This window comes from Pseudomonas sp. NFACC14, assembly GCF_900106885.1.
Classification (GTDB): Bacteria; Pseudomonadota; Gammaproteobacteria; order Pseudomonadales; family Pseudomonadaceae; genus Aquipseudomonas; species Aquipseudomonas fluorescens_AA.
Window position 1 is genome coordinate 1 of record NZ_FNOA01000009.1, and the last position, 55,280, is coordinate 55,280.

62 protein-coding genes (1 of these 62 running past the window's edge) are annotated in these 55,280 nt (G+C 56.1%); 37 read left to right on the top strand and 25 right to left on the bottom strand.

Annotated elements, in window-relative coordinates; genetic code table 11:
• The 6 genes from BLU85_RS15120 to BLU85_RS15145 form a co-directional block, all read right to left on the bottom strand.
• The coding region (locus tag BLU85_RS15120) for an OprD family outer membrane porin (RefSeq protein ID WP_256573225.1) at positions 1–305 on the bottom strand (305 nt) is incomplete at its 3' end.
• A 274-nt stretch (positions 306–579) separates the two neighbouring features.
• A complete protein-coding gene (locus tag BLU85_RS15125) occupies positions 580–1,275 on the bottom strand; it encodes a DUF4286 family protein (protein WP_092201090.1) in 696 nt (231 codons plus the stop codon).
• 22 nt (positions 1,276–1,297) lie between these two features.
• Positions 1,298–2,191 carry a fumarylacetoacetate hydrolase family protein gene (locus tag BLU85_RS15130; protein ID WP_092201087.1) on the bottom strand — a complete coding sequence of 298 codons (894 nt, stop codon included), beginning with the start codon at positions 2,189–2,191 and terminating at the stop codon, positions 1,298–1,300.
• 3 nt (positions 2,192–2,194) lie between these two features.
• Positions 2,195–2,995, bottom strand: coding sequence for a fumarylacetoacetate hydrolase family protein (locus BLU85_RS15135; RefSeq protein ID WP_092201084.1), 801 nt, complete (start codon positions 2,993–2,995; stop codon positions 2,195–2,197).
• A complete protein-coding gene (locus BLU85_RS15140; protein ID WP_092201081.1) occupies positions 2,992–3,798 on the bottom strand; it encodes an IclR family transcriptional regulator in 807 nt (268 codons plus the stop codon). The genes BLU85_RS15135 and BLU85_RS15140 overlap by 4 nt, the downstream gene beginning before the upstream one ends.
• Positions 3,799–4,086: 288 nt before the next feature.
• A complete protein-coding gene (locus BLU85_RS15145; protein WP_092201078.1) occupies positions 4,087–5,265 on the bottom strand; it encodes a fumarylacetoacetate hydrolase family protein in 1,179 nt (392 codons plus the stop codon).
• A gap of 120 nt (positions 5,266–5,385) precedes the next feature.
• Here BLU85_RS15145 and BLU85_RS15150 point away from each other — a divergent pair, with 120 nt between their 5' ends.
• The 7 genes from BLU85_RS15150 to BLU85_RS15180 all read left to right on the top strand — a co-directional run bounded on the left by BLU85_RS15150 (position 5,386) and on the right by BLU85_RS15180 (position 14,471).
• Positions 5,386–6,372: a LysR family transcriptional regulator gene (locus BLU85_RS15150; RefSeq protein WP_092201075.1), complete on the top strand. Its 987-nt coding sequence runs from the start codon at positions 5,386–5,388 to the stop codon at positions 6,370–6,372.
• 124 nt (positions 6,373–6,496) lie between these two features.
• Positions 6,497–8,044, top strand: a complete 1,548-nt coding sequence (locus BLU85_RS15155; RefSeq protein ID WP_092201072.1) for a UxaA family hydrolase — start codon at positions 6,497–6,499, stop codon at positions 8,042–8,044.
• A gap of 60 nt (positions 8,045–8,104) precedes the next feature.
• Positions 8,105–9,685 (top strand): aldehyde dehydrogenase (NADP(+)), encoded by a 1,581-nt coding sequence (locus tag BLU85_RS15160; protein WP_092201069.1) that lies wholly within the window; start codon positions 8,105–8,107, stop codon positions 9,683–9,685.
• A gap of 200 nt (positions 9,686–9,885) precedes the next feature.
• Entirely contained in the window at positions 9,886–11,328 is a 1,443-nt protein-coding gene (locus tag BLU85_RS15165) for an MFS transporter (RefSeq protein WP_092201066.1), read from the top strand.
• Positions 11,329–11,477: 149 nt separating this feature from the next.
• Positions 11,478–12,302: a shikimate dehydrogenase family protein gene (locus BLU85_RS15170; RefSeq protein ID WP_092201063.1), complete on the top strand. Its 825-nt coding sequence runs from the start codon at positions 11,478–11,480 to the stop codon at positions 12,300–12,302.
• 310 nt (positions 12,303–12,612) lie between these two features.
• Entirely contained in the window at positions 12,613–13,620 is a 1,008-nt protein-coding gene (locus BLU85_RS15175) for a Gfo/Idh/MocA family protein (protein WP_092201060.1), read from the top strand.
• 74 nt (positions 13,621–13,694) lie between these two features.
• Entirely contained in the window at positions 13,695–14,471 is a 777-nt protein-coding gene (locus BLU85_RS15180; protein ID WP_170847587.1) for an IclR family transcriptional regulator, read from the top strand.
• A 175-nt stretch (positions 14,472–14,646) separates the two neighbouring features.
• On the opposite strand, the gene BLU85_RS15185 is transcribed toward BLU85_RS15180, so the two are convergent.
• Positions 14,647–15,456, bottom strand: coding sequence for a sugar phosphate isomerase/epimerase family protein (locus tag BLU85_RS15185; RefSeq protein ID WP_092201054.1), 810 nt, complete (start codon positions 15,454–15,456; stop codon positions 14,647–14,649).
• Positions 15,457–15,723: 267 nt separating this feature from the next.
• Between BLU85_RS15185 and BLU85_RS15190 the strand changes: the two genes are divergently transcribed.
• Positions 15,724–16,515, top strand: a complete 792-nt coding sequence (locus BLU85_RS15190) for an SDR family NAD(P)-dependent oxidoreductase (protein WP_092201051.1) — start codon at positions 15,724–15,726, stop codon at positions 16,513–16,515.
• Between the two features lie 258 nt (positions 16,516–16,773).
• On the opposite strand, the gene BLU85_RS15195 is transcribed toward BLU85_RS15190, so the two are convergent.
• From BLU85_RS15195 to BLU85_RS15225, 7 genes are all read right to left on the bottom strand, one after another.
• On the bottom strand, positions 16,774–17,136 hold the full coding sequence (locus BLU85_RS15195) for a Mor transcription activator family protein (protein WP_092201048.1): 363 nt from the start codon (positions 17,134–17,136) through the stop codon (positions 16,774–16,776).
• 31 nt (positions 17,137–17,167) lie between these two features.
• Complete coding sequence (locus BLU85_RS15200) at positions 17,168–17,488, bottom strand: hypothetical protein (RefSeq protein ID WP_092201045.1); 321 nt, start codon at positions 17,486–17,488, stop codon at positions 17,168–17,170.
• Position 17,489: 1 nt separating this feature from the next.
• Positions 17,490–18,671, bottom strand: a complete 1,182-nt coding sequence (locus tag BLU85_RS15205; protein WP_092201042.1) for an ExeA family protein — start codon at positions 18,669–18,671, stop codon at positions 17,490–17,492.
• On the bottom strand, positions 18,671–20,425 hold the full coding sequence (locus BLU85_RS15210; protein WP_092201103.1) for a DDE-type integrase/transposase/recombinase: 1,755 nt from the start codon (positions 20,423–20,425) through the stop codon (positions 18,671–18,673). Before BLU85_RS15210 ends, BLU85_RS15205 begins: the two co-directional genes overlap by 1 nt.
• A gap of 3 nt (positions 20,426–20,428) precedes the next feature.
• Complete coding sequence (locus BLU85_RS15215) at positions 20,429–21,355, bottom strand: hypothetical protein (protein ID WP_092201039.1); 927 nt, start codon at positions 21,353–21,355, stop codon at positions 20,429–20,431.
• 9 nt (positions 21,356–21,364) lie between these two features.
• Positions 21,365–21,667: a helix-turn-helix domain-containing protein gene (locus tag BLU85_RS15220; RefSeq protein WP_092201036.1), complete on the bottom strand. Its 303-nt coding sequence runs from the start codon at positions 21,665–21,667 to the stop codon at positions 21,365–21,367.
• A 217-nt stretch (positions 21,668–21,884) separates the two neighbouring features.
• Positions 21,885–22,121, bottom strand: coding sequence for a DNA-binding protein (locus tag BLU85_RS15225; protein ID WP_025214346.1), 237 nt, complete (start codon positions 22,119–22,121; stop codon positions 21,885–21,887).
• Positions 22,122–22,242: 121 nt separating this feature from the next.
• Here BLU85_RS15225 and BLU85_RS15230 point away from each other — a divergent pair, with 121 nt between their 5' ends.
• The 3 genes from BLU85_RS15230 to BLU85_RS15240 all read left to right on the top strand — a co-directional run bounded on the left by BLU85_RS15230 (position 22,243) and on the right by BLU85_RS15240 (position 23,824).
• On the top strand, positions 22,243–22,662 hold the full coding sequence (locus tag BLU85_RS15230) for a helix-turn-helix domain-containing protein (protein WP_092201033.1): 420 nt from the start codon (positions 22,243–22,245) through the stop codon (positions 22,660–22,662).
• A 16-nt stretch (positions 22,663–22,678) separates the two neighbouring features.
• The gene (locus BLU85_RS15235) at positions 22,679–23,164 is read left to right on the top strand and encodes a hypothetical protein (protein WP_092201030.1); all 486 of its coding nucleotides are present in this window, start codon (positions 22,679–22,681) and stop codon (positions 23,162–23,164) included.
• A 69-nt stretch (positions 23,165–23,233) separates the two neighbouring features.
• On the top strand, positions 23,234–23,824 hold the full coding sequence (locus BLU85_RS15240; protein WP_092201027.1) for a hypothetical protein: 591 nt from the start codon (positions 23,234–23,236) through the stop codon (positions 23,822–23,824).
• A 141-nt stretch (positions 23,825–23,965) separates the two neighbouring features.
• Here the strand turns inward: BLU85_RS15240 and BLU85_RS15245 are convergent, their stop codons facing one another.
• Together BLU85_RS15245 and BLU85_RS15250 are read right to left on the bottom strand one after the other, a co-directional pair.
• Positions 23,966–24,370 carry a DUF6896 domain-containing protein gene (locus tag BLU85_RS15245; protein WP_092201024.1) on the bottom strand — a complete coding sequence of 135 codons (405 nt, stop codon included), beginning with the start codon at positions 24,368–24,370 and terminating at the stop codon, positions 23,966–23,968.
• A gap of 121 nt (positions 24,371–24,491) precedes the next feature.
• Entirely contained in the window at positions 24,492–24,878 is a 387-nt protein-coding gene (locus tag BLU85_RS15250) for a hypothetical protein (RefSeq protein ID WP_092201021.1), read from the bottom strand.
• 229 nt (positions 24,879–25,107) lie between these two features.
• Here BLU85_RS15250 and BLU85_RS15255 point away from each other — a divergent pair, with 229 nt between their 5' ends.
• The 11 genes from BLU85_RS15255 (at position 25,108) to BLU85_RS15315 (ending at position 33,845) form a co-directional block, all read left to right on the top strand.
• Positions 25,108–25,326 (top strand): hypothetical protein, encoded by a 219-nt coding sequence (locus tag BLU85_RS15255; protein ID WP_092201018.1) that lies wholly within the window; start codon positions 25,108–25,110, stop codon positions 25,324–25,326.
• 1,478 nt (positions 25,327–26,804) lie between these two features.
• A complete protein-coding gene (locus BLU85_RS15270; protein WP_092201012.1) occupies positions 26,805–27,305 on the top strand; it encodes a structural protein in 501 nt (166 codons plus the stop codon).
• Entirely contained in the window at positions 27,302–27,520 is a 219-nt protein-coding gene (locus BLU85_RS15275; RefSeq protein WP_092201009.1) for a DUF7940 domain-containing protein, read from the top strand. Before BLU85_RS15270 ends, BLU85_RS15275 begins: the two co-directional genes overlap by 4 nt.
• 16 nt (positions 27,521–27,536) lie before the next feature.
• A complete protein-coding gene (locus BLU85_RS15280) occupies positions 27,537–27,842 on the top strand; it encodes a DUF2730 domain-containing protein (RefSeq protein ID WP_092201006.1) in 306 nt (101 codons plus the stop codon).
• Positions 27,839–28,132 (top strand): VpaChn25_0724 family phage protein, encoded by a 294-nt coding sequence (locus tag BLU85_RS15285; RefSeq protein WP_092201003.1) that lies wholly within the window; start codon positions 27,839–27,841, stop codon positions 28,130–28,132. Before BLU85_RS15280 ends, BLU85_RS15285 begins: the two co-directional genes overlap by 4 nt.
• Before the next feature lie 2 nt (positions 28,133–28,134).
• Positions 28,135–28,686: a phage protein Gp27 family protein gene (locus tag BLU85_RS15290; RefSeq protein ID WP_092201000.1), complete on the top strand. Its 552-nt coding sequence runs from the start codon at positions 28,135–28,137 to the stop codon at positions 28,684–28,686.
• A complete protein-coding gene (locus BLU85_RS15295) occupies positions 28,683–30,287 on the top strand; it encodes a terminase large subunit domain-containing protein (protein WP_092200997.1) in 1,605 nt (534 codons plus the stop codon). The genes BLU85_RS15290 and BLU85_RS15295 overlap by 4 nt, the downstream gene beginning before the upstream one ends.
• Complete coding sequence (locus BLU85_RS15300) at positions 30,284–31,666, top strand: phage portal protein family protein (RefSeq protein ID WP_092200994.1); 1,383 nt, start codon at positions 30,284–30,286, stop codon at positions 31,664–31,666. Before BLU85_RS15295 ends, BLU85_RS15300 begins: the two co-directional genes overlap by 4 nt.
• Before the next feature lies 1 nt (position 31,667).
• Positions 31,668–32,462, top strand: coding sequence for a phage head morphogenesis protein (locus BLU85_RS15305; RefSeq protein ID WP_092200991.1), 795 nt, complete (start codon positions 31,668–31,670; stop codon positions 32,460–32,462).
• A 115-nt stretch (positions 32,463–32,577) separates the two neighbouring features.
• Entirely contained in the window at positions 32,578–33,054 is a 477-nt protein-coding gene (locus tag BLU85_RS15310) for a phage virion morphogenesis protein (RefSeq protein WP_092200989.1), read from the top strand.
• A 116-nt stretch (positions 33,055–33,170) separates the two neighbouring features.
• Positions 33,171–33,845: a hypothetical protein gene (locus BLU85_RS15315; RefSeq protein WP_092200986.1), complete on the top strand. Its 675-nt coding sequence runs from the start codon at positions 33,171–33,173 to the stop codon at positions 33,843–33,845.
• A 170-nt stretch (positions 33,846–34,015) separates the two neighbouring features.
• Here BLU85_RS15315 and BLU85_RS15320 read toward each other — a convergent pair whose 3' ends face one another.
• The 4 genes from BLU85_RS15320 to BLU85_RS15335 form a co-directional block, all read right to left on the bottom strand.
• Complete coding sequence (locus tag BLU85_RS15320; protein ID WP_092200983.1) at positions 34,016–35,059, bottom strand: DUF4238 domain-containing protein; 1,044 nt, start codon at positions 35,057–35,059, stop codon at positions 34,016–34,018.
• A gap of 287 nt (positions 35,060–35,346) precedes the next feature.
• Complete coding sequence (locus BLU85_RS15325; protein WP_092200980.1) at positions 35,347–35,985, bottom strand: hypothetical protein; 639 nt, start codon at positions 35,983–35,985, stop codon at positions 35,347–35,349.
• A gap of 278 nt (positions 35,986–36,263) precedes the next feature.
• The gene (locus BLU85_RS15330; protein WP_092200978.1) at positions 36,264–37,253 is read right to left on the bottom strand and encodes a DUF4365 domain-containing protein; all 990 of its coding nucleotides are present in this window, start codon (positions 37,251–37,253) and stop codon (positions 36,264–36,266) included.
• A gap of 155 nt (positions 37,254–37,408) precedes the next feature.
• Complete coding sequence (locus BLU85_RS15335) at positions 37,409–39,262, bottom strand: protein kinase domain-containing protein (protein WP_092200975.1); 1,854 nt, start codon at positions 39,260–39,262, stop codon at positions 37,409–37,411.
• 878 nt (positions 39,263–40,140) lie between these two features.
• Between BLU85_RS15335 and BLU85_RS15340 the strand changes: the two genes are divergently transcribed.
• The 9 genes from BLU85_RS15340 (at position 40,141) to BLU85_RS15380 (ending at position 46,466) form a co-directional block, all read left to right on the top strand.
• Positions 40,141–40,980, top strand: a complete 840-nt coding sequence (locus BLU85_RS15340) for a phage protease (protein ID WP_092200972.1) — start codon at positions 40,141–40,143, stop codon at positions 40,978–40,980.
• 8 nt (positions 40,981–40,988) lie between these two features.
• On the top strand, positions 40,989–41,357 hold the full coding sequence (locus BLU85_RS15345) for a head decoration protein (RefSeq protein ID WP_092200969.1): 369 nt from the start codon (positions 40,989–40,991) through the stop codon (positions 41,355–41,357).
• 13 nt (positions 41,358–41,370) lie between these two features.
• Positions 41,371–42,351: a major capsid protein gene (locus BLU85_RS15350; RefSeq protein WP_092200966.1), complete on the top strand. Its 981-nt coding sequence runs from the start codon at positions 41,371–41,373 to the stop codon at positions 42,349–42,351.
• Positions 42,352–42,354: 3 nt separating this feature from the next.
• Positions 42,355–42,786, top strand: coding sequence for a gp436 family protein (locus BLU85_RS15355; protein ID WP_092200963.1), 432 nt, complete (start codon positions 42,355–42,357; stop codon positions 42,784–42,786).
• The gene (locus BLU85_RS15360; RefSeq protein ID WP_092200960.1) at positions 42,786–43,268 is read left to right on the top strand and encodes a Gp37 family protein; all 483 of its coding nucleotides are present in this window, start codon (positions 42,786–42,788) and stop codon (positions 43,266–43,268) included. The genes BLU85_RS15355 and BLU85_RS15360 overlap by 1 nt, the downstream gene beginning before the upstream one ends.
• Positions 43,265–43,504: a hypothetical protein gene (locus tag BLU85_RS15365; RefSeq protein ID WP_092200957.1), complete on the top strand. Its 240-nt coding sequence runs from the start codon at positions 43,265–43,267 to the stop codon at positions 43,502–43,504. Before BLU85_RS15360 ends, BLU85_RS15365 begins: the two co-directional genes overlap by 4 nt.
• 3 nt (positions 43,505–43,507) lie before the next feature.
• Positions 43,508–44,929 (top strand): phage tail sheath subtilisin-like domain-containing protein, encoded by a 1,422-nt coding sequence (locus BLU85_RS15370; RefSeq protein ID WP_092200954.1) that lies wholly within the window; start codon positions 43,508–43,510, stop codon positions 44,927–44,929.
• Positions 44,930–45,454 carry a phage major tail tube protein gene (locus BLU85_RS15375; RefSeq protein WP_092200951.1) on the top strand — a complete coding sequence of 175 codons (525 nt, stop codon included), beginning with the start codon at positions 44,930–44,932 and terminating at the stop codon, positions 45,452–45,454. It abuts the gene before it with no gap.
• 127 nt (positions 45,455–45,581) lie between these two features.
• Positions 45,582–46,466, top strand: a complete 885-nt coding sequence (locus BLU85_RS15380; protein ID WP_139207938.1) for a DUF5677 domain-containing protein — start codon at positions 45,582–45,584, stop codon at positions 46,464–46,466.
• Between the two features lie 64 nt (positions 46,467–46,530).
• Here the strand turns inward: BLU85_RS15380 and BLU85_RS15385 are convergent, their stop codons facing one another.
• On the bottom strand, positions 46,531–47,403 hold the full coding sequence (locus tag BLU85_RS15385) for a hypothetical protein (protein ID WP_092200945.1): 873 nt from the start codon (positions 47,401–47,403) through the stop codon (positions 46,531–46,533).
• Between the two features lie 72 nt (positions 47,404–47,475).
• Positions 47,476–48,219, bottom strand: coding sequence for an abortive infection family protein (locus BLU85_RS15390; RefSeq protein ID WP_092200942.1), 744 nt, complete (start codon positions 48,217–48,219; stop codon positions 47,476–47,478).
• A 1,171-nt stretch (positions 48,220–49,390) separates the two neighbouring features.
• Between BLU85_RS15390 and BLU85_RS15395 the strand changes: the two genes are divergently transcribed.
• Complete coding sequence (locus BLU85_RS15395) at positions 49,391–49,756, top strand: DUF6124 family protein (RefSeq protein WP_092200939.1); 366 nt, start codon at positions 49,391–49,393, stop codon at positions 49,754–49,756.
• Positions 49,757–49,815: 59 nt separating this feature from the next.
• Here BLU85_RS15395 and BLU85_RS15400 read toward each other — a convergent pair whose 3' ends face one another.
• On the bottom strand, positions 49,816–50,022 hold the full coding sequence (locus BLU85_RS15400) for a hypothetical protein (RefSeq protein WP_092200936.1): 207 nt from the start codon (positions 50,020–50,022) through the stop codon (positions 49,816–49,818).
• A gap of 61 nt (positions 50,023–50,083) precedes the next feature.
• Entirely contained in the window at positions 50,084–50,377 is a 294-nt protein-coding gene (locus BLU85_RS15405; RefSeq protein WP_092200933.1) for a hypothetical protein, read from the bottom strand.
• Positions 50,378–50,534: 157 nt separating this feature from the next.
• Here BLU85_RS15405 and BLU85_RS15410 point away from each other — a divergent pair, with 157 nt between their 5' ends.
• Positions 50,535–50,849 carry a phage tail assembly protein gene (locus tag BLU85_RS15410; RefSeq protein ID WP_092200930.1) on the top strand — a complete coding sequence of 105 codons (315 nt, stop codon included), beginning with the start codon at positions 50,535–50,537 and terminating at the stop codon, positions 50,847–50,849.
• A 59-nt stretch (positions 50,850–50,908) separates the two neighbouring features.
• Here BLU85_RS15410 and BLU85_RS15415 read toward each other — a convergent pair whose 3' ends face one another.
• Positions 50,909–51,169 (bottom strand): hypothetical protein, encoded by a 261-nt coding sequence (locus BLU85_RS15415; protein WP_092200926.1) that lies wholly within the window; start codon positions 51,167–51,169, stop codon positions 50,909–50,911.
• Between the two features lie 21 nt (positions 51,170–51,190).
• Here BLU85_RS15415 and BLU85_RS15420 point away from each other — a divergent pair, with 21 nt between their 5' ends.
• The 4 genes in view from BLU85_RS15420 to BLU85_RS15435 are tightly spaced (each overlapping or abutting the next) and all read left to right on the top strand, a layout consistent with a single transcriptional unit that may run on beyond the window.
• Entirely contained in the window at positions 51,191–53,713 is a 2,523-nt protein-coding gene (locus BLU85_RS15420; protein ID WP_092200923.1) for a phage tail tape measure protein, read from the top strand.
• On the top strand, positions 53,713–54,594 hold the full coding sequence (locus BLU85_RS15425; RefSeq protein ID WP_092200920.1) for a phage tail protein: 882 nt from the start codon (positions 53,713–53,715) through the stop codon (positions 54,592–54,594). Before BLU85_RS15420 ends, BLU85_RS15425 begins: the two co-directional genes overlap by 1 nt.
• Positions 54,594–54,800 (top strand): tail protein X, encoded by a 207-nt coding sequence (locus tag BLU85_RS15430; RefSeq protein WP_092200917.1) that lies wholly within the window; start codon positions 54,594–54,596, stop codon positions 54,798–54,800. The genes BLU85_RS15425 and BLU85_RS15430 overlap by 1 nt, the downstream gene beginning before the upstream one ends.
• Positions 54,788–55,280 carry the beginning of a phage late control D family protein gene (locus tag BLU85_RS15435; protein WP_092200913.1) on the top strand. Its footprint extends 560 nt past the window's final position, so the window shows 493 of its 1,053 coding nt (coding positions 1–493); its start codon is at positions 54,788–54,790; its stop codon lies beyond the right edge, outside the window. Before BLU85_RS15430 ends, BLU85_RS15435 begins: the two co-directional genes overlap by 13 nt.

The window sequence follows — 55,280 nt, forward strand, 5'->3', positions numbered from 1 at the left end:
AGCTTGACCGAGTACAGGCCCAGCACGTCCACGCCGAAACCGACCACGCCCTGGGTGAAGCCGGACTTGGCGTCGAGGATGAAGTTCTGGGTCCATTCCTCGGCCTTGCCCTGGGCGTTGTTCGGGTTGGTGAAGTTGCGGTTGATGTAAGCGTTGCGCAAATTGAGGGTGGCCGTAGCGCCCTCGACGAAACCGCTATTTTGATCGGCTTGAACAACAGCTGACGAACCCGCGCAGAACGCAAGAGTCAGGCTGATGAACGATTGATGTGCAGGCACGCTGCGGACAGTAACCGGGTAGCGCATGATGTTTCCTCACAATGAGTTATTATTGTTTTTGTTGCGATTTTTAGCTCGTGAAAACGCATGCACAGGTAGCCCGAAGAGCTAACTTCCGAGCGACCGAAGGAACTCCTTATCCAGTCCGTTATTGAGCAACTTGATAATTGTTTAATATCGCCTTAAGCAAAACCCGAGCGTGCGCAGACGCGAGCTAAATTCAATGCCTGTATGGGCACGCTCGTGGGGAATTGCGTGAGAACAACAAGTGAAAGTTAAAACGTACTCGAACGCTCGGCGATCAACCCGCACTTCCCGGCGTTTTGCAACGTGTGTATTCCAATTGATAGAGCGTAGTTTCCGGTCCTGTCGATTGCCCCTCCAACAGCCGTTGCAGTTCGGCCACAAAAGACTCGCCGGCGAGGCGAACGTAGTCAGGCGCGCAACCTTCGATCATGACGATCCAGGCCGGTATCTGGGTGCCTTCGGCGCGGGCCTTTTTCTCTGCGGTTTCAACCTTGCTCACGGCCTCATCGGCCACACACAAATGCACGCCCGTAATACCCTGTTTATCCGCCAAGGGAGGCAGCACGCGTTGGCGCAATGAGTCTGACACCGATTTATGCCGCCCTTCGACAACATCGAAACGGACCGTTAACAGATACGCGCCCTGCCCCACACCGCTCGTGTAAGTGACTTCGCAAATAGATCGCGCGACATTGCGATAAGATTTCACCGACTGCTGGGTCCATGCCGTCGGACTGTTGAGGCGCGATAAATAATCCTGCCCGCCCAACACCTGCACAGTGTCAGCCTCATAGAGGTTGAAATAGGTCGGCCCGGCATCCAAGGCGATGTACCGGCGTCCTCGCAAAAAGCCCGGAATTCCAGCCCGCTCAGGCATGTGCTCACGGTTATGCCACTCATAGAACTCGTCCCGCGCTTCGGGCAAAAGATCATGCCAGATCGCGACTACACCTGTTCCTGCAAAGCTCATAGCGTTTTTCCTCTAGCGATAGTCAGTCAACATTGGGATGGCGCCCGGCGACCCATGCAGCCCCCATTTCAGCAACGTAAGGAACCACGGTCTGGAATTGTTCACCCAGCCCTTGGCCACCGACACGCATGGTGTCACCCGCCTTGAGGAATACCGGCGGCTTCTGCCCGAGCCCCACACCTGGTGGCGTACCGGTAATGATGACGTCCCCCGGCATTAGCGGCATGAAGCGACTGAGGTACGCGACAATATGAGCAACGCTGAAGATCATCGTACGGGTATTGCCGGTCTGGAGGCGTTTGCCGTTTACGTCGAGCCAGAGGTCAAGTGCCTGCGGATCGGCAATTTCGTCACGGGTGACCAGCCAAGGTCCCAGAGGCGCGAAAGAAAAGCCGCTTTTTCCCTTGGTCCACTGGCCTTCGTACTCAAGCTGATAAGCCCGCTCGGAAACATCATTGGCCAGGCAATAACCGGCAACGTGATCCAATGCCCGCGCCTCATCGATCTGCCAGGCAGGCGTACCGATGACAATGGCCAATTCGACTTCCCAATCCAGCTTCTGAGCGCCCGTTGGCAGGATGACTGGGTCATTGGGGCCGCTGATGGAGGCGGTGTGTTTGTTGAAGACCACCGGCTGGCTCGGGATTGGTGTATTCGTTTCAGCCGCGTGATCGGAGTAGTTCAGACCGATGCAAATCAGGTTCGGTACGCTGCCTACGCATGGACCAAGGCGTGTGCCTGGCGCCACCACTGGCAGCTTTTCAACGTCGACCGCGCGCAACTTTTCAAGCACTGAGGGGCTCAGGGCCGACGCATCGATGTCATCGACAATGCCCGAGAGGTCTCGAACGATTCCTTGCGAATCCAGGATTCCCGGCTGTTCCTGCCCCGGTAAACCAAAACGAACTAAGCGCATTTGTTACTCCTCCAGCGTTGAGAAATGGACAGACAATGAGCCTGCTTCGCCGAACTGCACATGCAGTGGCTGGTTAACGGGCACATCGAGAACACCTGCATAGGACCCGGTGATAATCACTTGCCCTGCTTGCAGCCCTATCCCTTGTGTAGACAGAAAATTGGCCAGCCAGACGATCGGCGACAACGGATCCCCGTCCGGGTGGCGGCCCTTGATACTGACGAGCTCCGACGTTGCATCGCTCAGGGTGATAGCCAGTTCTGAGGGCATGCTGGCTGGGTTCGACAGCGTGATTGGCGCCCCAAGTACCAGGCCGTGATTGAATAGACCATCCGCGAGCAATTGCTCGAACGGCAGTGTCTGTGGATGGGTATAACGGCAGTCGATCACTTCCAGTGCCAAGCGCACATCGCTGATCGCAGCAGCGATCTGTTCAGCGGTATAAGGCTCGACACGTGCCGGCAAGTCCTGGGCCAGGACGCACGCCAGTTCGGGCTCGATGCGCGCCTTATCGGCATCAGCGGCCAGTCGGTAACGTTCGCCTTCTATAATGCTGTCGCTGTAGATCGGGGCTACGATCCACTTGCCAGCCGGCGGTAACGCACACTTCCAGCCCCCCACGGTTTTTCCAGCCAATGGGCCCACGTGTTGCTGGATGGCAAAACCTTCTGCGAGGCTGCCTGGCAGGTTCGGGCCAGGCAAGGATGTCAGCCGCACCCCCTCCAGCCGTGCACGGACCAGAGCGGCAGCGGCGACTTCCAGCCCTGCCCCCGCCTTGGCCCATGCAGGTGCGAGTTGGCTCATACGCTCTCCGAATGCACGTTATTCTGGCGCGGCCAAACCGTACCCAGTTTGTTGGCGGCCTCTTCCAGCAGGGCATGCAATTCGTCATAACGTTCGGGCTGCATGCGCAACACCGGACCGGCGATACTCATCGTGCCGACCACAGTGCCGGATGGAACCAGCTTGACCGGTACGGCAATCGCCCAGACACCCGCCTCGGCTTCTTCAATGACCAAGCCATACCCGCGCTTTCGGGTCACTGCCAACTCGGCCAACAAGCCTTCGATGCTGTTGATCGCCTTCGGCCCGTGCCCCATTCCCACGTCAGCTTTCCCCAGCCCGCTACGCAACGCATGCTCGATGGCCAGCTCATCGGACATTGTTGCCAGCCAGGCCTTGCCATTGGCGGTTGCATAGAGATTGATCGGTTTATCCATGGCCGGCGAATACATAAGCCCCGGCGCGGCGCCTTGGGCCGAAGACAACCAGGATAAGGTGCCCTCGTTGACCACTGTCAGCCGCACCAACTCATGACATTGAACAGCCACTTGCTCGATGATCGGCTGGACCAATTCAGGCAAGCCAATGCCATGTAAATAACGTTGCCCCAACAGTGCCAGCTTCAGTGTCAAGCGGTACTGCGAGGTGGCTTCATCCTGCTCCGCCCACCCTTGCTCGACCAATTGAGCCAGCACTCGATGGGCAGGCCCCTTCTCCAAGCCCAGCTCGGCTGCGATGTCGGACATCCGCATCCAGCGAGCCTCACGGGCCAGCAGCTCAATCGCCTCCAGGCAACGGTCAACAGCACCTTTAACGACTCTCATATTTTTCTCGACTTATCTTTGACAATGAGGTGGATTCGAGCAACATTGTTCGTACTGGAACCGTGTTCCAATAGTATGCAGGCGTCTCCGGATAAGTCAAACCCGCTTGCACCGGATTGGCCTTATCGAGACAGCGCGGGCCACGCAGCCGGGGCGCTGGGACGTGGGACGCCTGACAGAGATAAAAGCCGAACGCTTCGGCGTCCGGCTCTTTATCCATAGACAAGCGCCTGTGCATGTTCACTCTTTGCGGAAGAACGCCCGATGCCTCTCACCACCCTGCCTTACCTACAGAAGTCCGCGGGCCGCAAGATTGTGCATCATTGCCCGCAAGCCGAAAGTCCAGGGCGCAGCCTCATGGCTGTAGGTGACGGTGTTGCGCAGCGTGCCCAGCAACGGACTCCCGATGCTGACCTCATCACCCTGCTTATGAGTAAAGCCGCTTCCCGGCTCCTCGCGATCCTGGGTAGGCGCAAACAATGTCCCGAGAAAAAGCATGAAGCCATCCGGGTATTGGTGATCCCCGCCGACCGTCTGGGCCACGAGATCCAACGGGTCACGGCTGATCAGGGCCATGGAACTGCTGCCTTCGAGCGTAAAGCCGTCGTTGCCCCGGACTTGCAGATCCACGACGCAGTTGCGCACGTCATCGAGCGTAAACGCTTCATCGAACAGACGAATGAACGGGCCGAGCGCACAGGACGCATTGTTGTCCTTGGCCTTGCTCAACAGCAGTGCGCTGCGGCCTTCGAAATCACGCAAATTGACGTCATTGCCCAAGGTGACGCCATGCACCTGGCCTCGACTGTTCACCGCCAGCACAATTTCCGGTTCCGGATTGTTCCATTCAGACTTGCGGTGAATGCCGATTTCGCTGCCACTGCCCACCGCGGCCAGAACCGGTGCCTTCGTGAAAATCTCCGCATCCGGACCGATACCGACCTCCAGGTATTGCGACCACATGCCCTGCTTGATCAGCACGGCTTTAAGACGCATCGCTTCTGGCGAACCCGGTTTGATTGCCCGCAAGTTATCGCCGATGGCTTCTTGCACCAGGCGGCGGACACTTTCGGCTTTGGCGGCATCGCCTCGGGCCTGCTCCTCGATGACCCGCTCGATCATGCTGGACGCGAACGTCACCCCGGCCGCCTTGATGACTTGCAGATCTGCTGGAGGCAGCAGCGATGCCTTGCCGGGATCGGCATGGCTGCCAGTGTTCCCAAGCAATTGCTCGACGGTCCCGATGTACCTGCCTGGCGCCTGACGAACAACCAACAACGGCGAGGTGTGTTCCAGCAGTTCGCTGATAGTCGAAAAGGTGTCAGAAAGATCGAACACACCTTCATCGCGCAACACCACCGGCGAGGGACCGGCAATCGTTCCCGGGATCCAGGCACGGGCAATCAGCGTTCCGGCCAGGCCATCCACTGGCAGGGTGTTTTCGCGCGTCAGTTTCAAATTCGCCATGGTGCTTCCAGATCAGTTGTTCATCAGAGCCGCAAAACTAATGGACTACCCCCGTAAATCCCAATGAAAGAATCTCACTCATCAATGCTGTTTCGTTATCGACAGACAAGGCCTTAACAGATGGAAAATGACCAAATTACTTTTGCCAGTGTCTCCCGGTGGCTGAAGATCAAACATTTGGTACTGGTCAATAGCTTGGCCAAGACCCGCAACATGCACACAACCGCCGAACACATGAATGTTACGCAGCCAGCCATCAGTAAATTGCTGCGCGATCTGGAAGTTCTCCTGGGTTTTCCGCTGTTTGAGCGTCAAACGCGCAGTCTGGTTCTTACCGAACTAGGGGAGTTCGTAGCCCGTTTTGCGCGTATTACCTTGGAAGACACGGAGTCGTTCGTCGACCAAGTCAACAAACTGCGTAAAGGCGGGCATGGTCATTTAAAAGTCGGCACCATTTTCGCCGCGACATCCGTGGTGCTGCCTGAAGCCATTGCCAGCATAAAACGGGAGCGCCCCCTCCTTTCTATCGAGGTGATCGAACAAACCAGTAACCATCTGCTGGAAATGCTCGAACAAAAGAAACTCGATTTGATCATCGCGCGCTTCACGGATGAGGATTGTCAGCCGTTCGAATTTACGTCGCTGGGACCCGAACCCTTTTGTCTTGTCGTGAACAGCACACACCCTCTGTGCCGGCTTGAAGAAGTCCCCACTGAAGCACTCAGTGAATGGCCATGGGTCATGTACCCCTTCAATACGCCGATCCGACAACGCATGGAGCGCGCTTTCAGGACGTTCAAGATCGCCCCGCCGGCCAACACGGTGGAGACCATTTCGATGCAGACCTTCCTGCAGTTGCTTCAGTCCGGGCCAATGCTCGCCATGCTCCCCGAGTCCATGGTCCAGTCACAGCTGCAAAACGGGCAGCTTCAAATCCTCAACACGCCCTTCAAAGTTGAATCCCAGGATTACGGGGTAATCACTCGCAAGGATGAGCCGCTGTCAGAGCCGGCACGGACGTTTATTGCGACCTTGCTGGCGTTCGCCAAACAGCGGCAAACGGCTACAGAGAAGAGGCACCGCAGCCATTTCAGAAAAAGTCGATGAGGCAAAGTTATCGAGCAATCGAAAGCTCTCATTAGGCAGCCATTTCCATGAATCCTATAGTGCCGGCACAAAAGTGCGGCGCTATTAGCGACCGCCCACCCCCCCAGCAGCCCGTGAGGATGCGATGGAACTGATCATGAAAACCGGCGCAGCAGCTGTGCTGCGCTTGAACCCGCTGGACGATGTGCTGATCGCACGCCGACCGCTACTCGCTGGCGAAATCCTTGAACAGGAAGGCGTGACCATCCGGCAAGCGATCGTGCCGGGCCATAAAGTGGCTTCCCGACGTATCGAAGCCGGTCAACCGGTGAGGCGCTATGGACAAATCATTGGTTTTGCTGTTGTCGACATAGAAGCAGGCGAGCATATCCATGTGCACAACCTGGCCATGGGGGAATTCGCTCGAGACTATGCTTTCAGCGTCGATGCGAAGCCCAACGTCACGCCCAGTGAAGCCCCCTCGTTCATGGGTATCGTACGCCCGGACGGACGCGTCGCGACGCGTAACTACATCGGCATTCTTACGTCCGTGAATTGCTCTGCCACAGTCGCCCGGGCCATCGCCGATCATTTTCGTCGGGACATCAATCCCGCTGCGCTGCAAGCGTATCCAAACGTCGACGGTGTCGTGGCGCTGACGCATTCCGCCGGCTGCGCCGTCGACCCTGCGGGCGACGGTTTAAGCATGTTGCGCCGGACATTGGCCGGCTATGCGACCCACGCCAACTTTGCCGCCGTGCTGGTGATCGGGTTGGGCTGCGAGACGAACCAAATCGACTCATTACTCACAACGCAAGGACTCACCCGCAGCAATACCCTGCGCACGTTCAACATCCAGGACAGTGGCGGTACATCCAAGGCCATCGCCCGTGGCATTGACCACGTGAAGCAATTGCTTGGCGAGGCCAACAAAATTCAGCGTGAACCGGTCAGCGCTCGTCATCTGACCGTCGGGCTTCAGTGCGGTGGCTCGGATGGCTACTCCGGCATTACTGCCAACCCGGCGCTGGGCAACGCGGTGGATCGCCTGGTCGCCTGCGGCGGTACCGCGATTCTCTCCGAAACCCCAGAAATATACGGTGCTGAACACTTGCTGACGCGGCGGGCTGTCAGCCGTGAAGTCGGCGAAAAACTCATCGCTCGCATTCATTGGTGGGAACGCTACTGCGAGCGTATGGGAGCCGAGTTGAACAACAACCCTTCTGCCGGCAACAAGGCCGGCGGCTTGACCACCATCCTGGAAAAATCACTGGGCGCGGTGGCAAAGGCAGGTTCGAGCAATCTGATGGACGTCTACGAATATGCCCAGACCGTCACGGCCAACGGGCTGGTTTTCATGGACACCCCTGGCTATGACCCGGTCTCGGCAACCGGTCAGGTCGCCGGTGGCGCGAACCTGATTGCGTTTACCACCGGGCGCGGATCGGCCTATGGCTGTGCCCCTGCCCCGTCAATCAAGCTGGCGACCAATAGCGCCTTATGGGCGCGTCAACGAGAAGACATGGACATCAACTGCGGCGAAATAGCCGAAGACACGTTGACCATCGAGGCGTGCGGCGCAGCGATCTTTGAAACCATGCTGCGCATTGCCTCGGGCGAACGCAGCATGAGCGAACAACACGGATACGGACAAAACGAGTTCGTGCCTTGGCAGATCGGCGCCGTCACCTGATTTTCAATCCTGGGAACGCCTTGCCCTTCTATCACATGCACATTCAACCTGGAGACAACCATGTCCTTCATCACCGGCCAGAATTTTATCGGCGGTCAGCGCAGCGCAGTCGGCACCATCATCGTCAAGAGCATGGATGCCAGCACGGGGGAACCCCTGCCCTATGCGTTCCACCAGGCGACTGCGCAAGAAATCGAAGACGCGGCTCATGCGGCCTACAATGCTTTTTCCAGTTACCGCACCCTGAGCGCGAACAAACGGGCTGAATTTCTCGATGCCATTGCGCAAGAGCTAGAGGCTTTGGACGATGAGTTCATTGCGCTGGTTTGCCGTGAAACAGCACTGCCTGTCGCTCGCATCCAGGGCGAACGCGCACGTACCAGCGGTCAAATGCGCTTGTTTGCAAACGTACTGCGGCGTGGTGACTTCTATGGGGCTCGCATCGACCAGGCGTTACCCCTTCGCAAGCCGTTGCCACGCGTTGACCTGCGCCAGTACCGCACCGCAATCGGTCCGGTCGCTGTGTTTGGGGCAAGCAATTTTCCGTTGGCTTTCTCCACGGCCGGCGGCGATACCGCCTCCGCGCTCGCGGCGGGTTGTCCGGTAGTATTCAAAGCCCACAGCGGCCACATGGCGACTGCTGAACAGGTCGCCAACGCAATTATCCGGGCGGCCGAGCGCAGTGGCATGCCCGCCGGCGTCTTCAACATGATTTATGGCAGTGGCGTAGGCGAAGCCTTGGTAAAACACCCGCTCATCAAGGGCGTGGGTTTTACTGGTTCGCTCAAAGGCGGTCGAGCATTGTGCGATATGGCCGCCGCTCGCCCCGAACCCATTCCAGTCTTCGCCGAGATGTCGAGCATCAACCCGGTCGTGATCCTGCCCGAGGCACTCTCGCGTCGAGCCGACAGTGTCGCTCACGATCTTGCCGCTTCGGTGGTTCAAGGTTGTGGGCAGTTTTGCACCAATCCCGGCCTGGTAGTGGGCATTCGCTCGGATGCGTTCACTGCTTTTCAGGACCGAGTGACAGCGTTGATCAACGACCAGCCGGCACAGACAATGCTCAATGCTGGCACCCTGCGCAGCTACGCGGCTGGCTTGCAGAACCTGCACGCGCATCCCGGCATCGTGCACCTGGCTGGCAGCGACCAGCGGGGACATCAGGCCCAGCCACAGCTGTTCAAGGCCGACGTTGCGTTGCTGCTGAACGGCGACAAGGTTCTTCAAGAAGAAATCTTCGGCCCCACGTCCATCTTCATCGAGGTCGCTGACCAGGTCCAACTCAAAGCGGCAATCAATGCCCTTCACGGGCAATTGACCGCAACCTTGATTGGCGAGCCGGAAGACCTTACGCAATTCGCAGAGCTGGCTGCTTTGTTGGAGATGAAGGTTGGTCGCATCCTCATCAATGGTTACCCAACGGGTGTCGAGGTCTGCGATTCAATGGTGCACGGCGGCCCTTATCCTGCCACCTCCGATAGCCGCGGCACTTCGGTCGGCACCTTGGCCATCGACCGCTTCCTGAGGCCAGTCTGCTTCCAGAACTACCCCGACGCATTACTTCCCGATGCACTCAAGAACGCGAATCCGTTGAACATTTCTAGGCTCGTCGACGGTCGTCTCTCGAGAGATCGCTTGTAGTTCATCCTCCTAACAACCATTCGCTCTATTGCATGAGCGGGCTTCGGCGTGCTCGTTCGGCGTGGCGACGCACCCTGCGGATAACCAGCGCCATGCCTTGATCGGGCAAAGGACTCCCTTGACAAGGCGGCGAAACTGGTAACAGAATTACTGATGGAACGACGTTACAATAACAACAATCGAGAATCCGGAGACATGTCATGAGCCAAAGCATTCAAGGCGATCCACACTCCAAGCGTCAGTCAAAAAAGGCCGCAGCGAGCGGCTGGATAGGCTCGGCGCTGGAGTACTACGACTTTTTTATCTATGCCACTGCGGCAGCGCTACTTTTCCCACAGCTGTTTTTTCCGTCAGACAACCCAACGGTTGGGATTATCATTTCGCTGGCCAGCTTCGGCGTTGGTTATATCGCCCGGCCGCTGGGCGCTGTGGTCTTAGGGCACATGGGCGACCGTCATGGACGCAAGACGGTGCTCGTCTACTGCATGTTCATGATGGGCGCGTCGACGATGTGCATCGGTCTGCTTCCTACCTATGCACAGATTGGTATCTGGGCACCTGCCCTATTGATACTGTTGCGCCTGATTCAAGGTTTTGCGGTCGCGGGTGAAGTGTCTTGTGCAAGTTCCATGACCCTGGAACATGCGCCTGATGGGCGTCGCGGTTACTTCGCAAGTTTTACCCTTCAAGGCGTCCAAGCCGGGCAACTGCTAGCCGCTGCGGTTTTCCTGCCTCTTGCCCAGTTCATGCCAGCCGATCAGTTTGCTTCGTGGGGCTGGCGGATTCCATTCTTGCTCAGTGCAGTGGTGCTCGTCATAGGGTGGATCATCCGCCGCCAGGTCCATGAGGCTCCGGTCTTCACTGAGGCGCAGACACAGACCGAGCCCCGTAAGCTCCCTGTGATCGAAGTGCTCACGCAGAGTTGGGGCGATCTGCTACGCGTCATCTGCATGGCGCTCTCTGCGGTCCTCGCGATCGTCGCCTCTGTATTCGGTGCGACCTATGCAGTGCAACCCGCCTACGGCATTGGATTTCCTTCCGGCTTATTCATGTGGATACCGGTGCTAGGCAATATATGCGCAGTCATACTTATCCCCTTCGTTGGTAAACTCTCCGATAAAATTGGACGCAAGCCTCCGGTGATCGTTGGCGTTCTGTGCGGCGGCATATTGTCATTTGGCTACCTCTACGCAATCAGCATTCACAATATGTGGCTTTCGCTGGTTCTATCGCTGCTGATGTGGGGCGTGGCTTACCAAGGCTTTAATGGTGTGTTCCCGAGTCTGTTCCCGGAACTGTTCCGTACACGGGTACGAGTTACCGGCATGGCCATTGGGCAAAACATAGGCGTGGCCTGCACCGCGTTTCTACCGGCCCTTTTCGTATCCGTTGCGCCTCCCGGTAGCGACAATATCCCTCTGAAAATTGGGGCACTGACTTTTGGCATCTGTGTAATCTCCGCTATCGCCGCTATTACTACCCGGGAAACCTTCCGGATTCGCCTGAAGGACCTCGGTGACCCTGATGCTGTCCCTATGTCAGAGGAGGAATACGAACAGGTGCGGGAAAAATCCGATCCCAAGTTGAACGCCACTGCCTCCAATCAAGCGTTTAAAAAAGCAGCGCCAGTGATGCGCTCCTGACGGCCGCCCCTTCACCACCGCCATGCTGCTCGGTTTTTGCACTGCGCTTCGAGCAGCACGGCAGTGAATACGCGCGCCCTGTCAGGGGTGGATTTCGATATCTGCATACCGGCAACTGGCGTGCAATAGCCAACGACAAGTAGGTTGACATGCATCCACGCATCACAGGCACTACGCGTATATATGGATTGATAGGCGATCCACTCAAGAGCGCCAAGTCTCCAATGCTGTTGAACAAGCTGTTCGCCGAAGCCCAGGCTGACGCCGTCTGCATTCCATTGGAGATAGGTACGGGGGACCTGGCTGAGTTTGTCAAAGGCGTGCGAGCCGTGCGCAACCTCGCTGGACTTCTGGTCACCATGCCGCACAAGCAGAGCATGCTGGACATCGTGGATGAGCTCCACCCTACTGCGCGCCAGATCGGCGCAATCAACGTCGTTCGTTGTGACAATGACGGGCGCTGGGTGGGCGCCGTATTCGACGGACTGGGCTGCGTAGCTGGCATGCAGCGCCACGGAGTTTCCCTGGTGGGGAAATCTGTTCTGCTTATAGGAGCTGGCGGCTCGGGACGGGCAATCGCGTTCGCCGTTGCCGCTGCTGGCGCACGATCATTGGTCATTTCAGACCTGGATCCGCACCGCGCCTCGGACCTTGTACACCGAGTTGCCAAAGAGGGTCCGTGTGCTGTGTATACAGGCCCAGCTGACCCAGCAGGTCATGACATCGTGATCAATGCTACCCCACTCGGCATGAACCCTGATGATCCAATGCCTATAGACGCAACGCGGCTGGACCCAGCGACGGTGGTGGTCGATATCATCACAAGGTCCGAGCCGACAGCCTTGCTGCTTGAGGCGCAATCGCGCGGCTGCCAAACCCTCGATGGCCAGCCTATGCACGTAGGTCAAGCCCTGCTGGCATTGAGTTTTCTAGGTTTCGAAGATATCGAGCGTCGCTACACGGCCGAATTATAAAGGGCCCGTACAAACGCCCTATTACCCTGCGCCACCTCTTCATAACCCCCCCCCCGAACCGAAACGGTTAACGATGTGCACTGCCCCGGCATGTGCACATCTTCGTGCGCATGTTGAAATTGCTCCTCAGCTCGGACACCACACGCCGATTTTCAGCAAAACGAAACTAACTTCCGTTCATAATAATGTCGTGCTAGCCTACGGTGGAGCCTCGGAAACGTGGCTTGCGCGCTATTATGTTCGGGCTTGATCCGCACCCGAGGGCACTGACAAGTTCGTCAAACATGACTTGTTTATAAGGAATGAATGTTTGAAAGTCGTTCTTCTGGAAGTAAGCCACTGGCACACTCCGCTCTACCTTGATGCTCTTGAGCGCCTGCCTGATGTGACCGTCACGGCGGTATCCGACGCCACCGGGTCCCGTGGTCCTGCCCTCGCCCAGCGCTTCGGAGCGCGACGCTACGATCATTGGCAAACCCTGCTCGATAACGAAGAGGCTGATTTCGCCTTCGCTTTTGGTCCGCATGACGAGTTGTATGCCATGGGCAAGGCATTGGTCGAGCGCAACATTCCGTTCGCGATGGAAAAGCCCTGCGGGCTTACCCAGGATGAAGTACTGGACCTGCACCAACGCGCCGAAACCGCCGGCGTGTTCGCGGCGGTGCCGTTGGTCTGGAGGCACAGTGAATTACTGAACCGCGTCAAGCATGCGGCATTGCAGAGTGGTGCCAAATGGAGAAGCCAGTCGTTTCGATTCAACGCCGGCCCGCCCGGACGCTACTTGACGAACAGTTGCGCCTGGATGCTTGACCCGAAACGCTCGGGCGGCGGATGCACGATCAACCTTGCTCCTCATTTCGTCGATCTGGCGCAGCAAATGTCTGGAGAGCGCATATGCAGCGTGTCCGCTGTCATGCATCGCGACCCGCAACTGGCAGCCGTAGAGATCGCTTCAATGATGACCCTGGTGACCGAGAGCGGCTGCATCTGCACCATCGAAACTGGCTACAATTACCCGGCTAACACGCCCGAGCAACGGGAGTACTCGTTTTCATTGTCAACCGATCAGTTCTACGTGCGTTCGACCCCGGACGGCTTGCGGCTGATCGACGCGGCTGGAGAGGCAAGTGACCTGGCCTTGAGCCTGAACTCTGACGTGTATTACGACAACTTCGTAACCGATGTCCTCACCCCAGGCCGTGAGACAGCGTATACCGGTGCCGGGCTTGCAACCATGCATCACGTCATGGGCATCATCGAAGCGGCCTATGAGTCAGACCGCCTCGGCGGCATTCCCATCACACTCCAGTACCCCTGACACGACGTTGGCTGGCCATTGCTGGCAAAAAGAGGAATTAAAAATTGTCACACATTGGCCGCTACTTCAACACCTTGGAACTGCTGCTGTCGCACCCCGACGGTCTCGCCCTGTCTGAAATCGGCGAGCGAACCCAAGTTGCCATGGCCACGGCCCACCGCATATTGAGCGCGCTACGAGAAAGAGGCTACGTTTACCAGGACGAACAGGATCATTACCGCCTGACGCTGAAAATCCCCAGCATGGGCGTGAACTTCATCTCTGAAACGGGCTTCGCCAGGATCATGCAACCCTTGCTCAACGAACTGGCCAGCGAAACCGGCGAGCACGTCCGGTTGGCGGCAGTTGCAGAAGATCACCTGAGCTGGGTGCTGCAAGCCACGCAAAACACCAGGGGGCTTCAGTACCGCCGAGCCCTGGATGAGAAAATCATTCCCCACACAACCGCGGCGGGCAAAGTCTGGCTTTCCACTATGCGCGATGAGCGCGCCATGCGAATTCTCGCCGCCTGGGACATCGAAAACAGCCGAGACTACGCGGGGCCCAATGCGCGCGTTTCGATTCGCGACATCTTTGATGACATCGCTCAGATTCGCAAAGACGGACACGCGGTGGTTCGAGAAGAAGGTGAAGTGGGTGTGTGTGTCGTGGCGGTCGCTGTATTCGATACTTCGCGGCCAGACAACTCCGGCCCGGTGGCCACCCTGAGCGTCGCCGGTCCCATCGCACGCATGCGGGAGGAAACCCTGAGCGCTCATATCGAGCACTTGAAGCGCTCGGCAATCAGGGTAGGCGAATGCTGGTCGCTCTGGTCTTCGGTCAGTGGCGAGGATTCGCTACCACTGCGGTAGTACCACGCACACCGTCGCGATCATGACTGGCTCCAGCACGCCGAAGCCCGCGCGCGCCCCCATGATCGCGCACATGGATTGCTGATGAAAACGCTGTCACCTGGGCCCGTTGCGGGCCTCAAGGCGACTTGAACTACCCGGTCGCAGACGATAACGACAAGCGACCGGTGGACGATTACGGAATTTTCCAGCCCTTGGCACGCAGATCCTGCACACCCTTGTTCAGCTCATACAAAGCATTTTCTTCACGGATGATTTCCAGTACGCAGTTTTCAATGCCGCAGGTCGCGTGAACGGCCTCGCCCAACCCGATAAAGTCCACTACACCGGTGCCGACTGGATCATGCCCCCACACGTCCGTACCCGTATCGGACACATGCACAAAGTCGATGCTGGCGTGATAGGCCAGCAGACTCGCCACCGGATCTTCACCGATGTAAGCGGCATTGGCGATGTCGTAGACGACCCGGACCACATCGTCGTTGAGGGTGCCTACAACCTTTGCCAGTTCCGGCATGGTGGGGGTAAAGCAATACGGGGTGTTTTCCAGCAGTAAGCGCACGCCGGCCTGTTTCGCCAGCGGAATCAGGGCTGCCAGGCTTTCGTACATCCACTCATAGGTCTTCTCGAGCGGCGGGGAAATCATTGGGCGCCTGGTGCCGGGGGATATCACCACCTCCTGGGTATCCCAAGCGGCAGCCAAGTCAATGACCGACTTGATGTGCTCGATGCTCTTCTGACGCATATTCGCGGCGGGACTGGCCAGATTGAGGTCATAGCCACCAGCGTTGAGGGACCTGATCTTCGCACCGTATCCATGAAGACGCGCCCTTGCGGCGGAACGGTCTGCGGTCGAGAGCTCTACTGGCCAGCAATGTGGCGAGCTGACGGGCACCTCGAACACGCGATGCCCGTGCTCGGCCAACTGCGCAATCGCATCAATTGCCGTGGATGACCACAGATAGGAAAACGTGCTGATGATCATATCGAAACATCCTTTCAGTTGAGTATTCGCTGGAGTGAAGCGGGCCATTCGTATTATGGATTTTGTACCTGACCACTATCGCTAGCTGGAAAACGCGACGATGGATGAATCTGGATAGCGACAGCCACTTAGCGGCAAGGGTATTTGACTGCGAAAAAACGATATCGGAATCAAATTCCATTGTCAATTTGATTGCAAAGCGAAATCTATTTTCGTACTTTACAAGCCTCTTTTACCTCAATGTCTAACTATAAGAAGGAGTGCCCGATGAGAGCTTTGGTCAGTGGCGGTAGTAGCGGTATCGGTGCGTCTGCATGCCTGAGGATCGCGGAAGCGGCCCTCGCCCGAGGCTCGCAGCCGAAAATTGCGGTATGCGGGCACACACCCACTGCCGCTCAGGAAGAAGTCGTTCGATCCATCGAGGCCATGGGCGGCATCGCCATCGCATTGTTAGGGGATCTCGCCGACCCTGAGGTCCCAAGCCAACTTGTGGCAGCAGCAGTGGCGGAGTTCGGCGGGCTCGACGCGTTGGTTGCGAATGCCGGCATTGCCAGCCCTGGCGCAATCTGTGATTTGTCCATTGCGGACTGGGACGACATGTTTTCCGTCAATCTTCGCGGCGCATGGCTGCTTGCCAAAGCCAGCTACCCGCATTTGCGCGAGAGCCGAGGCTCGGCGTGCTTTACCTCGTCGATGTCTGGCCAGATTCCGCATGCCGGCTCAGGCGCGTACAGCCCCACCAAGGCAGCCTTGACAATGCTGGCCCAGACACTCGCGCTGGAGTGGGCTCCTGACGGGATCCGTGTCAACGTAGTGTCCCCTGGAATGACCCATACGCCGATGTCGGAAAAAATGTATGCCGACCCCCAGATAAAGAAAGCACGGGAAGCAATCATTCCGCTGGCCAGGATCGGTGAGCCCATGGATATCGCGAACGTGATCGAATTTCTCATCAGCCCCTTATCGGCATATATCACGGGACAGGATATATGTGTGGATGGTGGCTTCTCCAAATCGATACTGAGCCATATCCCAGGGCGTCCGAGCTCAAAATCATAAGCACAATTGCTTTGGAGTGAGTTCAGCACCCAGGTCGGTTGGTGTGTCAACCAAACGACGCGAGTTGAGTGCAAGCGAGGCCGTACGGGCTTAAGTGTTACGTACGGCTTCGACCAACAGAACCGCTCTGGTTGTTCAGGGTTGAGATAAATCCTACCGCATAAGCGAGATAAATCCGGTCTATTCCGGGATAGGCTGGCACAAATTGGGACAGCCTATGCAATACCGTTGCAACCAGTGCAACAAAAAACGCCCCGCTCAGTCATCGACTGGCGGGGCAAACATATCGGCCTGGCGACGCGCTATCTCGTCCTTTCGAACCGCCTTAACGATCTTATAGATCCACTGAAGCGATACCCCCCACTTGCGTGCCAGGTCGCTTTGATTGGTGCCGTTGAATTCCTCGTAGATCTGCCGATCCCGCCGGCTCAGCTTGCCCGCCAGCCCCATTGGGAAATAGACGTTCTGCCCACCCCAATGCGCCGCCATGCGATCGGTGACCTCCTTGGCCACATGGCGGGCAGCCTCATCATCCATCGAAACCAACTCACGTAGCGCGCCCGCAACGTGTTCAGTCAGATCAACCAGCAGTTCCGGCCCCTTGCTTCGGAAGTCATTCATACAGCCTTCACCGCAGCATCAAGGGCCAGGCTCATTGATCCTGCTCCTTCACTGGCGTAAACCAAGCCACATCAACACCTCGAACGGTCACGGTGTTACAGGTCAATGGCCCCGCAGGCGAATAGCGAATCCCTCGCAGTTGAGAACCAAAGCGGCACATAAACCGCTCAAGGCTGCTCAGTTCAATAAAAATCTTATTGTCCAAAAGCACCAGAAGCATGATCGAAACCCCAGCATCACGAATGTCACGCGTTAACTCATTGAACGCGGATAACTGCGCCGGAAACGCCTCAGTCAAAATGCTCAACGGTTGAACCGGTGCCGCTATCGCTGCCAAATTCAGAGAATCCATCTCAAACCCCCTTAACGACATCGGCAGTCACCTTCGGCACACCCAGTTGAACAGCTAGATTCATCGCCGCAACCATCAGATTGCCAATCGCCAACGGATAAAGCAGAGAAACGGTCCCATCCCGCCCACCATGGCGAGTCGGCTGAGACAGCCGTGCCGCAATCGCCTCAATGGCACCCTGATCGATGACGTCCCCAAGCACCTTGCCCACTCGATCAAATCGAAACGTCAAAAACTCCTCCAGACGCGAATGCTCAACCGGCGTCAACGTGACCCGTTCACAACGCTGCACCACCTCACGCACATCCGCGTTACGCTCACTCAACTTCACCCCCAGCTCTGGCTGACCAATCATGATCACGCTCACCAACTTAGTGAACCCGACCTCCAACTCCAAAATGCGCTTAAGGTGTTTCAGCGTCGGCACCGGCAAACTGTGCGCTTCCTCAATCACCAGACAATGGCGATACCCTGCTGCATGCGACTCCTTCAACGCTTTATGCAACTGAGCGAAGCGCGCCTCGGGACTGCTCTTGGGCTTAGATAAGGGCGCGACAGCCGCCATCATCGACTCGGCAATGTGGGTGCTCTTCAGCGACTTGCCCCTAACATCGTTATCCTCGGACGCCAACACATACGGCTCAATGACCATCACCGGATCATTGTTCTCGGCAATGCGGTTCACTAGGTCTCGGCGGAGCGTACTTTTGCCGGCCCCCGATTCCCCCTCAACCGCCAGAAACCCACCATGCCGCGCCGTTTGATACATCGCCTCGCGCACATAACGAATATCCGGGCTCACCCACATATCCTGAGCACACTGCAGCTCATCAAACGGATCTCGAAACAGGCCAAACGCCTTACGAGTAGCTAGCTGTAGCGTTTGTTTAGGCAGTAACATCAATTCGTCCTCCCCGGACGGCTCTTTCACAAGGGCCGGACCTGCCGTGTTGGCGCACGGCGGGTCCACTTCATCAAAAGCATTAGCAATAGCGGCGTCATTGGCACCGGACTCCGTCAAGAATCCCCGAATGCGCCCCCGCAAAACCTCACCATCCAGACTGCGCGGCCAAAGGCCGTGGTTCAGCAACTGCGCAACCGTGGCGCTACTCAAACTCAGCGACTGAGCCAACGCCGCCTGAGGTCGCCCCATCTCCTGCAAAATCCTTTTCAGCTTCAACATCACTCACCTCCAACGGTGTGGCGCATGACTTCAACAGGCCGTTTCAACTCAGCCTCAACCGCCTCAATCTGCTCTTGAGGAACACCTTCTGGAAAACGCCTCAGCAACCACCCAAACGTCTCAGCCGACCAAAGATTGCCCAACCGAGGACGCAGAAGTTTCGCCGCCTCAACATGACTCAGCGGGGCAATCTCAACAGAGGGAACATTGACGTTCAGACTCGTACCGCGCCGTGGCAGATAAGCCGGCAGCACCGTGTCATTCACATGTTTATGCGGATCAATCAGCCCACCAAACGGCACGGCCTTCGTCTTACGCACGGCCTGTGTATCGGCCTGATTACTCGTGCCGGTCGCAATTTGCTCCAACACCTTGCGCGACACCTGAGCCGGCGTTTCGGCATGACGCTTGTACGCTTCGCCGATAGTCGCCGCGGTCTCGCTAAAACCAAACGCATTCACCCCAATGCGCTCAATCACGTGATACCGCTCACGCCCGTCATCGCCCACCAGTACCGCAATTGCCGAGTCCTTATCCCGCCAACAATTGCGAGTGATCAGCAGCTGTTCGCCCACCATCACCCCCGGCACCGAACTCACATCAAACTGCGAGCCCCGGAACGAAACCCGCAGCAAATTGCTCACCTTGCGGTTTTCCGGCGTGCTCACCGCCAACTCACGACACACCTCAACGCTGGGCGCCAGCCGCAACTGCTCCTGCGTAATCAACTGCCATACGCCATACCGAGTGCGCCGCGTGCGGGTATGAATCGACGTCGCATTGAAGTACCGCATCCACTGGCCGGCCCAGGTATTGATCTGCTCCAGACTGCTGGCGGCCTGAAACTTCAAAGCACTTTCAAACTCACGCTCAACAATGTTGTGTGCCTGTTCAACCTGACCCTTGGCCCGCGCATTACCGACCCGATTGATAACCAAATCGATCGACAACACACGGCAAAGATTGCGAAAAATACCACTGGTCATCGCCGCCCCTGGGTCCGTCATCAACACCCAGGGCACCCCATGAAATGGGTCTGAATCACTGCGTTTCTGCATTGCGTTAATCAGCACCGCGCACAGGTTCTCCGCTGATTCCGCCCCCAGCACATACTCGACATACAGCGTGCCGCTCGTATGGTCCGTGATCACATACCGCCACAGTCGCTGGCGTTCGATCTTCTTCAGATTCGCGGGCTTACCGTCATAGAACTCGGCCTTACTCATCACCCGAGCGCCGTCATCGGCCAGATAAAACTGCGTCGAGATCGAAGCATCAATCTGCCAAACATGATTGGGATGCTGACTCGCCAACGACACCGCCGGAGCGTCCTGCAGCAACTGCTCGGGATGCAACTTGTAAGCGCGCAACGCCCGGCTAATCGCACTGCGACTCAACGGTCGAAACTCCCCCGTGTCCTCGTCCACCCGGCCAGCCATCACCAAGTTATTGCTGCGCAAGCGCTCAACGGCCCGCACAATCGTCGACAATTGCTTATTGTTCGCCCGGATGGACTCCAACAACACCGCCGAAATCAACCGCGCTTCCTCAAGCGGCAACGCACTGCAACCCGCATCGCTGCGCCGCTTTCGCGGCTTCGCCAAACGCACCGCCTTCAACTGGCGTTGCAGAGTAGAAATCGAAACCCCCAACGCTAGCGCCCCAGCTTCGTAAATAGCCGTACGCTCACCATGCACAGCCGCATCAGCGCGCTGTGCGACCTGCATCAACTGCTCAATGTGTACCGGATTCATCAATCAGGCCTCCGCAGGCGTCATCCAGGCCACGCCATCCGCCTGATCTGGCAAATTGAACTCACTGCGAACCGACCCCAGCGTGATCTCCAATTGCCGAATCAAACCGGCTTTAAAAACACGGTGATCCTCACCACCGACAGCCAACGCCTCCAGCTTCGCAAACCCCTCGCGCAATGGCCCCAACACACTCGCCTCTGCCTCATAAGCGATCGCCGCCACTTCCCCGCGCAAAGCCTTCGCCACCTCATCCGCAGGCATCGCCTGGATTCGCTTACGGGACACCTCCAACTCCCGCCGAGCCTTATCCAGCTCGCCGGTCTTCTTCGCCATCACCTCGCTCTGCGCGGTGTAATCGGCCTTCATCTCATCAAGGCGCCGGCCTAACAGATCCTTCTCCTGGGTGTGCTTGGCAATCATCTCCTCAGCAAGATCAACAAACGCCTCCTTGTCCCCGGCTTTCGCCACTTCAATCAGCGCCGCCTGCTGGTCCTGCGGCAAACGGCGATACTGGCGCAACTCGCGATACCCGATCCCCATACGCGACATCGAATCCAGCGCCTCCTCACCGAAGGCTCGCAGGTTCGCGATATCCCGATCCACCTGATCAACCGAACGCCCCAGCAGCCCGCAAAACTCCTCCCACGTACCGCTCAACACCTGCGCACCGTGCGGACTTTTGCGCCCGGCCAGCCCTCGATACAGCTTCTTCTCCTTCACAAATGCCAACTTCGAAGTCCGCACCGTGCGGGAAAACGCCTCAAACACGCCGGCCATTTGTGCCTGCCCCAGCAACTGATTCACCGTGTCACACTCTTCACTGTGCGAGGCGTGAAGCGCAGCCATCGCGTTCTGATCAGCGGTCAACATCACCCCATCCAAAACAGGCAGCGCCAGCGCCTCCACGGGTATGCTCTTGCTCCGTGCCATACAACCTCCTTAAACGATCGACCCAGCGGCAATACGCTGATTGATTTCCTGCATACGCTCCGTCAAACGGGCCATGTGCTCGGCATGCGCCTGTGCGATCTGCAACACACCCACCGAGTGAGCAAAGCGGCCGTTATCCAGCTTCACCGCCAGACCCTCCTCAATCAGTGTCTGCATGGCCCGCGTGATATTGCAGGGACTGTCCTGCGTCAGCTGCGCCAACTCCGTATTACTCAAACCCGTCACCGTGTGCCCCTTCAACGCCTTCAGCGCACGCAACACGCGTGCAGCAGCCGACACCGAACGATTCATAACCTCGCCTCCGGCTCAGACATTTCAGGTAAATTGACACCCTCAATACCGGTGGCATTGAGTGGCAATGGGTTCAGGCAAAAAGTGGAAACAACGAAAAAGGTGTGAATTGGTGGGTTTTTTGTAGGAAAACTCTTTTTTTGCCCTGCGCACCCACACGACGTAGGTTTTAAAACGGTAGATTCCGAATAGCCGATATGATTTTTCATCACGAGCCTCACGCCACAAAACGGTTGAGCTCAAGGGCTGTCGCCGGATCAGTACAAATTTCTCCGGCTTTAAGACCCAGTTTGATCGCGATCTCGTGGGCCTGACCCCTTACACATTTCTTGCGTCCACCCAACACCTCAAACACCAGGTTGGGTGAAAAACGATTGGCGATTGCCCATTGGGTAATCGAAACACCTTTGGCCTTGAGCTCCGCTCGGGCCTGATCTGCTGTACGTAGCGCCATGGGTTCACTCCGGGGGCTGCGGGCACCGCTGGGGTGCCGATTAAGTTGCCGTTCGTGGTAGGACGGTGTGAATTTATGATGGAACCAATCGGTTCCTTTTCAAAGGCTTTATGGCAACCGAATGGTTTCTTTTTGTGAGCGGCTGCGCGCAGAGCGGACACGACTTGGCCTCAACCAGACCGACTTCGCGGCACTGGCCGGCGTGACAAAAAAAACGCAAATGCTCTACGAAGCAGGCGAACGTGTGCCCGACGCTAACTACCTGGCCGCCATTGCCGAAGCCGGTGCCGACCTGAGCTTCATCGTCACCGGGCAAAAAAACACCGCCACGCCGTCCGCTGCCGCATGGGCGTCCATCGACAGCGAAAAGCTCGGCCGAATCATCGAAATGCTAGAAGCAGCCGCCAAACAAGCCGGCCGGCGCTGGCCCGCAAAGAAATTGGCCGAAGTGGCCGCAGAGGTCTACAACGCGCTGGGTGACGATCAAGGATTTGATCAACCACGCGTTGAGCGAATATTGAAGTTGGTAGTAAATCGCTAAATAGCAAAGGAATTCTATGCGAAGAGACGACGAGGCCCTGGTAAGCAATCTGTCAGCCAGGCTATCTGAGGAAATCGAAAATCTCCCCAGGGACGGAAAAAATCGCGAACTCACCATCAAGATCAAGGGCAACCGGGGGCATATCAACCTCGGTCATCAAACCTTTGACATAAAGACCGCCAAAGCGCCCCCGCCAGAAGGCGGTGATCGTGCTCGGGAATGCCCGCAATGCCGCCACTGCACATGGCGCTACACACAGTTGTGCATGCACTGTCATTACAACCTGCACCGTCACGACGAAGTCGCTGAGCAGGAAAAAGATTGGGCGCACAAAAAGCGACACAATATCCAAGTGTTGAAAGCAGGTGTCTGCTGCGTCGGCATTACCGGTCTCAGCTTTTTTGTCATGGACTATCCGCTTGAAACGCTAAAACCGTTGGCCTTAGGCCTGACAGGTGCTCTGGGATTCTTTGCACTCACAACCATGAGGTCACACAGATAAAGCACTGGCAGATAACCGCCAGCATTAAACGGTCAGGGACGACCAAAGACACTTTAAAAGGAGGTTTCAATGACCGAGAGAAAACACAGCACCCCTTGGAAGGATCGGCCAGCCGCCGAGAAAATCACACTGATAATCGGCTGGTGTGTTATCGCAAGTCTCATGATGTACGGGTTCCTGCCGAACAAACCCGAACCGAGCGCCCCCTCACCAGGCGCCGCATCTGAAGCGCAACCGTCCACAGCGCGGTATAACGGCCCCAGTGCACAGGCACTGAGCAGTGCAACCCAACACCTGTTGCAACTGGACAGCGCGATGGCCGAAGGTATGCAAATACTCAAGGCCGGCCAGCGCCATGAGTTGAACGCTCACAGCCAACGATTCAAATCACTGCTGGAAGGTAGCTACGCGCAATTCGGTCGCTCCGTGTTCCAACCGCTGGGCAAGTGCACCTCGGCGGCAATCTTTGCCAACAGCTGGTGGCAGGCCCACGTGACGGCCATTCGCCAAGGAGGTACTGAGCCGATACCCGGCTCGATCCAAAGCCACATGGATGAGTACATACTCAACCGAGCTGACTGCCTGCAAAGCGCGAATCCCTCGGTCGAAACAGCAGCGCCTACCATCGACAAAACACGGCGGATTGACCAGCGTACTTAACAGCCATGACCGGCTGAGAGCAACGCGTCGAGTGACGACAACATAAATCGACCAAAACTGGCCGCTGATAGGTGAGCAAAATTGGCAGATCCAGACAGGCGCCCTGTACTGAGATTACTGCATGGATAGAGCGGGCGATTGTCAGGTGGCATCCGCTAAGTAGTAGAGGATGTACCCGGAATACACTAGAGAACCGGCGGCCACTTCTGCCTTGAAGCACTCTTTGATTGCATCCTCATCAACAAAACCGTAATCCGACAGCCTGTCGCTGGCAAAACTAGCAAGTCGCCATGCGTCGAAGCCGCTGATCTCACCATGAGCCCCAAAGTCAAAGTCTACTGTACCCGTGGGGAGGCTAACCGCGCAGCCATAGCCGTGCTTGAAGTAACGAACTCCGCCTTCAAGTTCTCCGCGCTGAGGAATGTCAGTTCCCACCCAATCCCTATTGGTCAGAGGCCGTGGGATACCGGACCGCTGCATCATGTCCACAGCGGCGCCGACGCTTGCTTGGTAGTCGCGGATTAAAATGGCGAGTTGGTTATTCATACAGTCTCACGTTGTAGATAGCGGCGCTGAGTTGAGAGGCCGCAGAGAGTAGCATTCGAAGCAATTGATGGGCCGCTATTGGCCGACCCACGCCTGCGTCCAACCCAAGAACGAAAAACTCTCAATTTGTAAGGGCTCGCATTATTTCGCAAACCACCGGCCTTGTGTATTTCTCACTGGGGTCAGTCTCAGGCGGGTCGCTACTACGGCTCCACTCACCTTGATCGAACGCTTGGTAAAGTGAGAAAGCAGGTTGAGGCATTTCGCTGGTCATACCCACTTCAACCACGGCATTTACGATCCCGTTCATGACGTCGTCGCAAAAATCATAGATCAAAGATCCCTGTAGATAACCTTCCGCAACCGCAATGGACAGCTCGTTCAGCACATCTTGCGGTGTAACATCAAATTTCTCACAAGTGGCGGCAAGATCACTCAGGGTTAAACCCTCTGCGCCAGCTTTAATCGAAAGCTTCTCGAGCTCATTCTTCGGTAACACCCTGATCATGAGCTTCTTCCGGTTAGGTACGAAGGTACGCTTGCATCACTCATAAGCTTTCTATCCGACAGAGTGGCCGCACAGCCGCCACATGTTCAATGCCATGCTGCATTACGGCTTCATTGACGGTCAACTTCAAATCCAGGCAATGACCGCTTCGGGTTAGCAGCCGTATTCCTTGCACCAGCCCAACGGGCTGAGTACGCTCTGAACGCACTTATAGCCACGGGAGGTGCATATGGAAAGCTCTGCAGCATTGGAAATCGAGAAAGCTGCTTACGATGAGTTTCTGATCCAATGGAATCAAGACGCCTTCCAACAACAGAGGCTTGGTCAAGCTTTCTACAATTTTTTCAACCTTCATAAGCTCGCGGATCAGACATTGCTGACTGGCCTCTATGAGGCTGACGGTCAAAAAGCTACGGCCCTGATCTCCCGGATTTTCAGTATCACGTAGTAGCCGACTACCGACCAAGAACAGCCGATAGGATTGGACTGCACCGAAGTCCTGTTAAGGATGATTAACATGCTGGTTAAATGCCAAAGATGCGACCAAGGATACATACGAGCAATGCATGTCCGCTCTACAAAAATCTCACTTTGGGTGTGCGAAGAATGTGAAGCCACGTGGAAGAGTCAGGCTGAAGTAAATGTCAGCAAGTTTGAAGACTACGGAACGTTGATGGTCGGTATTGGACGCAGTCCTTTATGGTCAGAGCTGGAACCACAGTGAAGAGCACGTCATAGGGGGCCTTTTATCCAAGGTCTATTCCAGCTTGTCGAAGCATCGCGAAACCCGCCCAGCATGGCGAGGATCGAGATCCCGCATCGAAACAAAAACTCGAGCAGTACACGCGTTTACCAAAGCCAGGGCGCAGAAAAAAGGAGACCGAAATATGAAAGCCCCGAGAATGACTACTGCGCACGGCTCACACAGGGCTCAAAAGCTAGTGGAGCTTGGCTGGACTGTTAAACATGAATTCAAGGCTGACAACGAAACATACGAGTGGTACTTGGAATGGGAACACGTTGAAGACCCTCCGTTGCTTTCCTCACAAGATAATTGTGATGAGCCCAGCCACAAACGCCTCTGTGACTGATTCAATATGGCAGATTTAACGTTGTAGATAGAAGCATGATGGATGCTTTTTACACAGTCTCGACCCAAAGCGGACAGTGTCCGAAAGCACGATAGCCAAGGGTGGGGTGGGAATATCACTGACAGATTGTGAGGCGCAGGTGTATACATGTGGAGTAACGACAGCTCTTGGTTCGCTTGGGATTTGAATGGACGATCTTTCCGATATTGAATGTGTAAACCTCACGGTGACCAAGCGAGAGCTTAGGTATGTGGGCCAGCTCTCGCGCTGCACATTCCGTCCGAATCACTCCCTACATATTGTGATCCCCCCTCACGTAGGTCTCCATTGCATGCATTTGATCTGCAAAGTTGAAGAAATCTTTGAAATAAATGGTGTCGGTTGCGTAATTTCCCCCGGCATCCCGCATGACTTTCCGCACCCGGTACGTTCGAGCGCAGCGCTCGTTATTGAAACGCCAGCGGGGGGCAGAATCGAAACTACCTTACAGAATCTGATGTGTATTCGCGGAGGCAGGCAACGCCTACACGATCCGTTCACCCTAGCGAGTAACATTCAGAAAGCAGATATACCGCTGGGTAGCCTCGTTTTTCTCCTTCGTGGCGCTGGAACCTGACAGCGCTCTTTAGGCGTAAGCCATTCCCACTGGCCGACCTCCGCCGAATGCGGTTCCAACACTACACAAATCATCGACAGCAGCCCGGGCGTCCGCATTGCCCGGCTCCCCCTCTCCCTAAACCCGATTAAAAGCCCCTCCAGCCCACGCCACCCACCATAGCGGCCTGAGCACATCCAGCGCCCCAACCCAAGGGGCGCCACGACAGGAGGCGACCCCATGCGACCCGAACACCCCCGCGGCATCCGCAACTACAACCCCGGCAACATCCGCCACGCCCATGGCGTCCGCTGGCAAGGCATGTCCACCGACCAGACCGACAACCAATACGTCCAATACATCAACCCACGCTGGGGCATCCGCGCCATCGCCCGTGTCCTCATCACCTACCAAGACAAACGCCGCGCCGCCGACGGCAGCCCCATCGACACCGTGCGCGAAATCATCGAGCGCTGGGCGCCGCCCTCAGAAAACAACACCGATGCCTACATCATCAGCGTCGCGCGCGCCCTGGGCCTCGACCCCGATGCGGCCAGCGTCGACGTCTACGACTTCGACATCATGCGCGCCCTGGTCACCGTCATCATCCGCCACGAAAACGGTCCAGGTCCCTTGCCAGGCGGCCGCTGGTACGGCGACACCATCATTGCCGATGGCCTATCACTGGCCGGCATCGAGCGCGGCATTGTCCACGGCCAATTCAAAGGGGCGCCCGCATGAGGCTCATCAGCGATTGGCGCCACGGCTACAAGCTCTACAGCCTCCAGATCGGTTTGGTCATCGTCCTGGCAGGGTTCGCCCAACTGGAACTATTGCCCCTCTGGCAGCCACAGCTACCCCCCAAGGCCTACGCCACCCTCAACAGCGCACTGGCCATCCTCCTGTTCGTCGCACGCCTGATCAAACAAGGGCCAGACCGACCACCACAGCACTAAGCCTGCGGAGCGCTGAATGAACCTCAATGAACTCAACTTCGGCTTCCAGACCGTGCAATGGCTGGTCCTCACCATACTGGCCCTCTACACCTGGATCACCAACCGCCACACCGCCAGCGCTCGAGAACTGCTTGAACTGCGCACCCGCATCGTCGCCCTCGAGGAACACGTCCGGCACCTGCCAGACCCATCAGCGGTCACCGACCTGTTGGGCGACATGAAAGCCATCCGCGCCGAACTCACCGGCGTCAAAGACGCCCTCAGCCCCTTGGCCCGGTCCCTCGACCGCATCAACGACTACCTGCTGCGAGAAAAAACATGACCCCCTATGCCGATTACCTGCGTCACGACATGCGCCTGGTCATCTTGCGACTGCTGGTTGAAATGCCCGGCTACCGCGCCAACAGCTCCGTCCTCAACACCGCCCTCGACAACTTCGGCCACACCGCCAGCCGCGACCAGGTCAAAACCGAGCTGCAATGGCTCGCCGAACAGGCCGCCGTCACCCTGGCCGACATCGGCCCGGTGCTGGTCGCCACCCTCACCGAACGCGGCCAAGACATCGCCGCCGGTCGCGCCCGCGTGCCCGGCATCAAACGCCCGGGGGCCTGACCATGGCCGGCAAATCCTCCATCAATCGCCTGCCACCGCGGGTCAAGGCCTACATTCAAAAGCTTCTGCGTGAAGATTGCTTAACCCTCGACGACATGCTCGCCGACATCCAAAAGCGCTTCCCCGACGAAAAAGCCCCCAGCCGCAGCGCCCTGGGTCGCTTCAAGCTGGGCTTCGACGAGCTCATCGACAAAGCCCGTCAGCAACGCGAAATGGCCGAAGCCTTCGTCGGCGCCTTCGGTGAAGACGCTACCGACAAAACCGGCGCCTTACTCGTCGAAGCCATCTCAACCCTGACCTACCAGGCCGCCATGGGCGCCCACGAAAAAGACGACGTCACCGTCGCTGAAGTCTCCGCGCTGGCCCGCGCCGCCAAAGCCACCATGGAAGCCCGTACCCTCAGCGTCAAAGAACGCCAGGCCATCGAAAAAGCCACCCGTGAACGCCTGCTGCAAGAGCAAGCCGCCGAACTCGACAACGCCGTCAAAGCCCAAGGCATGACCGAAGACCAGGCCCAGTTCTGGCGGCAGAAATTCCTCGGCGTCAAACCATGAAAGCCGCCGCCAGCACACTGCGCGTCATCGAATGGGACGAACTGCCGCCCAGCGTCCGCCAGATCCCCGAGGGCTACGACCCGCTGGGCGAAGGCATCCTAATGGCCCACCAATCGCAATGGCTGGCCATCGACGCCCACATCAAACTCTGTGAAAAAGGCCGCCGTACCGGCATCACCTTCGCCGAAGCACTGGACTCAGTCATCACCGCCGCCTCACAAAAAATCGCTGGCGGCATGGACTGTTTCTACATCGGCGACACCAAGGAAAAGGGCCTGGAATTCATCGGCTACTGCGCCAAATTCAGCCGCGTCATCGCCGAAGCCCAAGCGTCGGGCGTCAGCCAAATCGAAGAATTCCTCTTCCAGGACCAAGACGACGCCGGCAACACCCGCCACATCAACGCCTACCGCATCCGCTACGCCTCGGGCTTCAAAATCGTCGCGCTCTCCAGCAACCCGGCGGGCGTGCGCGGCCTACAAGGCAAAGTCATCATCGATGAAGCTGCGTTTCACCGCGACGTCGCGGCCGTGCTCGACGCCGCCACAGCGCTGCTGATCTGGGGCGGTCGCATCGTCATCATCAGCACCCACAACGGCAAAGCCAACGCTTTCAACCAAATGGTCGGCGACATCCGCGACCAGCGCTACGGCAGCAGCGCCCAAGTCTTCCGCGCCACCTTCGACGACGCCGTCGCCAATGGCCTGTTTGAACGGGTGTGCTTCATGGCCGGCAAGGTCGCCACGGCTGACGAAAAAGAAGCCTGGTACAAACAAATCCGCAACGCCTACGGCCCGCGCAAAGCGCAAATGCGCGAAGAACTCGACGCCATCCCACGCGACGGCAACGGCGTTTGCATCCCTGGCGTCTGGATTGAAGACGCCATGCGCCCCGGTCGTACCGTTCTGCGCCTGGCCCTGGACGATGATTTCACCCAACAGCCGGTCTACCGGCGCGAGGCCTACGTCAACGACTGGATCGAGCGCTACCTGTCGCGATTGCTACAGCCGCTCGCCCCCGAGCAACGCCACTTCCTCGGCATGGACTACGCCCGGCACCGTGACTTCTCCATCATCTGCCCGATGTCCGTTGACCAAGCACGGCATCGCGACGTGCCGTTCGTGGTCGAGATGCACAAAGTGCCCACCCGGCAACAGCAGCAGATCCTGTTCTACATCCTGCGCAGACTACCGCGTTTCGTCGGCGCGGCCCTGGACGCCACCGGCAGCGGCGAAACACTCGCTGAAGACACCGCCGACGCGTTCGGCCACAACCGCATCCAACAAGTGAAAATCACCCGGACCTGGTACGGCGCGTGGATGCCCAAATTCGTGCAACTGTTCGAAGACGCGACAATCACGCTGCCCAAAGACGACTCGCTGCACCAAGACATCCGCGCCATCGAAACCGTCGACGGCATCCCCATGATCGTCAAAGCCCGCAAACAAGACCTCAAAGACCCCGACCTCTACCGCCACGGCGACTTCGCCGGTGCCGGTGCGCTCGCCAACTTCGCCACGCTGGAAGTCGCCAGCGGCCCGGTCACCGTCAAATCACGCCGCCCACGCCAAGGCCAACACCTCACCCAGGGGTACGCATGAACAACACAGGCCTATGGGTCAGCCCCACTGAATTCGTCCACTTTGCCGAGCCCCAACGCAGCCGCTCCCTCAACCGCCACATCGCCACCCGAGGCCGCGCCCAGGCCAGCGACTTCGGCAGCCATTTACCTAACCCAGACCCGATTCTCAAAGCCCAAGGCAAAGACATGGCGGTGTACCGCAACCTGCGCAGCTCAGCCCTCGTCGGCGGCAACATCCGCCGCCGCAAAGCCGCCGTGCTGTCGCTGGAGCGAGGCCTGCAACGTGAAGACACCGCCAACAAAGTGGAACGCTTCATCACCGACTGGCTCACCGACCTCGACCTGGACCGCATCATCCGCGAACTGCTCGACGCACCGTTATTCGGCTACCAACCCATCGAACTCCTCTGGCGCCCCGTGGGCAGGCATTGGGTGCCACAAGACCTGCTCGGCAAACCGGCGGAATGGTTCTTCTACGACAAAAACAACGCGCTGCACTTTCGCGCCAAAGACGCCGGCCCAGACGGCGAGCCCTGCGACCCGCAACGCTTTGTCGTCGCCCGGCAAGACGCCACCTACGCCAACCCCTACGGTTTCCCGGACCTGAGCATGTGCTTCTGGCCGGCCACCTTCATGAAAGGCGGGCTCAAGTTCTGGGTACAGTTCACCGAAAAGTACGGCAGCCCCTGGGTCATCGGCCAACACCCACGCGGCGCCACCGACGGCGAAACAGAACTGCTGCTCGACAGCCTCGAAGCCATGGTCCAAGACGCCGTCGCCGCCATCCCCGACGACGCCAGCGTGCAAATCATCGAAGCGGCCGGCAAAGCCGGCAGCGCCGACGTCTACCGCCAACTGCTCGAATACTGCCGCAGCGAAATCAACGTCGCCATGCTCGGGCAAAACCAGACCACCGAAAAAGACACCAACCACGCCAGCGCCACCGCCGGCGCCGAAGTCACCCAAGACATCCGCGACGGCGACGCCGCCATCGTCGCCAGCGCACTCAACGCCTGCATCCGCCACGTTGTTGACCTCAACTTCGGCCCCGACGTCGCCGCGCCGCGCTATGCCCTGTGGCAACAAGAAGAAATCGACAAGTCCCTGGCCCAGCGCGACAAGGCCCTGACCGAGTCCGGCGTAAGGTTCACCAACGCCTATTGGCAGCGCACCTACAACCTGCAGGACGGTGACCTACAACAAGCACCGACCCGGGGCGACAAACCGTCATTCGCCGAAACCACACAACACCCGGCGCCGGACCAAGCCGCCCTCGACCAAGCCATCAATAGCCTGCCGGCCGAGCCCTTAAACCAACTGACTGAAAACCTCGCCAACCTGATGTTCATGGCCGACACCTGGGGCCGCCTAAGCACCACCGCCGACCGGGAAGACTGACATGGCCAGCCCCGTAAAGCAGCTCAACCCCGCGGACCTCAAGGTCATCTTCGGCCTCGAGCCCGCCAACGCTATCGCCTACCTAAAGGCCAAGGGCTACGCCATCACCTGGCATTGGCAAGACATCCTCGACCAGGCCCACGACCACGCGTTCACCGTCGCCAAAGCCATGCGCCTGGACCTACTCAGCGACATTCGCGCCGCCCTGGAAACCGCCCTCCAACAGGGCCAAACCCTTCAGCAATTCACCGCCAACCTGAAACCAGTCCTACAAGCCCAAGGCTGGTGGGGTCAGCAAGTCATCGTCGACAGCCAAGGCAGCGCCGAAACCGTCCAGCTCGGTAGCCCACGTCGCCTAAAAACCATCTACCAAACCAACCTGCAAAGCGCCTACATGGCCGGCCGCAAAACCGCCATGGAACAGACCACCGAGACCCACCCGTACTGGATGTACATCGCCGTCCTCGACGGTAAAACCCGCAGCAGCCACCGAGCCATGCACGGCCAAGTCTTCCGCCACGACGACCCCATCTGGTCAACCATCTTCCCGCCCAACGGCTTTAACTGCCGCTGCCGCGTCGTCGCCCTCAGCGAAGCTGCCGTCAAACGCCGCGGGCTCATCGTCATCTCCAGCCATGGGAGAACCTTCACCGAAACCGTCGAGAGTGGCACCGATAAACGCACCGGAGAAACCAGAACCGCTACCATCACCGGCATCCGCCTCACCAACGCCCAAGGCCACACCATCACATTCCGCACCGACCCAGGCTTCAATCACGCCCCCGGCACTAGCTGAATTAACACACGTCTCCGTGGCGAGGGAGCTTGCTCCCGCTGGGCTGCACAGCAGCCCCAAACCCAGCCCCACCAATACTTCCTGACCCACCGCAAACCAAAATGGAAGGCATCCTATGTTCATCATCGAACTAGACCACCAATACCTGCAGCAAACCCTAAGCAAAGTGGAACACTCCATCGGAGACCTCACACCACTCATGCACAGCCTGGCCGCCGAACTCGCCAGCCAAACCGAAGAAAACTTCGAACAGGAAGGCCGTCCCCAGTGGCCTGAGCTTTCTGATACCACCACCGAACGACGAGCTCACAACGGCCACTGGCCTGGCAAGATGCTGCAAGTCAGCGCCGCCGGCCTGGCCGCGTCAATCACTACCCAGGTCACCGATAGCTCGGCGCTGGTGGGTAGCAATAAACCTTATGCGGCGATGATGCAGTTCGGTGGTGACCAGGCAGATTTCCCGCAGCTGTGGGGTGATATCCCGGGCCGGCCGTACTTACCCATGGATACTGAAGGTCACCTGCAGCCTGAAGCTAAAAGGGCCATTCTCGACTTAGCTTTGGTACATCTGGAGGAAGCAGCACGTTCCTAGGAGGTGTCCGTCCATTGCACGTCTGACAGCGGCAAAAAAGGATTTATTGCCGTTGCGCTTCGTTCTTTCTCGACTAGTATCAAAATGACACTGCGCCTCCAGATTAAGGAAAATCGATGAAAATGGTTATCGGGCTTATCGGGCTTAGCTGCATTCTGAGCGGTTGCGCAGGTGGTACAGCTGGCCAGACGACGAAGATCATAGTGAACCCTTCTCCGATTTGGCCTTGGGATCAAAAGAGCGATGGAGTCCCTCTCAGCGATTGTCGCAAGACGAGTTGTAGCGACAACGATATGTTCTCGGCGATGCTCGCGACAGGCACATACTGCAGACAGGTCAGCAATTATTACGAGAGCGGCGGTAACATCAACTCGAATACTCGGTTAGGCGTCAAGGTTCTCGGTGTCTTGGCGGGGAGTGTCTTCGGTATCACTGCAGGTGGATCTGCCGCAAAGGCTTGGTCGGGCTTGTCGGGAGCAACCAATGGCATTCAAGCTGATTTAAGTGACAATGTATCTGCCCGCTCAAATCGAGCACGTATCGTTAGTAAAATTCTCGCGGATTACAACGTTGAGATAAAGACACTCCTCGGCGACAAAGAGCCCACGCTGCAAGTGCGACGGCTGATCGTATGGGCGTCTATGAATACGTCGAATCGTTGCGCAACTGAAGCAGAGATAGAGCCTGAGAATGCGGCTAAAAAAGTAGAGGCGCAGGTCGCTGAAATCAAGAAAACGATTCAGGACAGCAAAGACTCTCAGCAACAGCAACAGCAACAGCAACAGCAATAGTCAAAACTCTTCAAGCTCAGAACAAGGCCACAGATAATGCTGGTAGAAAAATGTGTACAGCTAAAACTGAACAGCTACTGACGATAAGTGAACGTAGCTGACGACTGCCTAGTACACATACCCGTAAGTCACCGAAAATCTCAGGGACCAGCAACCAAAGGCAACCAGTTCTAACACCCCTCTAATATTTCATCAAGAGACTCAGCGAATATTTTGTGAACATCTTGTGCAGAGAGCCAGTGTGAATTGGTGCCAATTTCAGATTGATAGTCTTTAGTGCGCTCTGCATTTTTATTTGTAATAAAATAATCAAATGAGCAGCGCGCGACCTCTACTGCAAGATCCGAGTACTTCGCGACGTCCAACTCACAACTTGAACCTATTAAATATTGACTGGGCGACAAAGGTAGAATTACCGCTATTAGCTCGTCGGATTTATCCAAAAAAGGCTTGAACTTTCTATCGCCCGCAACATGAAATAGTATGATGGAGTCTCCGAGCGGCAGATCGTCTGTAGAATAGCTCTGAACGGTATATTTTAAATTTGAGTATCTGCTTGCTTTTTTGGGGGGTGAAATGGACTCATTGAGTGTTTTGATATGGGCATTTTTGATAGCCTTGGCAATCAAAGCAGGCATAGCATCTCGTCGCTCATATATTGTATTTGATACTCCGCGAGCGATGCTAGCCTTAAGCTCCCTAAACCCTGCTGGGTTTGACTCCGTGATTTGTTTGAAAAGCTTTTTCGATATTCCAGCCTCAAGTAGTGCTCTCTGAAATACAGGCGAGTTTGGAGATATAATTTTTCCTAGGAAGTCCTGCAAGGAATTTAAGTTTGAAAATGTCTCAAGCAACGTATCTATTAACTCTGAAATCAATATATTAGCATTGGATCGAAAGTGCTGACTTCGAATTTCAAAGTGAGCTAACATTGCGGAAATCTTTGCTGTATCCTCTTCGCATATTGAGCTCGCGCGAAGCCGGTCAACCAGTGGCGAAAAGTTACCTTCCTCCTCTTTGGATATTTTGTCATCTAACTCAGCTTCCGACGAAGTCGAGTAAAACAAAGTCTCGACTCCAACGTTTTTTATGTTTGGTTGAAATGTTTTTGCGTTTTTGGAGAAAACCCAGCAATAAACATCTGTGTTAGTGGTTCGACTGGAAAAACTTTTCTGTAAGAATTTAGGAATGAAATGGTGCCGAAAGCCTGACATTCTTCCTTCTCCTTTGAGAGAGTATAGCCTAACGTGCGATTGATTTTTTTGTTTGCGGTAGACGGAGATAAATTATTAAGGGAAGGCATTCGATTTAACGACAGTTGATAACAGTACAAATCAATTAGATCATTATGACCAGAGTACATAATTTTTATAAAAACGGTCGCGCGTGAAGAGTGCTCCCGCCAGAACAAGCCGTTCGTGAAGAGCCGGCCTCCATGCGATTGCGATATACGAGTAAGTATCGGAACCATGTCATCAGCACGCCTATGGTAGCTGAGAGTTTATGAAACGAGACCAATTTTTAGGAAAAGCTTGCAAAGGCTCGTTGGGAGAACAGCGCCTCCATCGAAACCACCATTATTCTTGCCCAAGCCTGCATTTACGAATGCGAGCAAAAGAGACTCATCCATTTTCGCCGCTTCTGCAATCGTCACCTTCGCAAACTGCCCGATTTTTTCTATATCAAAGGAAGGAACTCGTTCAAGTGCAAACAAGATGCGGCGAAGTTCTTCGAAGGATATTTCTTCTTTAGCGTAAGCAGCAAAGCACTTCGCGGCCAACTCAGGTTTTCTCTCACTCTCCATTCGGTCCAAAATTTCAATTACAGAAGCGCCCGCTCTTCCAGAAAACTTATCATTCTCATTCAGCTTCTCTACCATCGCTACCCGCTCTTCTTTTGAAATATCGGAGAGCTGACTGAGAAAACGAAGAAGCTTGGCGGCGAGTAACTGATCTCTTACGGAGTTTTTTGCACCAATTATATTGATTATGGTGTTAACAATCGGAATATCTTTGAGAGCACCAGATTCAAGCAAAGCGTCTACGCCAACCTCCAAAAAATCCTTCCCTACGCTCATTATCGAATCGGATTGAAGAGCTTTGACCACGGCTGAGCCGCGTTGGGTATCATTTTTATTCATCCTTACCTCGATTCGTTAGCCGTCACCATGGCGTGTTCGGAGCTTTGCGGGCTTCTCTTAACATCATAGTCTATGCTGCAACCTTCGGTTAGCCTCCAAACTCTACGTTCGACACCGACGTCGAGACCACATGCCAAATATTGCGTGCGATTTCCAAGACGGTTATCATGCACGTGCAGCTAGCCCCATGCCCCTTGGTAGAGTAATAGCGTATCGGACTACCTCGTAACCGATTTTTCGCTCAAGTCTCACTCGGTCATGGTAGGCGGCTGCTCTAATTAGATATTAGATATACCTCGCCTTAACTCATAAACAGAATAAAACCAGATCTTTTGTCTTTCAGGATTCAGGTTGCCAGGCATTAGTAACCGACTGCGTTTCAGTATCACTTGAATTATACTCTCATGGCGATAAGGAAATGACACACTTACTCTGATACCTAAGTAATCGGTCAATTCGGTATTCCCATCTGAAAACTTTCTCTCTTTGGCTCTTCCAAGCTGATATATTTTTTTTGACTCCATTATTGCTTTCTTGGCAGCACCAAGAAGTAACCATGATTGAATAATTCGTTCGGAATGGCGGCCTCGACGAGTTATATGCTTCCATCCGACCCTATTCACTAAAATCTCACCAAGAACTTGATTTGTTCTTTCATGAAGATTAGAACGCCAACTCTTATAATACTCCCAAGCATCGTCTCTCAATGACTCGTTGCGACCCAATGTTGGAATAAATACTTCGCTGCGGGATATACTTAACTTTTCCAGCTCGCGGTCTATATGACTCGTCCCGCACAACCGCCTGAAATCTCCCTTCGTATGGTGAGCGAATTTCTGAGTTTTTGGTATTAGGAGCATCCCTTCGTTTGTGGGTGAATAGGTTGCTGCATCACGTAGGTCGGCCCACCAAGCCGGTGGACTCTCCTTAGAAATTGTATCGTCGACAAAAACTACTACGCTTGGCCCTGGCAACCTTGCCCATCTACTTTTATGCTTACTAATATATTCCTTACCTAACTGAACTCCAATATGGTTGGGATACTGGACTTGATCCTTGCGATAGCCATTCCCCCCACATTTAACTTGAACGAAAACCAATCCACCACTATCCGTAGGACGTTTTTCACCGCGTCTCATAATGATCACACCATCAACAGCATCATCATTTTGCGAGGCGTATTCTTGCCAACCACACGCCCAAAGGCCCTCTACAATAGTGGAAACCTTATTGATTCCTATTCGCTCTTTTACCCGATTATCCCCCATACGCCTCCATCAGCTAAAAATATCAAGACATACACGTTAATAATTGGCTTTAGCAGTCCCGCAATAGATATTAGGATGACCTGCTAGCCACTTCCTTTATTTTTTCACGAAAGACCAGGTTGAGAGCTAGCATCAACCTCCAATAGATGACAACCTCAAATTAAAGTTTCAATATCGAAAAGAATACAGGTTCCGCATACCGCAGATAATGTTACGTTGGTCACATGACCTAAAGCATTGCGAAGCTGAATAGTTCTCCCCACTTCAATGCCGACCGGCTGCGAAGCTCCATTATCGATCAATACATCCTTTGAACTGTAAATATACATTTTATTCTTGTCTATTATGAAATCTATTCCATGCCCAATATTTGGTATTGAAAACCAACCTGTATTAGCAAGACAAGAGCAAAAATTATCTGCTCGTTCGAGTGTGATTTCGGTAATATCACCAATCACGGTTGACGTGTTGCTTTTATACTCAGCGTGCGCGGCAAAAACCATATATGGATTAGCCGGGCCGTGACTCGGCGACACAACTCCACGATCATTGGTGGTTTCAAACTGATGCAAACCGTCAGACCTTATGATTGCGACAGCTGCGTCCTGAATTGGGTTACCGTGCTGATCTAGAACCTTGATGCGTTTTTTAAAGGAGCTGTGATCGATTAATTGCTCGCTCGGTCCAAAAGCTATCGCGAGGGCACTATTGACCCATACAGACATTTGACTCCTCATAAACTCAAGGAGCATAGCCACTTTAGGCTCCTCTGCGCTAGATCCATCGATAAAGTCGATCTCTTTCCCCCAAATTCTTAGCCTACTGAAATATGAAGGCCCACGTGTGAAAGACACTGTCGCATTGATTTTTATAATTGATCCTGAAACATTTGAGGATAAAGAAACGGAAAAGCTCGGAGAGGTCTCGTCGGGGGTAGCAATCGATGCTGTTGCCTTCGCCTCAGGATCATATGATACGCTTACATTTTTGAACTTGAGTAGCTTTAGCGAAGCCCCCAACTCCGTTAAAAATGGTTTGAAAAGCAGATCCATCCTTTGCTTAACTATCACTCTATTATTATATGCATCTTGCTCGCGAGCATTTTTTGCTTCTGTCTCGGCTTGCACATTGTCTAGCTTATTTGCATAATCGCCGATATCAATCTTCATGACACTGGTCATCTCCGCCACGGATGGATTCAGCCACGCCGACAACTCATTTAGTACATGTTGCATGCTTGGGCGTGACTCTGGGATTACCGCGGTACAAGCCTCAATCAGCATGTCAATGTGCCGTGTACGCTCAGAACTTATATACTGACCTAGGCGAAACACATCATACTTCGAATAATACGACCCAGGAAGGGCAAAACTTTGCCCGGTAGCAAGAACCCAAAGTGTCTTTGCTAAGGAAAAAACATCTGCGGGTTCTCCACGAGATTCTTTAGCGTCATTGAGCATTTCAGGCGCAATGTAGTGTATTGGGCCAATTTTTTCACCCGACTGTGTTTTTGACTCTTTTCCATCAAATGTAGCAAGACCAAAATCACCAACCGACCAAACACTATTGTATATAAAAAGATTTTCCGGCTTGATATCTCGATGCGTCACTCCACACGAATGCAATTGAGCTAAAACATTCGCTATGCCATGCATAGCTACAACGACATTGTAAAGACTTGACTCATTGCCCAATGCTTCTCTGATCGGTGTCGCACGAGCCATAACAAACCATGGACGTGAACAGTCTAGATCCTCATCATAGATTGGTAAGACCCCAGCGATGCCACTACACTTTCGCATAGCGCCGACTTCATCTCTAAATCTTAGGTGCCGTTCTGGAAATTTCTTATGAGTGAAAAGACGTTTTAGAGCACCCGCTGTGCCATTCTTTTGAACCTCCCATACTTGTCCATTTCCTCCTTTACCAAGTGGGGGGCCGACTTCCCATCCGTTAGTATCATTCGGGGGGGGTGCATTGCTCTCGCCAACCTTCGATGTCTTATCCATGATCTATATATGCTCTTTAGTCATACCTAATGAATTCTATCTAGGCTGGTGTTCCGGCAGCATAATGAAGGCTAAGCAAGCCACACGCAATTGATCTGCGTCCCCTGAGCCGCTACAAAATGAGAAGGGTTGGTAGCCGCGGCATCCCCTCCACTGTGATCCGGAAGCCGCCATCTCACCGTAGATGCTCCGCGGCACCTCAGTCCTTGCTGTCAAGGTTCCGCGCGCAAGCAATAGCAGTGTCACATCTCGATGAGGTTTGAATTCATTGTGGGCGTCCAAGGCACTCGCGATCTATACAGTGAGTCACCTCATTTGTGAGCGCGGCGTTCACTTTGGTCGAAAGCGCCTTTATAGCTAGATTTTGCCCCTTAAGCAGCCAGCAGCTACCGGATAGTGACGCGCCACATCAGGCTGCCTTTATATTGCAAATAATGGCTTCCGCGATATCAGGCTTCGCTGGCTAGCCTCTCCATGAAACAACAGTTTTCCCTTGGGAGAGTATGCAGATTTGGACGCGGCCTCTATTGCTTAGGGGCACGCTTCTGACGAAGCGCGAAAGATGGATCACAAACGCTCGTGCCAGGTGAAAAAACGGCCTAGCTCATGCCTATTCATCGGAAAGCAAAAAAACGAACGTAAACGCTTTATAAAGCCTCCCAGCAGCATTGCCCATCAGCAGCTCTGCTCGTAGTCCAGCCAGTTCCCATCGTACGCAAACCCAACCTTCAGATTATCTTCCAGTTTCATATCCAACACGTTTTGCTCAAACCCAGAAACTCACCTGAATTGGCTCACCAACTCTTTAAATCTGATTAAAAGCCCAACCCCACCAAACACCCAAAACTGCGCACACCATCTCCCAACGGCGCAGCCCCATGACCCAACTCCACATCTTCAAACCCGGCACCCACACCGCCCAATGCGGCACCACCTACAACTTCACCGAAGCCGACCTGGCCGCCACCGTCGCAGCCTACAACCCAACCCTCCACGAAGCCCCACTGGTCATCGGCCACCCGCAACACGACGCCCCGGCCGCCGGCTGGGTCAAATCCCTGTCCGCCACCGCCCACGGCCTCATCGCCGAACCCCAACAAATCGACGCATCCTTCGCCGAGCAGATCGCCAAGGGCAGCTACAAGAAAATCTCCGCGTCCTTCTACCACCCAACCGCAGCCAACAACCCCGTGCCCGGCGTCTACTACCTGCGGCACGTCGGCTTCCTCGGCGCCCAACCGCCAGCCGTCAAAGGCCTACGGCCCATCGAGCTGGCCGAGAGTGAGCCCGGCGTCATTCAATTCAGCGAAGACGGTTCACAGGCCACTGACCTAACCACCGCTGCACTAGAAGCAGAGAACCACCGCCTAAAAGCCGAACTCGCCCAACGCGACAACGCAGCCCGTCTCGCCGCACAACAAACCACTCACGCAACCAGCGTCGCCTACGCAGAACAACTGGTCGCCGCCGGCATGAAGCCGTTGCACGCCCCAGTCGTCATCGCAGCCCTCGACGCCGCGCAGTCCGGCACGGTCCCCTTGGCATTCGGCGAAGGCGACCAACGCCAGCCGTTAAGCGTCGGCCTCAAAACCCTCTTCAACGACCTGACCAACCCCATCAGCTTCACCGAAGTCGCCACCAAGACCCGCACCGGCCTAACCGACGCCGCACCCACCAACCCTCTACTCGCCGACGCCGCAGCCCGCGCCCAACGCTAGGAATCCCCATGGCCACCTTCAACCAACCCAAAGACCTGGGCGATTTACTGCTGCTCCAAGTCAGCCCCGGCTGGACCAAAAGCAACGTCACGCTGCTCGCCGGCACCGACTACCCACTCGGTCAGGTGCTTGCCAAAGTCGCTGGCAAATACCAACGCCTTGATCCCGCCGGCAGCGGTGCCGCCAAAAAAGCCGCTGCCGTCCTGGCCGAACGCGTAAACGCCACGACCGGCGATCAACCCGGCGTAGTCATCGCCCGCGGCGCCGTCCTGGCCCTGGGGCAGTTGATCTGGCCCGCCGGCATCACCGAAGCCCAGCAAACCGTTGCCCTCGACGAACTCAACGCCCTGGGCATCGTCGCCCGCACAACCCTCTAACCCGGAACCCCCCATGAACCTGCCAGACCTGTTCAGCGTCGCCAACCTCACCGCCGCCATCAACAAACTCCCGGCCATCCCCGGCAAGGTCGGCGCCATGGGCCTGTTCGACGAGAAAGGCGTCACCAGCACCAGCGTCATCATTGATGAGCGCGAAGGCCGCTTGGTGCTGGTGCCCAACACCTCACGCAACGACGATCCCGCGCCGCTCGAAGGCCGCAAACGCAAACGCCGCACCTTCGAAACCCTGCACCTGCCCGTTAGCAGTTCGATCCTGCCCAGCCAGCTACAAGGCATCGCCGCCTTCGGCCAGGAAAGCGCCACCGCGCCCGTCGTCACCGTCGTCAACGACCACCTGCAGGAACTCAAAAACAGCATCGAGGCCACCCGCGAATTCCAGCGCGTCGGCGCATTGCGCGGCCAACTGCTGGACGCCGACGGCTCGGTGCTGTTCGACCTGTTTGATGAATTCGACGTCAAACAGAAGAAGGTCACCGTGCCCCTCAGCAAGCCCGAGACCAACGTGCGCAAAGCCTGTCTGGACGCCAAGCGCCACGCCGAATCCAAACTCGGCGGCGTCATGGTCACCGGCTTTCGCGCATTGTGTGGGCCAGACTGGTTCGACGCCTTCACCGACCACGCCAAAGTCAAAGAAGCTTTCGCCCACTACCAGGCGGCCCAAGACCGCCTCGGCGGTGACATGCGCTCAGGCTTCACCTTTGGCGGCATCGAGTACATCGAATACGACGTCACCGTCAGCGGCCAACGCTTCATCCCGGCCGACATCGCCCAGGTCTTTCCCGTCGCCCGTGGCGTGTTCCGCCTGTTCAACGCCCCGGCCAACTACAACGAAACCGTCAACACCCTGGGCCAGGCGTTCTACAGCAAAGCCGAGCCGCGCAAGATGGGCAAAGGCTGGGACCTGGAAGCCCAGGCCAACCCCTTGGCCATGTGCCTGTTCCCCGAAGCCCTCGTTGAACTGAAGGCGGGTTGAGCCATGCGCTACTGCACCCGTGCCGACCTCGGCAACGCTATCCCCCTGATGACGCTTATCCAGCTCTCCAACGACGACCCGGCCGCCACCCAGCCCAACGAAGGCGTCATCGTCGACGGCGTGCGCCAGGCCGAGGAACTGGTCGACGGGTACCTGCGCGGCCGATATCAACTGCCGCTCGACCCGGTGCCCACCGTCCTGCGCGACGCCGTCGTCTACCTGGCTCGCCACTGGCTCTACCAACGCCGCCCCGAAGGCGCCTTGCCCGACGCCGTGAAAGACAGCCGCAAAGACACCCTCCAACTACTGGAAAACATCCGCGACGGCGTCATCACCCTCGGCACACCCACCGGCCAGGCCGTGCCAGAGCCCGGCGAGGTCCGCGTGCGCGCACGTCCTCAACAATTCGGCGCCCAACAGTGGGACCGCTATTAATGACGCCGGCCAAAACTCCAACCGAACAACTGCTCGACGCCATGCTCGCCCGGTTACAAGCCGATCTTGGCAGCGAATTGATAATCGAGCTGTTCCCTGAAAACCCGTTGCAATACCGGCTCAACCATCCCCGCGGTGCCGTTTTGCTCGCCTACGGCAAATCCACGTTCGGCCAGTCAGAAAGCACCGACGCCTGCTTCCAGGCACGTCACTGGGTGCTGCGCCTCACATTGGTATTCCGCCAACTCAATGGCAAAGATGGCGTCGTCGGTCACCTTGACCGCATCCGCACCTGCCTCACCGGCTGGTGCCCACCGCACGCCGACCAAGCCTGCCGCCCCGTCGCAGAACACTTTATCGGTCACCAAAGCGGCGTCTGGCAGTACGCCCAAGACTTCACCACCCGCACCACACACCTGCAAACCCTCGTCCCCGAAAGCGGACCACGACTGACCTCAGCTCAATGCCAGGAGCACCCATGAAACTCACCACGTACCGCTACGCCGGACCACCCAGTTGCGCCTCTCTACGCGTCGGCAAAACCGGCGAACGCCTCGAAGTCCTCCTGCACCCAGGCCAACCGGTCAGCATGCCCGCCGACCACGAGTACACCCGCGTTTTGCTGGCCCTCAAACACCTGCATCCGCAACCCGTTAACCCTCTGCCGACGGGCTTACCCGTAAAGGCAGCACAAACATTATCCGCCGCGAAGGAATAACCCATGCCTGCCAACTACCTACACGGCATCGAAACCACCGAAGTCGAACGCGGCCCCAGATCCATCCGAGTGGTCAAATCCGCCGTCATCGCCGTGATCGGCACGGCGCCCACTGGCCCCGTCAACGAACTGACCCTATGCCTTAACGACATCCACGCCGCACAGTTCGGCCCGCACAGGACAGGCTTCTCCATCCCCGAAGCCCTGCAAGGCATCTTCGACTTCAGCGCCGGCACCGTACTGGTCGTCAACGTGCTCGATCCTGCCTTCCACAGCACCACCGTGGACGAGCAAGACAAACAGTTCGCCCCCAACGATCAATTGCAACTGGAACACGGCGCCCTGCAAACGCTTCAAATAAAATCTGCCGACGGGTTGGTCACCTACTTGGAAAGCGTGGACTACAAAGCCGACAGGCTCACAGGTCACATCAGGCGCTTGCCGACCGGCAACATTGCCGCCAACGCTCTGATCAAAGTGGCCTACACCTACGCCGATCCCAGCAAAGTCACCGCAACGGACATCATCGGCGCCGTCAACGCTGCCGGGCGGCGCACCGGCCTGAAAGCCTTCCAAGACAGCTATAACCAACTGGGCTTCTTTCCTAAAATTTTCATTGCCCCAGGCTTCAGCACCTTGAAAGCAGTGACCGCCGAACTGGGCGCCTCGGCCGGCCAGGTCGGCGGCATCGCCTACATCGACGCGCCCATCGGCACCACCGTGCAGCAGGTATTGGCCGGGCGCGGTCCAGCGGGTGCCATTAACTTCAACACCAGCAGTGATCGTGTTCGGTTGTGCTACCCGCACATCAAAGTCCGCGATCCCGCCCACGGCGAACGCTTGCAACCGCTGTCCATCCGCGCCGCCGGCCTGCGCGCCAAAGTCGACAACGACCACGGCTACTGGTGGAGCAGTTCCAACCAGGAACTGATCGGCGTCATCGGCCTGGAGCGGCCGCTAACTGCTCGGGTCGATGACTCGAACAGCGAAGTCAACCTGCTCAACGAAAACGGCATCACCACCGTCTTCAATTCCTTCGGCAGCGGTCTACGCCTATGGGGCAACCGCACCGCGGCTTGGCCGACCGTCACCCACATGCGCAACTTCGAAAACGTGCGACGCACCAAAGACGTCGTGGATGAATCCATCCGCTACAGCGCATTGCAATTCGTCGACCAGCCCATCACCACTTCGCTGATCACCAGCATCACCGAAAGCGTCAACCTGTTCCTGCGCAAACTCATCGGCGACGGCGCCTTACTCGGCGGCGAATGTTGGTACGACCCGGCTCGCAACCCACAAACCGAGCTGGAACAGGGCCACGTACTGTTCAACTACAAACTCACCGTACCGCTGCCGTTTGAGCGCGGCACCTTTGAAACCGAAATCACCGGGGACTACCTGGTCAACTTGGGGGCTGCATAAATGGCAGGCTTTAGCGCACACCGTATTTCCAATGCCAACGTCTACCTCGATGGCACCAGCTTCTTTGGCAAATGCGAGGAGATCGACCTGGGCACCATCAAAACCGTGATGAGCGACTTCCAGGGGCTGGGCATGGTCGGGTTGATCGAGCTGCCGGATGGCATCGACAAGCTGGAAGGGAAAATCACTTGGAACAGCTTGTACTTTGAGGCGGCCAAGAAGCTGGTGACGCCGTTCAAGAGCGTGCAGTTGCAGTGCCGTTCAAACGTACAGGTGTTCAACAATGGCGGGCTGGTGAATGAGATTCCGCTGGTCACGACCATGACCATTACCGGGAAGGAGTATCAGTTGGGCACGCACAAGCCGCGAGATCCGACGAAGTACGAGACGCCGTTTTCGGCGACCTACGTGCGGCAGATGATCAATGGGGATGAGGTGGTGTTGTTGGATTATTTGGCGAATATTTTTCGGGTGGGGGGTGAGAATCAGCTTGCTAGATTTAACCGGAATCTTGGTGTTGCTTAACGCCTACCCAATAGGGCGCTAAAACATAAATACATGTTCGTAGTTGAAATAATTAGAGAGTTAGCAATATAGTACAAATCGGTAGCGATTAGGACAGGCCAGATCGCACAGATTGAGATTAACGTCATTGTCAAAAGATAACTCAGAAGATTTCATAAAGTCCGTGCAACGCTTTTCAGCACGACACTCCGAACACAAAAAACATCTTCCTACCCTTAACTCCTGCCTCGAAAATATCATAAAAGGGGCTAATGAACTACAGGTGGGTCGCGATAATCCGTTGCCTTTCATATTAAAGGTTGAAACCGAGACCTTGCTACATGTCGTAACCGATCTCAATAGTAGTCTTCTTCTTTCGCTATCTAACGAGCTTTATTCGTCCGTAGAAGCACTGTCCAGAATTGCCCTAGAAAACACTATAAACCTAATGTACATCAACGAAGACACTGATACGAAGCGGGGCAAATCACTTCTCAAAAGCTATTTGACTTCCTCATGGGATAGGGCGGAAAAATGGCTCGATTTCGCCATGCTCACTAAAGACGAGAACTCGGAACAGCGAGCAAGAGCTTTTTTTGATAATCTAAAATTTGCCAAAGACCTACTTCCGCTTTTCCGAGATCCGAAAGTCAAAGGGTGGTCGGACGCACGTGCTCGCTTCAAAGCGGTGGGGCTCGAAAGTCTATACCATATTCTCTATGCTCCAACCTGCAACTCAGTGCATTCTTTTTCGGAGGATATTTATAATAATATGCTCTTTGAGCATACGCCTCCAGAACTCCAGCCAGAAATCTTTAAAAGCATTGAAGCCGAAAAAACGTCATTTGCTTATTACTTGACTACTAACGCAGTGCTTCTTTACGCTGATGCCGTGCTGAGGCTTGCCATCAAATTGAAAAACAAAGACGTAGAAGGCAGCCTCCTTGATGCTCGGGAGAGATTATGGAGTTTAATCAACGAGCATGAGGCGCTAACAGACGAATACTACAAGGCGGTTTCAGATCCGGTATAAGCGCCACCTGTAAAAGTATTGATCTAACATAGACAGGCTGGCGCCGCTGAGCGTCCAGCCTTCTTCATATATGGAATGGCGCTGGATCTATAATGTACTCGTGAATACCTCCATGAGATCCTTGATAGCTGATAGGTTGAGGCATTACAGACGGTATGACCCCAAACTCCAGTTGGGTAGCATCCATGCCGGGAATGAATGGAGAGAAAAAAAGTATTCGACCCGCAAATAGAGTTATTTCTCCATTGACAAGAACTGGCGTTTCATCCCTGATTTGTGAGAATTTTTCTGGCGCACTGAAAGCAATTGAATATGAGCTTATAAAATCCCTCTCACGATAAGGCTCACTAACATTGAGCTTGTCATTAAGCGACATTCCCCTTCGAAGAAAAACATCACTATCACTGATAATGTCGCTGTTTGGATGACTTTGCTTCCATGCTTCAATATGGCGATAAATCATTTGATCGTTGACAGTTAAAATGGCAGCGATATGTTCAATGTCGATCAGTGGAGCTACATCTAAGGGCAGTTCATCTGTCTGAACAATTTTAGCATCACTACCATTCAGTGCACATAAATAATCATGGATTGACCGCTTCAGTCGCCGACACCGACCGCCCTTGCGCTTGCTCATACCGTCAAACCACTCTAAGGCGAGGACTTCACAAAACAAAGTAAAAATATCCCCTGGAAGCCTGTTTCTCAGTTCGCTGGAAAACTCCTCCCGGAAGGCTTCCTTGTTCTCTGTGAAGTATGTTAAAAGATCTACCTCTAGTTCACTGGCATCGACGAATTTTACACCTTCACTGTTAGGGCTGCGCTCAATTGGAACACTCTCTCTATGCGCAGCGATAAGGAAACGTTCCGTAAATGCAGCAGACATGGCGTATTGTGGTAGCAAGGATGTATCGAAGGCTGTACCTAGCTTTTTCATGACTGTCCAGATGTAGAGTTAAATTTTCCCCGCGTTGACCGGCAATTTTCGCCCACAAGACACACAACCACCTCACGACCGATTAGGCAATTGGGCTTCCCAGGTTCCTAATAGGTACAAAGAGAGAGAGCCCGCAAGATTCACGGCAAGTTCCGCATGCCGCGGGGCCGGTTTCACACCGGACTTACCCGTGCCGTGTGAGTCACTTAGACGATTTCGAAGCGCGCCAAGTCCTTCAACAACGGCTGTACAGCCACCTAATATCTGTTTGAAAACCTGCTCCGTATGCTGAGAAGGTGCAAGGTTCAACAACTCTGCCGTTTGACGATAGAGCTTGTTAAGATCTGGACTGTCCGTATATTCCAGGCCAGCTGCTTCAAGGATGTGTTTGCAGACTGATTCCAAAAGCGTTCGGGCCATCGTAATAGCGCCCTCAGGATCAATAGCTCGTCGCTCCAACGATTTGGTCCAAGCCGCCCTCACATGCTCTGAGTCGAACCTTTCAATAGCGCCCGTGACAACATCGTCCGCTGGGGACGTTCCAGCTCTTTCGACATAGTCGAGTAGCGGGCGAAACTCTTCCCAAATATAGTCCCTACGTTCAGCATAGGTTCCGTATTTGCCTTTTATAAATTGCCAGAATTGACTGAGACTCCTGCATGTCCGCACGAATCGCGGAACCATCGTAGCGAGCGTTACGTCGGCCATAATTACCTGACGTAGTTTCAGGTATGCAATGTCGTTTTCATTACCTCCAGTGGCCTGCGAAATCAAAATTCCTTGCAGTGATTCTGCTTCTTCTGAGAGAGGATGCATCGTTGACCTATAGGCGATTCGTGGCAGCTGAAAGTGCTTGCAGCATAGCAGACCGTGGTGCGAATCACCGCTGCGCGTAACTGACGGATTGGCTTGCGAAGCAGACGATTTGTTCAGACAACCGTACATAACTCCAGATCGAATCGGCCGGCTGTTTCGCCAGGCGATCGTCGGGATATCCAGATTTACAGAGAGGCTACAGCCCCGATAGCCGTTGCCTACACAGACTGCAGAATCCCCCGGCAGCGTATCCTTAGGTCCACCGGTATCTTATCCCCCGTCACCGCTCACGGTGACCGAGCGGAGCGGCCTGCAGTAGTACTTAAGGTGCCTCTGATGAAGAACAGGTCGCTCCGCCCGATGTTTGATGGCGCTGTACGCTGAGCCCCTAGGCGCTCTGGTGATGCCCAGTTCTCCGGTCTACTCCGGCGTGCAGTGGCCGTCTTTTTAGCAAACCGGCTACTTATGGTAGCTGTGCGAGGGTTCAGCCGACTGCATCAAGGTCGGCCTCTTTGCTGGAGACCTCGTACAGCTGCCTCCCTCCGCCAGCATCCTTCAAAGCCCATCAAGAGCGGTCGAAGGCCGAAGCCAGTCGCCCAAGACAACTGCCTTCAACCTAAAGCCCTCTGCCGAGAAAGCACGTCGTTGCTGCGGGCAAATGTAGGTAAATTCCTCAAAGTATGCGCCAGCGTATTATCTACGGCAGGATCTCGTTTAATATCGATGAGGCCGGAGCGTTCCATAAGACACTGTATTTGCAGCAATACAGTTTCAAGAAATAACGACGAAAACTCGACTCGTTTAATTGCCGTAAACATATCCAGCGTGACACGTTTAAATACATTCCACATTACGCCCTAAAGGCTACGAGACCTTGCGTCCTTACTTACGCATGCGTCAGAATCCGCTGGCTTGTGCGCTTTGTCTCTGGCCTCTATCGTTTACCTGCCACTTCCCATCAGTGGTCGGGTTTAGTAGCCCGGACGGTGTTAGTAACGTGCATAAGTACCATTCAGTCAGGTCATTCTATTCCTGCACTTGATGGTGGTTGTGCGCAGGGCGCCCTTGGGCGCGCCGGGTTTGCTAATTCCACCGGTCTACTAACCTGCGCACAGCCGCCACCCTTCTTTTAGTAGAGAACGGTTGCGGCCCCATTTGAGGAATTAGTTATATGTTCAAGGTTACTCCCAACCCCCCGAATATCGACTCGGTACTCTACGGCGACTCTCTCGACCCCGAAAAGTTGAAAGAGGCGGCAGACCGCGCGCTCAAGCACTACCTCAACCCCGGGGCAACGAAAACGCAGATACAGCCCCGTAAGCCCAGCACGATCTTCACCATCGACGCAGCGGTGGATGACGAAACGTTGCTCGTTGAGGCGTGCGAATCCTTGGCATCCGCCAGCGTGATGGTCAGCGACCTCACCGATTTGACGGACGGCCCACGACGCCAAACGATGCTGGTGCTGCAACGGGTCATCATGTTGGGTGAGTTAGCGGTCAATCGAGTACTGGATAACCACAAACTACCTGGGTAGTCGCCAGGTAATGTTGCGGGGGCGCCGCAAGCGCCCTCACAACAGAAGATCAGCAAGAACTACAGGGTCTCTTGCCTCTTCTGTTCAGCAACACGGCCAACGTAAGCACGCAGGTGAACCCTCGCGGCACTGACTGGGCTAAGCCCACGAAGCTCCGTGGAACGTTGGCTTCCGTCAGGCAGCGACACCGTTAAGGTGTCATTGAACACGCTGTACAAAGCGGTGTGCTGCACGCCATCAATTTCTATCGTGATTTCGTCTTCCATCCGTTCTCCGGTCGTAGCAAGGGTTAATCATTCCCATAGCTATGGGAACGGTCTCCGGCCATCAACGCATGTTCAGGCAGGCGGGCAGGCTATCGAACACTTCCAGGCCATGGCCCGTCACGACGTATTCGTCCCCTCCACGGATAAGCTCTTCATCTTTGAGCCACCGAACGCAGGCATTCAAAAATAGTTCGTCAGGTGTTTCAACGTAATACCCGTCGTGAGGATCCAGGCGGCCTGCCGGGAAGCCGAAATCCTCCGCACTCAAGCCAATAGGCGTAGGACAAGCATCGATCAGTTTGCTCATTATCTGAGTAATCAAATCATTAAATTTTTCTTTGTTCGACTCACTCATAATTCCATTTCTCCTTGTGTATTGGTCTGGTTGCCGTCTTCCAAAGCAGCCTGAATCCTCTCTTTAAATCCGATTAAAAGCCAGTATCCAAGCGCACCGTCACCATCAGGGCTCAACGAAGAACAACCGATCTCACCGATCGACCTGGAGCATAACGATGGCCGACACACTCAGCTTCCCCCTCAAATTCCCCTTCAACAGCGCCAGCGGTGAGCAGATCTCGACGCTGCCCATCAAACGCCTCAAACGCAAAGACATCACCGCGGCTCAAGCGGTGACCAAAGATGAAGGCGCCATGGAAGATCTGCTCGTAGCCAAGATGCTCAGCATCACGCTCGAAGACCTCGGCGAGTTCGACATCGCCGACTCCCGCCTAGCCACCGAGGTGTTGCGGGAAATGGCAGCCGCACGTGACCTTGCTGCAGTCCTGGGACGAAGCGCTGTTGCTGGTACTCAGGATGCAGCCGTCTGAGATCGCCCAGCTCGACATGCTGGAGTACTGGCGCTGGGTGGCGGTGTGTGAACGAGAGATCAATCGTCGGCTCGAACTGGCCGACAAAGCCAGTGGCTGATCAGCGTCACAACGCTCACCCCCAAGCCGGCCAATAACGCGCCGCCCGCAGCCAAAGGGGCGGCCATCAAAGCCAGCAACGGCAGCCCAAAACAGAACGCCAACACCGCCGCCCATAACGGCAAATGCACCAGACACAGCCAGGCAAGCCAGATCACACCGGTACTGATGGTCAGTGCGTAAACAGTGCGGGCGGTGCGTAGCGCGGCTTTTTCAATCATGCCCAAAGCGTAGCAAGATCCATGGCGAATGAAGTCCTGTTGGGGTTAAAAATCGGTGGGGTTGTTTCAGGCAGTTTCAATGCGGCCTTCGGCTCAGCCAAATCCACTGTGCAGCAGCTCGGGCGGGCCACCGATGGCCTCACCGTCAAGCAGCAGACCATTGGCAACGCGCTGTCGGCGTCCCTGGCACGCGGCGGCACTGGCCTGGTAAACCTGCGTCGTCAGTACGACTCGCTGGGCAGCACCATCGACCAACTCAAAGCCAAGCAAGACAGCCTCACCGCCAGTATCGAGCGCGGTGCGGCGCTCAAGGGCAACCGCCGTGAGCTGCGCGGTCAGGCCATGGAGGTCATCGGTACCGGTGTAGCGTTGGGTGCGCCCGTGATGAAGTCATTCAATACAGCGGTCGATTTCCAGGACCAGACCCGCGACATCGCCATCACCGGCGGCTTCAACCCAGCGCAAGAACAGCGCCTGAGCGCGGCCATGCGTGGTGCGGCGCTCAGGTGGAACCAGACCCAAACCGACATCGCCAACGGTACCGCCATCCTCATCGCCGGCGGCCTCGACAACCTGCAAGAGCTCACCGCATACGCCCCGGTCATGGCAAAAACGGCCACCGCCACCCGCGCCAGCATGAAAGATTTGGGCTCGGTCGCCATCGCGCTCAACGACAACTTGGGCATTGGCGCGGCAGGCCTTGAGCGCGCCATGAACATGCTGGCGTTTGCCGGTAAAAGCGGTCAGTTCGAACTGGCCGACATGGCCAAATGGCTGCCGCAGCTCACGCCCCAGTTCGCCTCCTTGGGCATTACCGGCGAGCGCGCCGTGGCCGAGATCGGCGCCTCGCTGCAGATCGCCCGGCGCGGGGCCGGCAGCAATGATGAGGCCGCCAACAACTACAAAAACTTCCTTTCAAAACTCACGGCACCGGAAACACTCAAGGCTTTTGAAAAGGCTGGTATCGACCTGAAGGGCAGTATAAAAAACCTGGTCAGCGAGGGTTTGTCGCCCGCGCAGGCCATGCTCAACATCCTTACCGCCCACCTGGGCAAAAAAGCCCCGGCCGCAGCCGCCGAGTACGGCAAAGCGCTGAACATCAAGGACGAACAAGAACGGCAGACGGCACTGGCCCGGCTCGATGAAGCCTATAAGCTCGGCGCGTTATTTGCTGATCAGCAAGTCCTGTCCTTTATCCGGCCCGTCTTGGCGAATCAACAGGATCTGGCCAGTATCGAACAAGGCAGTAAAAGCGCCGCCGACCAGGGCCTGCTCGATCAGGACTGGGCCAAGCGCATGGGCAGTTCCAAAGAGCAATTGAAAGAGCTGCGCAACAACCTGACCGACATCGGCCTTTCAGTCGGCAGCGCGCTATTGCCCGCCATCGTCGACGTCAGCCGCGCCGTGGTGCCACTCATGCGCTCGTTTTCGGCCTGGTCAGAACAGCACCCAGATCTTATTCGCGGCGTGGTCGGCTTGGTGGGGGGCCTGCTGCTCGGCAAACTGGCCTTCATCGGCGTGGCCTACGGCGCCCAGCTGGTCATGGCACCGTTCGTGGCCATGACCACCACCGTCACCGCACTGTCTGCCAAGTGGGCGTTGCTCCGTGGCCTGTGGCAGACGGGAACATTTGCGCCGCTCATCACGCGGCTAAGCCGTATCGGCGGTGGGTTGCTCAAGGTCGCCCGCGGTGCGCTGTTCTTGGGCAAGATGCTTGGCGGTACGTTGTTGGTCGGGTTGAAACTCGCCGGGCAAGCCGTCCTGTGGCTTGGCCGAGCACTGATGCTCAATCCCATTGGGTTGTTGATCACCGGTATAGCGCTGGCGGCGTACCTGATTTACCGGCACTGGGCGCCGATCAAAACGTTCTTCACCGGTCTGTGGGCCGAGGTAACCACTAGCTTTAGCGGTGGTCTGTCCGGCATCGTCGGCTTACTGGTCAATTTCTCTCCGGTCGGGTGGTTCTATCGCGCCTTTGCCAGTGTCATGACTTACTTGGGCATTGATCTACCGGGCACGTTCACCGAGTTCGGCGGCCTGCTGGTCACAGGGCTGGTCAACGGCATCAGCAACATGGCCGGCGCCCTCAAAGACAGTGTCGTGGGCATCGGGTCGTCCGTTAAGGGCTGGTTTACCGAAACCTTGGGCATTGAGTCCCCCAGCCGGGTTTTCATCGGTTACGGCGCTAACCTCAGTGAAGGTGCAGCCCTCGGTATCCGCGCCCAGGCGGGCTTGGTTCGTCAGGCCGCGCTCGGCATGGCCGCACAAAGCGCGGTGGATATGGCGCCGCCCAATCCCGCGCAGGTGACCCAGGCCAGCATGATAGGCGGCACTGGCCGAAGGTCAGCCGTAGCGGGTTCTGAATTCGCGGGCCCAATGACCTTCCATTTCTCGCCTCAGATCAACCTGCCCAGCGGTGCCGGCATGGACCAGATCAACCAAGGTTTACACGCCAGTTATGCCGAATGGGTGCGGCTGATGGAACGCTACCTGCACGACAAACGCCGCCGCAGTTACGGCCCCGCCGATGAGGTCACCGCCTAATGTTTGCCATCTTGGGCGATATTGAATTCACCGTCGCAGGCGGCATCAGCGGCATGGAACACAACGCCTCGGCCGATTGGGCCGAGCATGCGCGCATCCAGGGCAAGCCGTTATTGGAGTGGATGGGCGATGGCCTGGATGAATGCAACCTGACCATCGAGTTACACCCGATGCTCGGCGACCCCGAAGAACGCCTACGGGCGTTACGCCAGGCCAAAAGCCAACATCAGCCGTTGGCGTTCGTCATGGGCAGTGGCGAGTACCTGGGGGCCTATGTCATCAGGCACATCAGCAACACCTTGCGGCGTGCCACCGCGACTGGGCAGACCAAAGCGGCCACTGTGCAGCTCAATCTGGCGGAATACACCGGCACCTTTACGCGCAAAGTCGCGCACCCCGGCTTACTCGACGCCACCCTGAGCGGTACGTCAGCCGCCAATAGCGGTTCACCTGGCTGGATCACCCGCGTGACGCCATCACCCAGCACCACGCAAAAGGTGATCGCCCATGCGAAAACGGCAGCGAACATGCTCAGGGCGGGCCAAAGCCTTTATCACACGGTCAAGGACGGTAACGCCGCCATGATCCTGGGCCAAGTGCCGCAGCTACTCGGCATCACGGCGCGAGTCATCGAGCCGCTGCAAGGGTTAGCCACCGTCGCGGGGTTGCTCGACCACGGCTCAGATTTATCCCGCCTGGGCGAGCAAGTGCTCGGCAACGTCATGGGCGCACGCGCCAGCTTGAACCCTGTTGACCTGGGCAACATCCTCGATCGCTTTTCCGCCTCCCAAGAAGCACTGGACCAGGCACTCAGCACCATGGACGCAGCCAACACGCGATTGGCGGGGCTGGCCGCGCAAGTCTTGACCCGGAGGGCCTGATGTTCATCGCGCATATCACCACCGAGGGCGAACGTTGGGACCAATTGGCTTGGCGGTATTACGGCGACGCCCACCGTTATTTGCCGATCGTCCAGGCCAACCCCCACGTGCCCATCAGCGCCATATTGCCCGCGGGTCTCACCCTCGCCATCCCTGTATTGCAACCGCAGCCCACCACAGAAGACCTGCCGCCATGGATGCGATGATTCCCCAACAGGTGCCACAGGCGCGCTTTGTACTCATCTACCAGCAGCGCAACATCACCCGTAACGTCAGCCAACACCTGCTGTCTTTGTCCTACGCCGATTACCTCACCGGCCAGGCCGATAGCCTGGCGGTCGAGCTGGAAGACACCCAAGGCCAGTGGCGTGACCAATGGTACCCAGGCCACGGCGACAGCCTGGAACTGTCCATCGGCTGGGAAGGCCAGCCCTTGCGCGCCCTCGGCCGTTTCGAAATCGACGAAATCGAACTCAACTGCCCACCCTCGACCATCACACTCCATGGCCTGGCCACCGGCATCAAAACGGCGTTGCGCACCACACAACACCACGCTTACGAAAACACCACATTGGCCGCCATCGCCCAGCAAATCGCCACCCGCCAAGGCCTGCAACTGGTCGGCAACATCCAACCGATCCCACTCGATCGGCTGACCCAGCAAGACGCCGACCTGACCTTCCTGC

What these genes read in the sequence shown, in the direction of transcription:
- BLU85_RS15125 (WP_092201090.1), bottom strand. Translation starts at nt 1,275, where the DNA reads ATGAGCTTTGCAGGAACAGGTGTAGTCGCGATCTGGCATGATCTTTTG.
- BLU85_RS15130 (WP_092201087.1), bottom strand. Translation starts at nt 2,191, where the DNA reads ATGCGCTTAGTTCGTTTTGGTTTACCGGGGCAGGAACAGCCGGGAATC.
- BLU85_RS15135 (WP_092201084.1), bottom strand. Translation starts at nt 2,995, where the DNA reads ATGAGCCAACTCGCACCTGCATGGGCCAAGGCGGGGGCAGGGCTGGAA.
- BLU85_RS15140 (WP_092201081.1), bottom strand. Translation starts at nt 3,798, where the DNA reads ATGAGAGTCGTTAAAGGTGCTGTTGACCGTTGCCTGGAGGCGATTGAG.
- BLU85_RS15145 (WP_092201078.1), bottom strand. Translation starts at nt 5,265, where the DNA reads ATGGCGAATTTGAAACTGACGCGCGAAAACACCCTGCCAGTGGATGGC.
- BLU85_RS15150 (WP_092201075.1), top strand. Translation starts at nt 5,386, where the DNA reads ATGGAAAATGACCAAATTACTTTTGCCAGTGTCTCCCGGTGGCTGAAG.
- BLU85_RS15155 (WP_092201072.1), top strand. Translation starts at nt 6,497, where the DNA reads ATGGAACTGATCATGAAAACCGGCGCAGCAGCTGTGCTGCGCTTGAAC.
- BLU85_RS15160 (WP_092201069.1), top strand. Translation starts at nt 8,105, where the DNA reads ATGTCCTTCATCACCGGCCAGAATTTTATCGGCGGTCAGCGCAGCGCA.
- BLU85_RS15165 (WP_092201066.1), top strand. Translation starts at nt 9,886, where the DNA reads ATGAGCCAAAGCATTCAAGGCGATCCACACTCCAAGCGTCAGTCAAAA.
- BLU85_RS15170 (WP_092201063.1), top strand. Translation starts at nt 11,478, where the DNA reads ATGCATCCACGCATCACAGGCACTACGCGTATATATGGATTGATAGGC.
- BLU85_RS15185 (WP_092201054.1), bottom strand. Translation starts at nt 15,456, where the DNA reads ATGATCATCAGCACGTTTTCCTATCTGTGGTCATCCACGGCAATTGAT.
- BLU85_RS15190 (WP_092201051.1), top strand. Translation starts at nt 15,724, where the DNA reads ATGAGAGCTTTGGTCAGTGGCGGTAGTAGCGGTATCGGTGCGTCTGCA.
- BLU85_RS15195 (WP_092201048.1), bottom strand. Translation starts at nt 17,136, where the DNA reads ATGAATGACTTCCGAAGCAAGGGGCCGGAACTGCTGGTTGATCTGACT.
- BLU85_RS15200 (WP_092201045.1), bottom strand. Translation starts at nt 17,488, where the DNA reads ATGGATTCTCTGAATTTGGCAGCGATAGCGGCACCGGTTCAACCGTTG.
- BLU85_RS15205 (WP_092201042.1), bottom strand. Translation starts at nt 18,671, where the DNA reads ATGTTGAAGCTGAAAAGGATTTTGCAGGAGATGGGGCGACCTCAGGCG.
- BLU85_RS15210 (WP_092201103.1), bottom strand. Translation starts at nt 20,425, where the DNA reads ATGAATCCGGTACACATTGAGCAGTTGATGCAGGTCGCACAGCGCGCT.
- BLU85_RS15215 (WP_092201039.1), bottom strand. Translation starts at nt 21,355, where the DNA reads ATGGCACGGAGCAAGAGCATACCCGTGGAGGCGCTGGCGCTGCCTGTT.
- BLU85_RS15220 (WP_092201036.1), bottom strand. Translation starts at nt 21,667, where the DNA reads ATGAATCGTTCGGTGTCGGCTGCTGCACGCGTGTTGCGTGCGCTGAAG.
- BLU85_RS15225 (WP_025214346.1), bottom strand. Translation starts at nt 22,121, where the DNA reads ATGGCGCTACGTACAGCAGATCAGGCCCGAGCGGAGCTCAAGGCCAAA.
- BLU85_RS15230 (WP_092201033.1), top strand. Translation starts at nt 22,243, where the DNA reads ATGGTTTCTTTTTGTGAGCGGCTGCGCGCAGAGCGGACACGACTTGGC.
- BLU85_RS15235 (WP_092201030.1), top strand. Translation starts at nt 22,679, where the DNA reads ATGCGAAGAGACGACGAGGCCCTGGTAAGCAATCTGTCAGCCAGGCTA.
- BLU85_RS15240 (WP_092201027.1), top strand. Translation starts at nt 23,234, where the DNA reads ATGACCGAGAGAAAACACAGCACCCCTTGGAAGGATCGGCCAGCCGCC.
- BLU85_RS15245 (WP_092201024.1), bottom strand. Translation starts at nt 24,370, where the DNA reads ATGAATAACCAACTCGCCATTTTAATCCGCGACTACCAAGCAAGCGTC.
- BLU85_RS15250 (WP_092201021.1), bottom strand. Translation starts at nt 24,878, where the DNA reads ATGATCAGGGTGTTACCGAAGAATGAGCTCGAGAAGCTTTCGATTAAA.
- BLU85_RS15255 (WP_092201018.1), top strand. Translation starts at nt 25,108, where the DNA reads ATGGAAAGCTCTGCAGCATTGGAAATCGAGAAAGCTGCTTACGATGAG.
- BLU85_RS15270 (WP_092201012.1), top strand. Translation starts at nt 26,805, where the DNA reads ATGCGACCCGAACACCCCCGCGGCATCCGCAACTACAACCCCGGCAAC.
- BLU85_RS15275 (WP_092201009.1), top strand. Translation starts at nt 27,302, where the DNA reads ATGAGGCTCATCAGCGATTGGCGCCACGGCTACAAGCTCTACAGCCTC.
- BLU85_RS15280 (WP_092201006.1), top strand. Translation starts at nt 27,537, where the DNA reads ATGAACCTCAATGAACTCAACTTCGGCTTCCAGACCGTGCAATGGCTG.
- BLU85_RS15285 (WP_092201003.1), top strand. Translation starts at nt 27,839, where the DNA reads ATGACCCCCTATGCCGATTACCTGCGTCACGACATGCGCCTGGTCATC.
- BLU85_RS15290 (WP_092201000.1), top strand. Translation starts at nt 28,135, where the DNA reads ATGGCCGGCAAATCCTCCATCAATCGCCTGCCACCGCGGGTCAAGGCC.
- BLU85_RS15295 (WP_092200997.1), top strand. Translation starts at nt 28,683, where the DNA reads ATGAAAGCCGCCGCCAGCACACTGCGCGTCATCGAATGGGACGAACTG.
- BLU85_RS15300 (WP_092200994.1), top strand. Translation starts at nt 30,284, where the DNA reads ATGAACAACACAGGCCTATGGGTCAGCCCCACTGAATTCGTCCACTTT.
- BLU85_RS15305 (WP_092200991.1), top strand. Translation starts at nt 31,668, where the DNA reads ATGGCCAGCCCCGTAAAGCAGCTCAACCCCGCGGACCTCAAGGTCATC.
- BLU85_RS15310 (WP_092200989.1), top strand. Translation starts at nt 32,578, where the DNA reads ATGTTCATCATCGAACTAGACCACCAATACCTGCAGCAAACCCTAAGC.
- BLU85_RS15315 (WP_092200986.1), top strand. Translation starts at nt 33,171, where the DNA reads ATGAAAATGGTTATCGGGCTTATCGGGCTTAGCTGCATTCTGAGCGGT.
- BLU85_RS15320 (WP_092200983.1), bottom strand. Translation starts at nt 35,059, where the DNA reads ATGTCAGGCTTTCGGCACCATTTCATTCCTAAATTCTTACAGAAAAGT.
- BLU85_RS15325 (WP_092200980.1), bottom strand. Translation starts at nt 35,985, where the DNA reads ATGAATAAAAATGATACCCAACGCGGCTCAGCCGTGGTCAAAGCTCTT.
- BLU85_RS15330 (WP_092200978.1), bottom strand. Translation starts at nt 37,253, where the DNA reads ATGGGGGATAATCGGGTAAAAGAGCGAATAGGAATCAATAAGGTTTCC.
- BLU85_RS15335 (WP_092200975.1), bottom strand. Translation starts at nt 39,262, where the DNA reads ATGGATAAGACATCGAAGGTTGGCGAGAGCAATGCACCCCCCCCGAAT.
- BLU85_RS15340 (WP_092200972.1), top strand. Translation starts at nt 40,141, where the DNA reads ATGACCCAACTCCACATCTTCAAACCCGGCACCCACACCGCCCAATGC.
- BLU85_RS15345 (WP_092200969.1), top strand. Translation starts at nt 40,989, where the DNA reads ATGGCCACCTTCAACCAACCCAAAGACCTGGGCGATTTACTGCTGCTC.
- BLU85_RS15350 (WP_092200966.1), top strand. Translation starts at nt 41,371, where the DNA reads ATGAACCTGCCAGACCTGTTCAGCGTCGCCAACCTCACCGCCGCCATC.
- BLU85_RS15355 (WP_092200963.1), top strand. Translation starts at nt 42,355, where the DNA reads ATGCGCTACTGCACCCGTGCCGACCTCGGCAACGCTATCCCCCTGATG.
- BLU85_RS15360 (WP_092200960.1), top strand. Translation starts at nt 42,786, where the DNA reads ATGACGCCGGCCAAAACTCCAACCGAACAACTGCTCGACGCCATGCTC.
- BLU85_RS15365 (WP_092200957.1), top strand. Translation starts at nt 43,265, where the DNA reads ATGAAACTCACCACGTACCGCTACGCCGGACCACCCAGTTGCGCCTCT.
- BLU85_RS15370 (WP_092200954.1), top strand. Translation starts at nt 43,508, where the DNA reads ATGCCTGCCAACTACCTACACGGCATCGAAACCACCGAAGTCGAACGC.
- BLU85_RS15375 (WP_092200951.1), top strand. Translation starts at nt 44,930, where the DNA reads ATGGCAGGCTTTAGCGCACACCGTATTTCCAATGCCAACGTCTACCTC.
- BLU85_RS15385 (WP_092200945.1), bottom strand. Translation starts at nt 47,403, where the DNA reads ATGAAAAAGCTAGGTACAGCCTTCGATACATCCTTGCTACCACAATAC.
- BLU85_RS15390 (WP_092200942.1), bottom strand. Translation starts at nt 48,219, where the DNA reads ATGCATCCTCTCTCAGAAGAAGCAGAATCACTGCAAGGAATTTTGATT.
- BLU85_RS15395 (WP_092200939.1), top strand. Translation starts at nt 49,391, where the DNA reads ATGTTCAAGGTTACTCCCAACCCCCCGAATATCGACTCGGTACTCTAC.
- BLU85_RS15400 (WP_092200936.1), bottom strand. Translation starts at nt 50,022, where the DNA reads ATGGAAGACGAAATCACGATAGAAATTGATGGCGTGCAGCACACCGCT.
- BLU85_RS15405 (WP_092200933.1), bottom strand. Translation starts at nt 50,377, where the DNA reads ATGAGTGAGTCGAACAAAGAAAAATTTAATGATTTGATTACTCAGATA.
- BLU85_RS15410 (WP_092200930.1), top strand. Translation starts at nt 50,535, where the DNA reads ATGGCCGACACACTCAGCTTCCCCCTCAAATTCCCCTTCAACAGCGCC.
- BLU85_RS15415 (WP_092200926.1), bottom strand. Translation starts at nt 51,169, where the DNA reads ATGATTGAAAAAGCCGCGCTACGCACCGCCCGCACTGTTTACGCACTG.
- BLU85_RS15420 (WP_092200923.1), top strand. Translation starts at nt 51,191, where the DNA reads ATGGCGAATGAAGTCCTGTTGGGGTTAAAAATCGGTGGGGTTGTTTCA.
- BLU85_RS15425 (WP_092200920.1), top strand. Translation starts at nt 53,713, where the DNA reads ATGTTTGCCATCTTGGGCGATATTGAATTCACCGTCGCAGGCGGCATC.
- BLU85_RS15430 (WP_092200917.1), top strand. Translation starts at nt 54,594, where the DNA reads ATGTTCATCGCGCATATCACCACCGAGGGCGAACGTTGGGACCAATTG.